At 72.9% G+C, this 54,733-nt stretch carries 50 protein-coding genes; 45 read left to right on the top strand and 5 right to left on the bottom strand.

From position 1 onward, the window contains the following. The first annotated feature begins 552 nt into the window (after positions 1–552). The 16 genes from ASG70_RS02545 to aspS all read left to right on the top strand — a co-directional run bounded on the left by ASG70_RS02545 (position 553) and on the right by aspS (position 17,493). Positions 553–1,299 (top strand): lipopolysaccharide assembly protein LapB, encoded by a 747-nt coding sequence (locus tag ASG70_RS02545; RefSeq protein ID WP_082589995.1) that lies wholly within the window; start codon positions 553–555, stop codon positions 1,297–1,299. Next, on the top strand, positions 1,300–2,313 hold the full coding sequence (locus ASG70_RS02540; protein ID WP_082589993.1) for an HAD-IIA family hydrolase: 1,014 nt from the start codon (positions 1,300–1,302) through the stop codon (positions 2,311–2,313). Between the two features lie 45 nt (positions 2,314–2,358). Then, complete coding sequence (locus ASG70_RS19565; protein ID WP_056882294.1) at positions 2,359–3,093, top strand: hypothetical protein; 735 nt, start codon at positions 2,359–2,361, stop codon at positions 3,091–3,093. Continuing rightward, positions 3,090–3,410, top strand: coding sequence for a hypothetical protein (locus ASG70_RS02530; RefSeq protein ID WP_056882293.1), 321 nt, complete (start codon positions 3,090–3,092; stop codon positions 3,408–3,410). Before ASG70_RS19565 ends, ASG70_RS02530 begins: the two co-directional genes overlap by 4 nt. After that, positions 3,407–4,222 (top strand): TlyA family RNA methyltransferase, encoded by an 816-nt coding sequence (locus tag ASG70_RS02525; RefSeq protein WP_056882292.1) that lies wholly within the window; start codon positions 3,407–3,409, stop codon positions 4,220–4,222. The genes ASG70_RS02530 and ASG70_RS02525 overlap by 4 nt, the downstream gene beginning before the upstream one ends. After that, positions 4,219–5,166: an NAD kinase gene (locus ASG70_RS02520; RefSeq protein WP_056882291.1), complete on the top strand. Its 948-nt coding sequence runs from the start codon at positions 4,219–4,221 to the stop codon at positions 5,164–5,166. The genes ASG70_RS02525 and ASG70_RS02520 overlap by 4 nt, the downstream gene beginning before the upstream one ends. A gap of 85 nt (positions 5,167–5,251) precedes the next feature. Further along, positions 5,252–6,970, top strand: a complete 1,719-nt coding sequence (gene recN, locus ASG70_RS02515) for a DNA repair protein RecN (RefSeq protein WP_056882290.1) — start codon at positions 5,252–5,254, stop codon at positions 6,968–6,970. 63 nt (positions 6,971–7,033) lie between these two features. After that, positions 7,034–8,218, top strand: a complete 1,185-nt coding sequence (steA, locus tag ASG70_RS02510; protein ID WP_056882289.1) for a putative cytokinetic ring protein SteA — start codon at positions 7,034–7,036, stop codon at positions 8,216–8,218. Then, positions 8,215–9,153, top strand: a complete 939-nt coding sequence (locus ASG70_RS02505; protein ID WP_056882288.1) for a copper transporter — start codon at positions 8,215–8,217, stop codon at positions 9,151–9,153. The genes steA and ASG70_RS02505 overlap by 4 nt, the downstream gene beginning before the upstream one ends. Before the next feature lie 17 nt (positions 9,154–9,170). Further along, entirely contained in the window at positions 9,171–9,983 is an 813-nt protein-coding gene (locus tag ASG70_RS02500; protein ID WP_235531305.1) for a hypothetical protein, read from the top strand. After that, the gene (gene murJ / locus ASG70_RS02495) at positions 9,980–11,659 is read left to right on the top strand and encodes a murein biosynthesis integral membrane protein MurJ (protein WP_056882286.1); all 1,680 of its coding nucleotides are present in this window, start codon (positions 9,980–9,982) and stop codon (positions 11,657–11,659) included. The genes ASG70_RS02500 and murJ overlap by 4 nt, the downstream gene beginning before the upstream one ends. Then, positions 11,656–12,765 (top strand): glycosyltransferase family 4 protein, encoded by a 1,110-nt coding sequence (locus ASG70_RS02490; protein WP_056882285.1) that lies wholly within the window; start codon positions 11,656–11,658, stop codon positions 12,763–12,765. Before murJ ends, ASG70_RS02490 begins: the two co-directional genes overlap by 4 nt. Before the next feature lie 11 nt (positions 12,766–12,776). Then, positions 12,777–14,483 carry a CTP synthase gene (locus ASG70_RS02485; protein ID WP_056882284.1) on the top strand — a complete coding sequence of 569 codons (1,707 nt, stop codon included), beginning with the start codon at positions 12,777–12,779 and terminating at the stop codon, positions 14,481–14,483. Positions 14,484–14,485: 2 nt separating this feature from the next. Beyond that, the gene (locus ASG70_RS02480) at positions 14,486–15,136 is read left to right on the top strand and encodes an NUDIX hydrolase (RefSeq protein WP_235531304.1); all 651 of its coding nucleotides are present in this window, start codon (positions 14,486–14,488) and stop codon (positions 15,134–15,136) included. Between the two features lies 1 nt (position 15,137). Further along, the gene (locus ASG70_RS02475; RefSeq protein ID WP_056882283.1) at positions 15,138–15,542 is read left to right on the top strand and encodes a YchJ family protein; all 405 of its coding nucleotides are present in this window, start codon (positions 15,138–15,140) and stop codon (positions 15,540–15,542) included. Positions 15,543–15,663: 121 nt separating this feature from the next. Further along, positions 15,664–17,493, top strand: a complete 1,830-nt coding sequence (aspS, locus tag ASG70_RS02470; protein WP_056882282.1) for an aspartate--tRNA ligase — start codon at positions 15,664–15,666, stop codon at positions 17,491–17,493. Between the two features lie 85 nt (positions 17,494–17,578). Here the strand turns inward: aspS and ASG70_RS02465 are convergent, their stop codons facing one another. Further along, positions 17,579–18,370: a GNAT family N-acetyltransferase gene (locus tag ASG70_RS02465; RefSeq protein WP_056882281.1), complete on the bottom strand. Its 792-nt coding sequence runs from the start codon at positions 18,368–18,370 to the stop codon at positions 17,579–17,581. Beyond that, entirely contained in the window at positions 18,367–20,571 is a 2,205-nt protein-coding gene (locus ASG70_RS02460; RefSeq protein ID WP_056882280.1) for an MMPL family transporter, read from the bottom strand. Before ASG70_RS02460 ends, ASG70_RS02465 begins: the two co-directional genes overlap by 4 nt. Before the next feature lie 82 nt (positions 20,572–20,653). On the opposite strand from ASG70_RS02460, the gene ASG70_RS02455 reads away from it, so the two are divergent. Continuing rightward, positions 20,654–21,988: a replication-associated recombination protein A gene (locus ASG70_RS02455; protein ID WP_056882298.1), complete on the top strand. Its 1,335-nt coding sequence runs from the start codon at positions 20,654–20,656 to the stop codon at positions 21,986–21,988. Between the two features lie 145 nt (positions 21,989–22,133). On the opposite strand, the gene ASG70_RS02450 is transcribed toward ASG70_RS02455, so the two are convergent. Then, complete coding sequence (locus ASG70_RS02450) at positions 22,134–22,988, bottom strand: DUF559 domain-containing protein (protein WP_156399782.1); 855 nt, start codon at positions 22,986–22,988, stop codon at positions 22,134–22,136. Positions 22,989–23,334: 346 nt separating this feature from the next. Here ASG70_RS02450 and ASG70_RS02445 point away from each other — a divergent pair, with 346 nt between their 5' ends. The 10 genes from ASG70_RS02445 to aroB all read left to right on the top strand — a co-directional run bounded on the left by ASG70_RS02445 (position 23,335) and on the right by aroB (position 33,047). After that, the gene (locus ASG70_RS02445; protein ID WP_056882297.1) at positions 23,335–23,718 is read left to right on the top strand and encodes a DUF948 domain-containing protein; all 384 of its coding nucleotides are present in this window, start codon (positions 23,335–23,337) and stop codon (positions 23,716–23,718) included. Positions 23,719–23,723: 5 nt separating this feature from the next. Continuing rightward, the gene (locus ASG70_RS02440) at positions 23,724–24,047 is read left to right on the top strand and encodes a DUF6167 family protein (RefSeq protein ID WP_056882278.1); all 324 of its coding nucleotides are present in this window, start codon (positions 23,724–23,726) and stop codon (positions 24,045–24,047) included. A gap of 111 nt (positions 24,048–24,158) precedes the next feature. Further along, on the top strand, positions 24,159–26,861 hold the full coding sequence (gene alaS, locus ASG70_RS02435) for an alanine--tRNA ligase (protein WP_056882277.1): 2,703 nt from the start codon (positions 24,159–24,161) through the stop codon (positions 26,859–26,861). A 7-nt stretch (positions 26,862–26,868) separates the two neighbouring features. Continuing rightward, on the top strand, positions 26,869–27,393 hold the full coding sequence (gene ruvX, locus ASG70_RS02430) for a Holliday junction resolvase RuvX (protein ID WP_156399781.1): 525 nt from the start codon (positions 26,869–26,871) through the stop codon (positions 27,391–27,393). Further along, the gene (gene mltG / locus ASG70_RS02425) at positions 27,390–28,577 is read left to right on the top strand and encodes an endolytic transglycosylase MltG (RefSeq protein ID WP_056882276.1); all 1,188 of its coding nucleotides are present in this window, start codon (positions 27,390–27,392) and stop codon (positions 28,575–28,577) included. The genes ruvX and mltG overlap by 4 nt, the downstream gene beginning before the upstream one ends. Further along, the gene (locus ASG70_RS02420) at positions 28,550–29,434 is read left to right on the top strand and encodes a shikimate dehydrogenase (protein WP_235531303.1); all 885 of its coding nucleotides are present in this window, start codon (positions 28,550–28,552) and stop codon (positions 29,432–29,434) included. The genes mltG and ASG70_RS02420 overlap by 28 nt, the downstream gene beginning before the upstream one ends. Then, a complete protein-coding gene (locus ASG70_RS02415; RefSeq protein WP_056882275.1) occupies positions 29,431–30,126 on the top strand; it encodes a prepilin peptidase in 696 nt (231 codons plus the stop codon). The genes ASG70_RS02420 and ASG70_RS02415 overlap by 4 nt, the downstream gene beginning before the upstream one ends. Positions 30,127–30,163: 37 nt before the next feature. Beyond that, the gene (aroC, locus tag ASG70_RS02410; RefSeq protein ID WP_056882274.1) at positions 30,164–31,387 is read left to right on the top strand and encodes a chorismate synthase; all 1,224 of its coding nucleotides are present in this window, start codon (positions 30,164–30,166) and stop codon (positions 31,385–31,387) included. Then, positions 31,384–31,947 carry a shikimate kinase gene (locus ASG70_RS02405; protein WP_156399780.1) on the top strand — a complete coding sequence of 188 codons (564 nt, stop codon included), beginning with the start codon at positions 31,384–31,386 and terminating at the stop codon, positions 31,945–31,947. The genes aroC and ASG70_RS02405 overlap by 4 nt, the downstream gene beginning before the upstream one ends. Next, on the top strand, positions 31,944–33,047 hold the full coding sequence (gene aroB, locus ASG70_RS02400) for a 3-dehydroquinate synthase (RefSeq protein WP_056882272.1): 1,104 nt from the start codon (positions 31,944–31,946) through the stop codon (positions 33,045–33,047). Before ASG70_RS02405 ends, aroB begins: the two co-directional genes overlap by 4 nt. 45 nt (positions 33,048–33,092) lie before the next feature. On the opposite strand, the gene ASG70_RS02395 is transcribed toward aroB, so the two are convergent. Further along, complete coding sequence (locus ASG70_RS02395) at positions 33,093–34,034, bottom strand: aldo/keto reductase (protein ID WP_200949174.1); 942 nt, start codon at positions 34,032–34,034, stop codon at positions 33,093–33,095. 196 nt (positions 34,035–34,230) lie between these two features. Here ASG70_RS02395 and efp point away from each other — a divergent pair, with 196 nt between their 5' ends. From efp to ASG70_RS02380, 3 genes are read left to right on the top strand one after another with little or no spacing between them, the layout of a single operon-like run. After that, entirely contained in the window at positions 34,231–34,791 is a 561-nt protein-coding gene (gene efp / locus ASG70_RS02390) for an elongation factor P (protein WP_056882270.1), read from the top strand. Beyond that, entirely contained in the window at positions 34,791–35,204 is a 414-nt protein-coding gene (gene nusB, locus ASG70_RS02385) for a transcription antitermination factor NusB (RefSeq protein WP_056882269.1), read from the top strand. The genes efp and nusB overlap by 1 nt, the downstream gene beginning before the upstream one ends. Before the next feature lie 2 nt (positions 35,205–35,206). Next, positions 35,207–35,704: a GNAT family N-acetyltransferase gene (locus tag ASG70_RS02380; protein ID WP_056882268.1), complete on the top strand. Its 498-nt coding sequence runs from the start codon at positions 35,207–35,209 to the stop codon at positions 35,702–35,704. Between the two features lie 161 nt (positions 35,705–35,865). Here the strand turns inward: ASG70_RS02380 and ASG70_RS02375 are convergent, their stop codons facing one another. Beyond that, the gene (locus tag ASG70_RS02375; protein WP_056882267.1) at positions 35,866–36,822 is read right to left on the bottom strand and encodes a plastocyanin/azurin family copper-binding protein; all 957 of its coding nucleotides are present in this window, start codon (positions 36,820–36,822) and stop codon (positions 35,866–35,868) included. 262 nt (positions 36,823–37,084) lie between these two features. On the opposite strand from ASG70_RS02375, the gene pyrR reads away from it, so the two are divergent. The 15 genes from pyrR (at position 37,085) to ASG70_RS02300 (ending at position 54,074) form a co-directional block, all read left to right on the top strand. Next, positions 37,085–37,681, top strand: a complete 597-nt coding sequence (pyrR, locus tag ASG70_RS02370; RefSeq protein ID WP_082589986.1) for a bifunctional pyr operon transcriptional regulator/uracil phosphoribosyltransferase PyrR — start codon at positions 37,085–37,087, stop codon at positions 37,679–37,681. Continuing rightward, the gene (locus ASG70_RS02365; protein WP_056882265.1) at positions 37,678–38,670 is read left to right on the top strand and encodes an aspartate carbamoyltransferase catalytic subunit; all 993 of its coding nucleotides are present in this window, start codon (positions 37,678–37,680) and stop codon (positions 38,668–38,670) included. Before pyrR ends, ASG70_RS02365 begins: the two co-directional genes overlap by 4 nt. After that, positions 38,670–39,959: a dihydroorotase gene (locus ASG70_RS02360; RefSeq protein WP_056882264.1), complete on the top strand. Its 1,290-nt coding sequence runs from the start codon at positions 38,670–38,672 to the stop codon at positions 39,957–39,959. Before ASG70_RS02365 ends, ASG70_RS02360 begins: the two co-directional genes overlap by 1 nt. Further along, the gene (locus ASG70_RS02355; protein WP_056882263.1) at positions 39,956–40,606 is read left to right on the top strand and encodes a hypothetical protein; all 651 of its coding nucleotides are present in this window, start codon (positions 39,956–39,958) and stop codon (positions 40,604–40,606) included. Before ASG70_RS02360 ends, ASG70_RS02355 begins: the two co-directional genes overlap by 4 nt. Beyond that, complete coding sequence (gene carA, locus ASG70_RS02350; protein ID WP_056882262.1) at positions 40,603–41,790, top strand: glutamine-hydrolyzing carbamoyl-phosphate synthase small subunit; 1,188 nt, start codon at positions 40,603–40,605, stop codon at positions 41,788–41,790. Before ASG70_RS02355 ends, carA begins: the two co-directional genes overlap by 4 nt. Before the next feature lie 2 nt (positions 41,791–41,792). Continuing rightward, positions 41,793–45,116, top strand: coding sequence for a carbamoyl-phosphate synthase large subunit (carB, locus tag ASG70_RS02345; RefSeq protein WP_056882261.1), 3,324 nt, complete (start codon positions 41,793–41,795; stop codon positions 45,114–45,116). Next, the gene (locus ASG70_RS02340) at positions 45,113–46,018 is read left to right on the top strand and encodes a dihydroorotate dehydrogenase electron transfer subunit (RefSeq protein ID WP_056882260.1); all 906 of its coding nucleotides are present in this window, start codon (positions 45,113–45,115) and stop codon (positions 46,016–46,018) included. The genes carB and ASG70_RS02340 overlap by 4 nt, the downstream gene beginning before the upstream one ends. Further along, positions 46,018–47,022, top strand: a complete 1,005-nt coding sequence (locus tag ASG70_RS02335) for a dihydroorotate dehydrogenase (RefSeq protein ID WP_056882259.1) — start codon at positions 46,018–46,020, stop codon at positions 47,020–47,022. The genes ASG70_RS02340 and ASG70_RS02335 overlap by 1 nt, the downstream gene beginning before the upstream one ends. Further along, a complete protein-coding gene (gene pyrF / locus ASG70_RS02330) occupies positions 47,019–47,906 on the top strand; it encodes an orotidine-5'-phosphate decarboxylase (protein ID WP_056882258.1) in 888 nt (295 codons plus the stop codon). Before ASG70_RS02335 ends, pyrF begins: the two co-directional genes overlap by 4 nt. Before the next feature lie 151 nt (positions 47,907–48,057). Beyond that, positions 48,058–48,375, top strand: a complete 318-nt coding sequence (gene mihF / locus ASG70_RS02325; RefSeq protein WP_056882257.1) for an integration host factor, actinobacterial type — start codon at positions 48,058–48,060, stop codon at positions 48,373–48,375. Further along, positions 48,372–48,956, top strand: coding sequence for a guanylate kinase (gene gmk / locus ASG70_RS02320; protein WP_056882256.1), 585 nt, complete (start codon positions 48,372–48,374; stop codon positions 48,954–48,956). The genes mihF and gmk overlap by 4 nt, the downstream gene beginning before the upstream one ends. Positions 48,957–49,009: 53 nt before the next feature. Beyond that, positions 49,010–49,273, top strand: coding sequence for a DNA-directed RNA polymerase subunit omega (gene rpoZ, locus ASG70_RS02315; protein ID WP_056882255.1), 264 nt, complete (start codon positions 49,010–49,012; stop codon positions 49,271–49,273). A gap of 32 nt (positions 49,274–49,305) precedes the next feature. Next, on the top strand, positions 49,306–50,613 hold the full coding sequence (locus tag ASG70_RS02310; protein ID WP_056882254.1) for a phosphopantothenate--cysteine ligase family flavoprotein: 1,308 nt from the start codon (positions 49,306–49,308) through the stop codon (positions 50,611–50,613). Between the two features lie 78 nt (positions 50,614–50,691). After that, a complete protein-coding gene (gene metK / locus ASG70_RS02305; RefSeq protein ID WP_056882253.1) occupies positions 50,692–51,912 on the top strand; it encodes a methionine adenosyltransferase in 1,221 nt (406 codons plus the stop codon). Positions 51,913–52,019: 107 nt separating this feature from the next. Further along, complete coding sequence (locus ASG70_RS02300; protein WP_056882252.1) at positions 52,020–54,074, top strand: primosomal protein N'; 2,055 nt, start codon at positions 52,020–52,022, stop codon at positions 54,072–54,074. The last annotated feature ends 659 nt before the right edge of the window (positions 54,075–54,733 follow it).

Here is a 54,733-nt window from a genome sequence, read left to right as displayed (position 1 = left end):
CCCCCACAGGAAGGCCCTTTCGCATTTGTGGGCGCATTGCAGAAGTGCACCCACGACGACAGTTCCGACGAGTCGCGACGGACGCTCTCACCCGGGCAGTGCCCCGGTCGCAGCGAGTCCGTAGACTGCGGGACGATTACTGCACAGCGAGGAGCACCGGTGTCCGAGAACCAGTCAGGTCGTGACGGCCAGGGCCGTCGTCCATCCTCGGGCGGCGGCCGTCCCGGGGGCTCTGGAGGGCCTGGAGGCTCGCGAGGCCCTGGCGGCGGCTCCCGCGGTCAAGGTGGCCAGGGTGGCGGTTACCGAGGCCAGGGCGGTCAGGGCGGTCAGGGCGGTGGCGGCAGCTACGACCGTGGTGAAGGTCGTCCATCCGGCGGACGTCCGGGAGCCGGGCGACCCGGCGGTCGTCCCCCGGGTGGCTCCGAGCGGCGCGGTGGCGCGGGTCGGCGTGACGAGCGTGGAGCCGGGACCTTTGACAACAGTGAGCGTCGTGGGGGACCGAGGCTCGCGCCCCGCACCCCGAAGCTGCCCGAGCCCCGCATCGCCGAGGGGGTGACAGGCAAGGAGCTGGACCGCTCGGTGCACCACCAGCTGCGCACCCTGAGCAAGGAGAACGCCGAGGGTGTGGCGCAGCACCTGGTCATGGTGGCCGCCCTGCTCGAGGTCGACGACTTCGTCGGGGCCGAGGCGCACGCCGAGACGGCAGTGCGACGGGCCGGACGCGTGCCCGCGACGCGCGAGGCCCTCGGCCTGGTCGCCTACCGCAAGGGGGAGTGGGCCAGGGCGCTCAGCGAGTTCCGCACCGCCCGCCGGCTCAGCGGTTCCTCGCACATGCTGCCGCTGATGGTGGACTGCGAGCGTGGGCTGGGGCGTCCCGAGCGCGCGCTGGAGCTGGCCACGTCGCCGGAGGCGAGGACCCTGACGGTGGAGGAGCGCGTCGAGCTGGCCATCGTCATCTCGGGCATCCGCCGTGACATGGGGCAGCTCGATGCCGCGCGCCTGGCCCTGGAGATCCCCCAGCTGAAGTCGACCGGGCGCAAGCCGTGGACGACGCGGCTCGCCTACGCCTACGCGGAGACGCTGCTCGCGGTGGGGCGTGAGGAGGACGCGCGCACGTGGTTCGCCCGTGCTGCCGACACCGACACCGAGCTGGAGACCGACGCGGCCGAGCGTCTCGCCGAGCTCGACGGGGTCATCCTCACCGACCTGCTGGAGGGCGAGGAGGACGACCTCGACGGTGACGACGAGCGGGAGCAGGGAGCCGGCGGTCGCGAGGAGCGCCAGGACGGCGACCGCTAGGTGTCGACGCTGATCGAGCGGTACTCCGCGGTCGTCTGCGACCTCGACGGCGTGGTCTACCGCGGCCCGGAGGCGGTGGACCATGCGGTCTCCGCGCTGTCGTCGCTGTCGGTGCCGATCGTGTACGCGACCAACAACGCGTCCCGCCCTCCCGGCGAGGTGGCGGCCCACCTGACCGAGCTGGGCCTTCACGCGAGCGGCCGCGACGTCGCCACCAGCTCCCAGGCCGGCGCCGAGGTGCTGGCCCGGCACCTGCCCCGGGGAGCGGGCGTGCTGGCGGTCGGCGGCTCGGGGGTGCACGAGGCGCTGCAGGCCAAGGGCTTTCGCGTCCTCGAGCCACGCGACCTGCGCGAGGACGCGAGTCTGCGACCGGAGGGGGTGCTGCAGGGCTACGGCCAGGACGTGACGGCCTCCGACCTGGCTGAAGCGGCCTACGCCGTGGCCGCCGGTGCGTTGTGGGTGGCGACCAACACCGACGAGACGCTGCCGACGCACCGGGGGACCGCACCCGGCAACGGCATGCTCGTCGCCGCGGTGCGGCGAGCCGTCGATCGCGACCCGGTCGTCGTCGGGAAGCCCGAGGCGCCGCTCTACGAGCTGTGCGCGGACCGCCTCGACATGCCCGCACGCCGGGTGCTCGCCGTGGGGGACCGGCTCGAGACCGACGTGGCCGGCGCAGTCGCCACCGGCATGGACTCCGTGCTGGTGCTCACCGGTGTCGACTCGGTGACCACGCTGGCGACCGCTCCGCCGGCCATGCGCCCGACCTACCTCGTGGAGGACCTGCGGGCGCTCGGCGCCGCCTACGAGGCGGCTGAGACGGACTACTCCTGGTGGGAGTGCGGCGGCGACCGGCGCCGGCTCGTGGACGGGCGCTGGGACGTCGCCCGCACGGGGACCCCCATCGAGTCTGCTCGGGCTGCCGTGGCGTGCCTGCACCAGGCGATCGACGACGACGAGCTCGACGACGACGCGGCCCGGCGCCTCGTGCAGGACCTGGACGTCTGGCAGTAGCGTGAGGAGTCGAGCGACGCCCGGTCGCTCCCCGAGGAGGACCCCATGGCGTTCGAGTCCGTGCGCAGCTACGTCCAGCTCGCCAGCGGTCTGGGTGAGATGACGATGGCCAAGGCGATGGAGGCTGCGCAGGGTCTGCTGGCCCTCCCGGGAGTCGACGAGGTGAGCCGTCGAGCGGTGCAGGCCTCGACCCTGGCCGACCAGCTGCTCGAGGCCGCCCGGAGCAACAGGGCCAACCTCGTGGCCCTCGTGCAGGCCGAGGTCGAGACCGCGCTTCGGCGTGCCGACGTGGCCAGCCTCGGCGACGTCGACGCCGCCCGGGCCGCGTTGGCCGGGGTCACCAAGGAGCTCGCGGACCTCAGGGACCTCGTCGTCGCCACCGGTGTCTCGGCAGTGTCCGGCGCCGCCGGTGCCGCCCGTGGCTCAGCACCTCGGCCCTCCGGCGCGGTGAGCACGAGCGCGAGGCCTGCCGCGGCACCGTACGCAGCCGCCCCGGCCGCCGCCCCAGTCGAGCCTGCCGTCGCGACGAAGTCCACGACCGGCGCCGGCAGGAAGTCCGCGTCGACGCGGACGCCGGCGAAGAAGTCGACTGCGAGGAAGACCGCGGCGAAGAAGTCGACGTCTGCGAAGAAGACCACCGCGAAGAAGACCACCGCGACGAAGTCTGCTGCGAAGAAGACGACCGCGAGGAAGACGACGGCCACGAAGTCCGCGGCGAAGAAGTCCACGCCCACGAAGTCCACTGCCCAGAAGACGACTGCGAAGAAGACCGGCTCGTGACCAACCAGCTCCACAGCGACAACGCCCAGCAGCCCCGCCCGGCTGCGCCCACACCGGGCCCAGGCCCAGGGCCTCTGCCCGGACCCCCGCGCACCGCCCCTGGCGGCGAGGCCCCCGACGGTGGCGCACCACACATCGGCACACCTGGGCGCGAGGCGCCCGACCTCGGGGAGCACACGACCGGCGACATCGTCATCGACTCCGCGTTGCAGGACCTGCGTGACGCCCCCGAGGACGACCTGGACGCCCGCATCGACGCCGGCCGACGGGTGCACCAGACGCTGCAGGGCCGCCTGTCCCACCTCGGCGGCGAGTGAGCGACACCGCGCGGCTCGACGTCGAGCTCGTCCGTCGGGGCCTGGCCAGGTCACGCGGTCATGCCCGCGCCCTCGTCGAGGCCGGTGACGTCGTGGTCGCGGGTGCCACGGCAGCCAAGTCCTCGACCCCCGTGGACGCCGCGACGCCGATCGAGGTCCGCGACGAGGGGCCGCGCTGGGTGAGCCGCGCGGCGTACAAGCTCGTGGGGGCGTTCGAGGTCTTCGGGGAGCTCGGGCTCACCGCCGCGGGGAAGCGCTGCCTCGACGTCGGGGCCTCCACCGGCGGGTTCACCCAGGTGCTGCTCCGCCACGGCGCCGACCACGTCGTCGCGCTCGACGTCGGCCGCGGGCAGCTCGTGCCCGAGCTCGCCGACGACCCACGGGTGACCGACCGTCCCGGCACCACCGTGCGCGGCCTGTCGGCGGAGGAGGTCGGCGGACCGGTCGACCTCCTCGTCGCCGACCTCAGCTTCATCTCGCTCACCCTCGTCCTCGACACCTTTCGGGGGCTGCTGCGCGAGGACGGCGACGCCGTGGTGCTGGTGAAGCCTCAGTTCGAGGTGGGCCGGACGCGGCTGGGCAAGGGCGGCATCGTGCGCAGCCAGGGCGACCGCGCCTGGGCGGTCACCGAGGTCACACGCAGCGCCATCGCCGCGGGCCTGCACCCGAAGGGTCTGGCGGAGAGCCCCATCCGGGGAGGCGAGGGCAACGCCGAGTACCTCCTCTGGCTGACCCCGCGCGCCGCTGAGGGCATGGGATGGGAGGCTCTGGTGAAGACCGCAGACCAGGTGAGCCTGAAGGGAACCCCGTGACCACCCCAGCCCGCCGCAGGATCCTCCTCGTGGCCCACCCGCGTCGTCAGGAGGCCCACGACCTCGCCGCCGGGGTGGTGCAACGGCTGCACGACGCCGGTATCGAGGTCGTCGTCCAGTCCGACGAGGCGGCCGCCGTCAACCTGTCCGCCCAGGACGGCGTGACCCTCGCCAGCGCAGACAACCCTGCCGAGGGCTGCGAGCTGGTGTGCGTGCTCGGCGGCGACGGGACCATCCTCCGCGGGGCCGAGATGTCGCGGGGGACCGGTGCGCCGCTCCTGGGCGTCAACCTCGGACACGTCGGGTTCCTCGCCGAGGCGGAGCGGGAGGACATCTCGGCCACCGTCGAGCACATCGTCGCGCGCAGCTACACCGTCGAGGAGCGCATGACCCTCGACGTGACCGCCAAGGTCGACGGGGAGCCGGTCTACACCAGCTGGGCCCTCAACGAGGTCACCGTCGAGAAGGCCAACCGTGAGCGCATGCTCGAGGTCGTCGCCGAGATCGACGGTCGCCCGCTGACGACCTGGGGCTGCGACGGCGCCGTGGTGGCCACGCCGACCGGGTCGACGGCCTACGCGTTCTCGGCCGGTGGGCCGGTCGTGTGGCCCGATGTCGAGGCACTGCTGCTCGTGCCGATCAGCGCGCACGCCCTGTTCGCCCGGCCGCTCGTGGTCGGGCCGCAGTCGCACCTCGCCCTCGAGGTGGTGCCGGACACCCTCGGCACCGGGGCGCTGTGGTGCGACGGCCGGCGCGCCGTCGACCTGCCCCCGGGTGCCCGCATCGAGGTGGTCCGGTCACAGACCCCCGTGCGGCTGGCGCGGCTGAGCCGTTCGCCGTTCACCGACCGGCTCGTGGCCAAGTTCGACCTCAACGTGCACGGCTGGCGCGGCCAGGCGCGGCTCGAGGCCGCCCGCAACGGCCGCCCGGCACCGTCAGCCTGAACGTCGGTCTGAACGTCGGTCCGGGCGTCGGTGTGGCGGCCCTGCGTGACCGGCGGCGTCGGTGCCCCGTGAGAGGCTGTGCCCCGTGCTGCAGGAACTGAGGATCCAGCGTCTGGGCGTCATCGACGACGCCGTGCTCGACCTGCACCCGGGCCTCAACGTCCTCACCGGTGAGACCGGTGCTGGCAAGACCATGGTCGTCACCGGCCTCGGGCTGCTGCTCGGGGCCCGCGCCGACGCCGGCCTGGTCCGGTCCGGTGCCTCCACCGCCGTGGTGGAGGGCCTCGTCGACGTGCCCGAGTCCCACCCCGCCTCCGTGCGGGCCGCCGAGGCGGGCGCAGAGGTGGCGGACGGACTGGTCCTGGTCCGGTCGGTCTCGGCCGAGGGACGCTCTCGCGCCCACGTCGGTGGTCGGTCAGCACCGGTCGGTGTGCTGGCCGAGGTCGGTGAGCACCTCGTGGCCGTGCACGGCCAGGCCGACCAGTGGCGGCTGCGCCACGGAGACCAGCACCGCGCGATGCTCGACCAGTTCGGGGGCGACGCGGTCGCCAAGGCCCTCGCCCGCTACACCGCCGTCTACGACGAGCACGAGGCCGCGCGCACCGAGCTCGCCTCGCTCCGGGAGGCCGCTCGCGACCGCGCCAGGGAGGTCGAGATCCTCCAGCACGGCCTCGAGCAGCTCGAGCAGCTCGACCCGCAGCCGGGGGAGGACGCCGACCTGCGCGTGGAGGACGAGCGGCTCAGCCACGCCGAGGGACTGCGGACGGCCGCGGCCCTCGCCCACGACCACCTCGCGGGGACCCCGGACTACTCGGGGCAGGAGGCCCCCGGCGCGGCCGAGACGGTCGCGGCGGCACGCCAGGCCCTGGCGGGGGAGGCCGACCACGACCCCGCGCTCAAGGAGCTCGACCGGCGCCTCGCCGACCTCGGCTACCTCGTGGCCGACCTCGCGGCCGACCTCAGCTCCTACCTCACCGATGTCGACGTGGACCCCGCGCGGCTGGCCTGGGTGCAGCAGCGCCGCGCCGACCTCACGGCGCTCACCCGCAAGTACGGCGAGACCGTCGCCGACGCCCTGGACTGGGGGCGGGAGGCGGCTCGGCGGCTCGACCTGCTGCTCGGGTCGGACAGCCGTATCGAGGAGCTCGAGCCCCGGGTCGCCGAGCTCGACGCCCAGCGCACCACCGCGGCCCAGGCCCTGACCGCGGCCCGCCGCAAGGCCGCCTCCCGCCTGGCCAAGGCCGTGACCGCCGAGCTCGCCCACCTGGCCATGGGGCAGGCGCGCGTGGAGGTCGACGTCAGCGCCCGGTCGTCGGGACTCGCGCGCCACGGCGCCGACGACGTCGAGATCCTGCTCGCGGCCAACCCCGGCGCCACGGCCCGGACGGTCGCCAAGGCTGCCTCCGGTGGTGAGCTCTCCCGCGTCATGCTCGCGCTGGAGGTCGTGACCGGTGCCGCGGGCGGCGCCGACGTCCCCACCTTCGTCTTCGACGAGGTCGACGCCGGGGTCGGTGGCAGCGCTGCCCTCGACGTCGGCGCACGGCTCGCGGCGCTGGCCGAGCACGCCCAGGTCGTCGTCGTGACCCACCTGCCCCAGGTCGCTGCCTACGCCGACCGGCACCTGGTCGTCCGCAAGGCCAGCGACGGCCACATCACCTCCAGCGGCGTGCACGCCCTCGACGACGACGAGCGGCTGCGCGAGCTGGCCCGCATGATGTCCGGGGCCGAGACCGACGCGGCCCTCGACCACGCCCGGGAGCTCGTCGCCGCGAGCTCTGCCCGGAGGGCGGCAGCGGTCTCCTGAGCGTCGCGGCACGCCCGCGTGGGGCGCGCTGAGCTGGCCCGCCCGCATGGGAGGATGGGCGCGATGCCCCTCAAGATCCCCCGCCAGCGCGCCCGCGAACCCGAGACCCCGGGGGTCCGCGGGCAGGTCCGCGTCGACGCCCGCACCAAGAACCTCACCAAGAGGCTGCGTCCCGGCGAGATCGCCGTCATCAACCACCAGGACATCGACAAGGTCAGCGCCGAGGCGCTGCTGGCGTGCCGACCCGCCGCGGTCGTCAACGCCGCGCCGTCGATCTCCGGGCGCTACCCCAACCTGGGCCCCGAGATCCTCATCGACGCCGGGGTGCCGCTGCTCGACAACGTCGGCGTCGACGTCATGCACACCGTGCACGAGGGCCAGCAGGTCCGCCTCGACGGCGACCAGCTCTGGGTCGGCGACGAGGTCGTGGCCAAGGGCCAGGCGTTCGACCACGAGATCGTCGCGGCAGCCATGACCGAGGCGAGGGCCGGCCTGGCCGTGCAGCTCGAGGCCTTCGCCGCCAACACCATGGAGTACCTGCGGCGCGAGCGTGAGCTGCTCCTCGACGGGGTCGGCGTCCCGGACATCACGACGCAGATCGACGGCCGCCACGCGCTCATCGTCGTGCGCGGTTACCACTACAAGGAGGACCTGCAGACCCTCCGGAGCTACATCCGCGAGTACCGCCCGGTCCTCATCGGCGTCGACGGCGGGGCGGACGCCCTCGTCGAGGTCGGGCTCAAGCCGGACCTCGTCGTCGGCGACATGGACTCGGTGTCCGACGCGACACTGCGCTGCGGCGCCGAGATCGTCGTCCACGCCTACCGCGACGGCAACGCGCCCGGCCTCGAGCGCGTGCGCCGCCTCGGGGTGGAGCCCGTCGTCTTCCCCGCCACCGGCACGAGCGAGGACGTCGCCATGCTCCTCGCGGACGACAAGGGCGCCGAGCTCATCGTCGCCGTCGGCACGCACGCGACCCTGGTCGAGTTCCTCGACAAGGGCCGCAGCGGCATGGCCAGCACCTTCCTGACCCGCCTTCGCGTCGGCGGCAAGCTCGTCGACGCCAAGGGCGTGAGCCGCCTCTACCGCTCTCGCATCTCCAACCTCACCCTCATCGTCATGCTCCTCGTCGGGCTCAGCGCGCTGTTCGCGGCGCTGTGGTCGACGACGGGTGGGCGTGCCCTCCTGCAGGTCCTCGGCGCTCGCTGGGACGACTTGTGGTCCTTCGTCGTAGGAACCATCACGTGATCGACTTCCGCTACCACCTCGTCTCCATCGTCTCGATCTTCCTCGCCCTCGCGGTGGGGATCGTGCTCGGTGCCGGTCCGCTCAAGGAGGACCTGGGCAACACCCTGACGTCGGAGGTGAAGAACCTGCGCCAGGACAAGGCGACGCTGCGGACCCAGCTCGACCAGGCCGAGCGCGGGGACAAGGCCCGTGACGAGTTCACGACCGCGAGCAACCGCAGCCTGCTGGCGTCGCGCCTCGACGACACGACCGTCAGCGTCATCGTGCTGCCCGGCGCGGACGACGGGCTCGTGAAGTCCACCACCGACACGCTCACCGCCGCCGGGGCCACCATCGGCTCGACCATCTCCGTCCAGGACGCGTGGGTGGACCCCGACAAGGCGACCCTGCGCTCGACCCTGGCCCAGAACCTCGCCGGCCAGGTCGGGGTGCCGGTCGACCAGTCGGCCGACCTCGTCGACACGGTGCTCGCCCGCTCGGTCCTCACCAAGGCGGGGTCCGGCGCCGCCGGCGCGAACGCCGCGCTGGAGGGGCTGCGCACCGGTGAGCTCGTGAAGTACAGCCCCGACACCGTCACCCGCGCCACCCTCGCGGTCGTCGTGGCCGGGCCGGTCACCGGCTCGGACACCGCCGCCCGCAGCGACCGGGCCGCAGCGCTGGCCCGCCTCGCCGGCGCGATGGACTCGGCCGGCGCCGGAGCCGTCCTCGTCACGAGCAGCACCGCTCCCGGGACCACGGGCACCGCCTCGGTGGTCACCGCCGCCCGCGACGACAAGGACCTCTCGGGTGCCCTGACCACGGTCGACGACGGCGAGCTGCCGATGGGCCAGGCGAGTGTCGTGTTCGGCCTCCTCGAGCAGGAGGCCGGCAAGTCGGGGCAGTACGGCCTCGCCGGCGACGCGTCCGCCGGGTTCCCGCAGCTCGCAACCAAGTAGGCAGCGTCGTGCACCCCGTGGCGACCGGTGCCCTGGCCGGGGTCGTGGCCTCGCTCTCGCTCAAGGCGTTGCGGGCGAACCCGCCCGGAGGCACGCAGCGCTGGGAGCGCACCAACCACGCCGGGCGACCGGTCACGCTCCTCGAGGGCCCCGCGTACGCCGTGGGCGCGGCGGCTGCTGCCGGCTTCGCCGGTGCCGGTCCGGGGCCCGTCCTCGCGGCCACCGCCTCGGCCGGTCTCGGCGCCCTCGACGACCTCGTCGGCGACTCCTCGAGCAAGGGGCTCAAGGGGCACCTCGGCGCGCTCGCCCGCGGACAGGTCACCACCGGCGCGGTCAAGGTGCTCGGGCTCGGTGCTGCCGGCCTGGCCACGGCCACCCTGGTCGACCGTGGCCTGCGCCGGAGCGGCGGACCTGCCCGGCCCACCGCGGTCGACACCCTCGTCGGTGGCGCCGTGGTGGCGGGCTCGGCCAACCTGCTCAACCTCCTGGACCTGCGACCCGGGCGGGCGCTCAAGGCGACCCTGCTCGGTGCCGCCGCCCTTGCCGCCACAGGCCGGGAGCCGCGTGCGGCCGCGGCGGCCGCCGGCGGCGCAGCCATGGGCCTGCTGGCGCCCGACCTGCGGGGCGAGGCGATGCTCGGCGACACGGGGGCCAACAGCGCAGGCGCCCTGCTCGGGACCGTGTTGGTGCAGGCCACCGGCCGACGCGGTCGGCTCGTCGCGCTGGCCGTCCTCACCGGGCTGACCCTGGCCTCGGAGAAGGTCTCCTTCACACGGGTCATCGAGTCGACCCCGGTGCTGCGCGAGATCGACGCCCTGGGCCGCCGATGACCCCGCCGACGACTCCGCGGACGACCCCGCCGTCGGCCGGGACGGCCGGGACGTCGGTGGCCCGGGCGGCGGGGATCATCGCCGTGGCCACGCTGCTCGCCCGTGTCGCCGGCTTCGTCCGCACCATGGTCTTCTCCAACAGCGTCGGGGCAGCCGGGGTCGGCGACGTCTACCAGACCATCAACCTCGTGCCCAACGTCGTCTACGAGGTGGCAGCCGGGGGCGTCCTCGCCGCCGTCGCCGTACCCCTCATCGCCGGCCAGCTCGGGATGGGACGGCAGGAGGAGGCCGACCGCACCGCGTCGGCCCTGCTCACCTGGGCCGTGCTCGTGCTGGCGCCGCTGGCCGTCCTGCTCGCGGTGCTCGCACCCTGGCTCAGCGCGGCCCTGCTCGGGGCCGGGGCGTCCCGGGACGCGGTCGACCTCGGGTCGCACATGCTGCGCCTGTTCGCCCCGCAGGTCCTGCTCTACGGCGTGGGCATCGTGCTGTCCGGCGTCCTACAGGCCCGTCGGCACTTCCTTGCGGCGGCCCTGGCGCCGCTGCTGTCGAGCCTGGTCGTCATCGCCGCCTACGTCGCGTACGGCGCGCTCGCCGGCACCACCGACGGCCCCGGCGGTGTCTCCGACGCAGCGGTCTGGACGCTCGCAGGCGGCACCACCCTCGGCGTGGTGGTGCTCAGCCTCCCGCTGCTCGTGCCCGTCGTGCGCTCGGGTGTAAGGCTCCGGCCGACCCTGGGCTTCCCCGCGGGCCTCGCCCGGCGGGCCGCCTCCCTGGCCGGTGCCGGGCTGGTGGCGCTGGTCGCGCAGCAGGCCGCCGTGCTCACGGTGCTGTGGATCACCCACCACCGCACGGACGTCGTGGGCACGGTCAACGCCTACGCCTATGTCCAGGCCGTCTATCTGCTGCCCTACGCCGTCCTCGCGGTGCCCATCGCGACCTCGGTCTTCCCCGCGCTGGCCCACACCGCCGGCCAGGAGTCGCAGGGCATGGTGGGCACCGCAGCCCGCGACTCGCTGGCCCGCGGGCTGCAGGGCATCCTGCTGCTCACCGCGGGCGCTGCCGCCGTCCTCATGGCGGTCTCGCGCCCCGTGGGTGCCTTCTTCTCCCACTTCGACCGTGGTTCGGACCTCGGGGGAGGAGCCGCGCTGGCCGCCATCCCCGGCGCCCTGTCGGCGTACGCCCCCGGCGTCGTCGGCTTCGGCGTCGCGGCCCTGCTCACCCGCGCCCTCTACGTGCGCGGGCGCCCCGCCCACGCGGCACTGGCGGTCGCGGCTGGCTGGGCCGTGACCGCCCTCCTGCCCCTCGCAGTCCTCCCGGAGGGGTCGAGCGCCGGCGCGACCCTCGGTGTCCTGGGCGTCGCCTCCTCGGTCGGCATGATCCTCTCCGCGCTCGTGCTCGTCCTGCTCGTGCGCAAGGCATGGGGGCCGCTGGCGCTCGCCGGCAGCTACCGCACCCTCGGCTCGGTCATCGTGGCCGTCGCGCTGGCGCTGGCCGTCGGCGACGGCATCGCCCGCGCCCTGTCGACCACCTCGGTGTGGGGCGCCCTCGGCGCAGGCGTCGCCGTGGCGCTCGCCACCGCGGCGGTCTACCTGGCCGTCATGGCTGTGGGTGACCGGGCGACGTTCCGCGAGATGCGCGAACGGGGACGCAGCCGCCGTCGGGGGAGCGCCGCGTGAGGGTCGCCATGGTCGTCGGGCGCAGCACCGGCGGCATCGGGTTGCACGTGGTCGACCTCACCGCCCGGCTGCGCGAGCTCGGCGACGACGTCGTGGTCGTGACCGACGACCTGACCGCAGACCGGTTCGCGCTCGACGATGCCCGGCGCTGGTGGCCGGCCCGGGGGAACGGCGTACGCGGCATCGTGGCCGACCTGCGCCGGATGCACGCCCTGGCCCGGGGTTCGGACGTCGTCCACGCCCACGGCCACCAGGCGGGCCTGTTCGCCGTCCTCGCCGGCCTGGGGACCGGCACGCCCGTGGTGGTGAGCCAGCACAACGCCGTACCCGGTGGTGCAGGACCACGGGCGGCGCTCAGCCGCATCGTGCAGTCCGTCGTCGCGCGCCGCGCTGCCCTGGTCACCGGGGCCTCGAGCGACCTCGTCGACGTCGCGAGGCACCACGGCGCCACGGACGCCCGGCTCGCACCGGTGCCGTCGCCCAGGGTCCCGGCCCTGCTGGGCACGCGGCCGGTCGCCGTGGCCGAGCGCCGTACCCGGGCAGCCACGCTGCTCGAGGCTGCGGGCCTGCCTGCCTCGGGGGCCCTCGTGCTCACCATCTCCCGGATCGCACCGCAGAAGAGCCTCGACGTGCTCGTCGAGGCGGCGGCGCAAGTCGACGAGCCGGTGCAGTGGGTGGTCGTGGGTGACGGGGACGAACGCCTGCTGACCGACCTGCGGGAGAGGGCCCGGCACCTGGCAGCGCCCGCCCACTTCGTCGGTGCGGTCTCCGACCCCACCGCGTGGCTCGAGGCTGCCGAGGTCTTCGTGCTGCCCAGCCGGTGGGAGGCCCGGGCCCTGGTCGTGCAGGAGGCGATGGCCGCGGGGCTGCCGGTCGTCGCCAGCGACACCGGAGGCCTGCACGACCTCGTCGAAGGGGCCGGCCTGCTCGTCGACGTCGGCGACACGCCCGGGTTCGCCGGTGCTGTCGACCAGGTCCTGGCCGACCCCGAGCTGCGGGGAAGGCTCTCCCAGCAGGGGCGCGACCGCGCCGCGTCGTGGGACGACGGCCTCGCGACGGCACGCCGCTGGCGGGAGTGGTACTCAGCCCTCCCCGGGATGACGTAGGCTTGAATCCCGTGGTGGAGCAGACGAAACACATCTTCGTGACCGGGGGCGTTGCCTCTTCGCTCGGCAAGGGGCTGACCGCCTCGAGCCTCGGACATCTGCTCAGGGCCCGCGGTCTGCGGGTCACCATGCAGAAGCTGGACCCTTATCTCAACGTCGACCCCGGGACGATGAACCCGTTCCAGCACGGCGAGGTCTTCGTGACCGACGACGGGGCCGAGACCGACCTCGACATCGGTCACTACGAGCGGTTCCTCGACGTCCCGCTGGTCGGCAAGGCCAACGTCACGACCGGCCAGGTCTACAGCGACGTGATCGCCAAGGAGCGCCGCGGCGAGTACCTCGGCGACACGGTCCAGGTGATCCCGCACATCACCAACGAGATCAAGGCGCGCATGCGTGCCCAGGCCGCCGGCAGCGAGGGCGTCACCGCGTCCGACGCGCCGGACGTCATCATCACCGAGATCGGCGGCACCGTCGGCGACATCGAGTCGCTGCCCTTCCTCGAGGCCGCCCGCCAGGTGCGCCACGACGTGGGCCGCGACAACGTCTTCTTCCTGCACGTCTCCCTCGTGCCCTACCTCGCCCCGAGCGGCGAGCTCAAGACCAAGCCGACGCAGCACTCGGTGGCCGCCCTGCGCCAGGTCGGCATCCAGCCCGACGGGCTGGTGCTGCGCGCCGACCGTGAGATCCCCGGCGGCATCAAGCGCAAGATCTCGCTGATGTGCGACGTCGACACCGAGGCCGTGGCCGCGTGCGTCGACGCCCCGAGCATCTACGACATCCCCAAGGTCCTGCACAAGGAGGGCCTCGACGCCTACGTCATCCGCCGCCTCGGCCTGCCGTTCCGCGACGTCGACTGGCACGACTGGGACGAGCTGCTGCGCCGCGTGCACAGCCCCGAGCACACCGTCGAGATCGCCCTCGTGGGCAAGTACATCGACCTTCCCGACGCCTACCTCTCGGTCACCGAGGCCATGCGCGCCGGTGGCTTCCACCACGACGCGAAGGTCAAGATCCGCTGGGTCGCCAGCGACGAGTGCCAGACCCCGGCCGGGGCGCAGCGCGCGCTCGGCGGCGTCGACGCGGTGCTCGTGCCCGGGGGCTTCGGCATCCGCGGGATCGAGGGCAAGCTCGGCGCGCTGCGCTGGGCCCGCGAGAAGCAGGTGCCCACCCTCGGCATCTGCCTGGGCCTGCAGTGCATGGTCATCGAGTACGCCCGCAACGTCGCCGGCATCGAGGGCGCGAGCTCCACGGAGTTCGACCCGCGGACGCCCGCCCCGGTCATCGCGACCATGGAGGAGCAGAAGGCGTTCGTCGAGGGGGCCGGGGACCTCGGCGGCACCATGCGCCTGGGTGCCCAGGAGGCCAAGCTCCTCGACGGGTCGCTCGTCGCCGAGGCCTACGGTGCGACGACCGCCACCGAGCGGCACCGGCACCGCTACGAGGTCAACAACGAGTACCTCGACCAGCTCACCGCGGCCGGGCTGGTCGTGAGCGGCACGCACCCCGAGTGGGGCCTCGTGGAGTTCGTCGAGCTCGACCGCGCGGAGCACCCCTACTACGTCGCGACTCAGGCCCACCCGGAGTTCAAGTCCCGGCCGCACCGCGCGCACCCGCTCTTCGCCGGTCTTGTCGGCGCGGCCCTGGACGCCCAGCGCGCCTCCCGGCTCGTGGAGGTCGAGCGGCCCAAGGTCGCCGCCGACGCGAACGCCTGACCGTGGAGGAGCAGCTCGCGGACCGGTTCGAGGCCCGGCCGGTCCTGGCGCAGGAGACCGTCTTCGAGGGCATGGTCTGGGACGTCGTCAGCGAGACGGTCGACCTCGGCGAGGCCGGTGAGGTCACCCGCCAGTTCGTGCGGCACCCCGGCGCCGTCGCGGTGCTGGCGCTCGACGACCAGGGTCGGGTCGCGCTGGTGCAGCAGTACCGCCACCCGGTCCGGATGTTCGAGTGGGAGATCCCGGCCGGCCTGCTCGACGTCGACGACGAGCCGCCGCACGTCGGCGCAGCCCGCGAGCTGCACGAGGAGGCCGACCTCGTCGCCGACACGTGGCACGTCCTGGTCGACTACGTCAGCTCGCCCGGCGGCATCGACGAGGCCCTGCGGATCTACCTGGCCCGCGACCTGTCGCCGGTGCCGCACCACGACCGGCACACCCGCGACGGCGAGGAGCTCGGCATGCCGCTGCGCTGGGTGCCGCTGGAGCAGGTGCGCGACGCGTTCCTCGCCGGCAAGGTGCACAACGCCGCCCTCGGCCTCGCCGCCCTCAGCGCCCTCGCCTCCCGCGACCAGGGCTGGGCCACACTCCGTCCCGTCGACGCTCCATGGCCCATCCACCGCGACCACCGCACCCCTGCCCAGGACTCCTGACGTGGCCGGCGACCGCGGTGCCTTCGGCGCCACGACCGCCGGACCGTGCCCGTGCGGCAGCGACGCCGAGTACGGCGTGTGCTGCGGCCCGCTGCACACGGGGGAGTCCTCGGCGACGACGGCCGAGCGGCTCATGCGCAGCCGCTACGCCGCCTACGTCCTGGGCGACGCTGCGTACCTCGTGCGCACCTGGCACCCCCGCAACCGCCCCGACCCTCTCGAGGTCGCGCCGGACCCGGGGTGGCGGCGGCTCGACGTGCTGGACGTGACCGGGGGTGGCGAGGACGACGAGACCGGTGAGGTCGAGTTCGTGGCCTCCCACCTCGACGGGCCGCTGCACGAGCGCAGCCGCTTCGTACGCCGTGCGGGCCGCTGGGTCTACCTCGACGGCGTCGTCCACGGCTGACCGAAGCAACCGCTGCAGGCGAAACCGATTCGTGGGGCCCACGGACCGGTCCGTAGGATGGGCGGGCTCGACCGGCACCCCCGGACCGGGCACCGTCGTCCCCGAGACCGAAGGAAGTCCTGTGCTCCGCACCCACGAGGCCGGCACCCTGCGTGCCGACCACTCCGGCCAGACCGTCACGCTCACCGGGTGGGTCGCCCGGCGGCGCGACCACGGAGGGGTCGCGTTCCTCGATCTGCGGGACGCCAGCGGCGTCGCCCAGGTCGTCGTCCGCGACGAGGTGCTCGCGCAGGGCGGCGCCCACGACCTGCGCAACGAGTACGTCGTCAAGGTCATCGGTGAGGTGAAGACGCGTCCCGAGGGCAACGCCAACGCCGACCTGCCCACCGGCGAGATCGAGGTCATCGCGACCGAGCTGGAGGTGCTCAACGCCTCCGCGCCCCTGCCGTTCCAGATCGACGAGCGGGTCACCGTCGGCGAGGAGGCACGCCTCAAGCACCGCTACCTCGACCTGCGCCGCCCCGGCCGGTCGTCTGCGGGCACCGCGATCCGGCTGCGCTCCAAGGTCAACGCCGCAGCCCGTTCGGTGCTCGGCACCCGTGACTTCGTCGAGATCGAGACCCCCACGCTGACCCGCTCCACCCCGGAGGGTGCCCGCGACTTCCTCGTGCCCGCGCGTCTGGCGCCCGGGTCCTGGTACGCCCTGCCGCAGAGCCCGCAGCTGTTCAAGCAGCTGCTCATGGTGGCGGGCATGGAGCGCTACTACCAGATCGCACGCTGCTACCGCGACGAGGACTTCCGCGCCGACCGCCAGCCCGAGTTCACCCAGCTCGACATCGAGATGTCGTTCGTCGAGCAGGAGGACGTGCTCGAGCTGGGCGAGGCGGTCGTCAAGGAGGTCTGGAAGCTCATCGGCGTCGACCTGCAGACGCCGTTCCTGCAGATGACCTACGCCGAGGCGATGCGCCGGTTCGGCTCCGACAAGCCCGACCTGCGGTTCGGCAACGAGCTCGTCGAGTGCACCGACTACTTCAAGGACACCACCTTCCGCGTGTTCCAGGCCGAGTACGTCGGCGCCGTCGTCATGCCCGGCGGGGCCTCCCAGCCGCGCAAGCAGCTCGACGCCTGGCAGGACTGGGCCAAGAGCCGCGGCGCCAAGGGCCTCGCCTACGTGCTGGTTCAGGAGGACGGCACCCTGGGTGGTCCGGTGGCCAAGAACCTCACGGACGCAGAGCGCGACGGGCTCGCCGAGCACGTGGGGGCGAAGCCGGGCGACTGCATCTTCTTCGGCGCCGGTGCGACCAAGTCGTCGCGCGCGCTGCTCGGCGCGGCCCGCCTCGAGATCGGCCGCCGCTGCGAGCTCATCGACGAGGACGCCTGGTCGTTCCTGTGGGTGCTCGACGCCCCGCTGTTCGAGCCCAGCGCCGACGCGACCGCCTCCGGTGACGTGGCCCTCGGCTACAGCGCGTGGACCGCGGTGCACCACGCGTTCACCTCGCCCAAGGCCGAGTTCCTCGACACCTTCGACACCGACCCCGGCTCGGCGCTGGCCTACGCCTACGACATGGTCTGCAACGGCAACGAGATCGGTGGCGGCTCCATCCGTATCCACCGCCGCGACGTCCAGGAGCGGGTCTTCGAGGTCATGGGCCTGTCGCAGGAGGAGGCGCAGGAGAAGTTCGGCTTCCTGCTCGACGCCTTCGCCTTCGGCGCCCCGCCGCACGGCGGCATCGCGTTCGGCTGGGACCGCATCGTGTCGCTGCTCGCCGGCACCGAGTCGATCCGCGACGTCATCGCGTTCCCGAAGTCCGGTGGCGGCTTCGACCCGCTGACCGCGGCCCCGGCGCCCATCACGCCGGAGCAGCGCAAGGAGGCCGGCGTCGACGCCAAGCCCGCCGCCGACGCCCCTGCGGCCCAGGGTGCGGAGAAGGTCAGCCCCGTCACCAGCTGACACCCGGTCCCTGCCCGGACCACCGAGACAGGTACGGCGCCCGCTCACCGAGCGGGCGCCGTACCTGTCTCTCGTGCGGCTGAGCTCAGGCCCGGGCCAGGCGGCGGCTCGACCAGGCGTGCGTGTCGCCGTACCCGAGGCCGGTGTAGAGGCGGCGCGCCACGTCGTTGTGGGAGTACATGCCCAGGGTGCAGACGCCCGTCTCCTGGACGGCGTCACGCGTCAGCCGCGCGGTGACGGCCAGCCCGAGCCCGGTGCCGCGTGCGTCCGGGTGCACGGTGATGCCGGAGAGGACGGGGTGGCCGGCGAGGTTGGGCTCGCGCACGCCACACGCCAGAAGGGCTCCCGCGTCGCCACGGACGCCGACCCAGCGCTGGTCGGGGTACTCGAAGGGTCGTGCGTCCGTGCCGGGGTTGGCGAGGTCGAGCAGCACCTGGATGGCGGGCTGGTCGTCGCGGTGGAGGGTGACCAGCCGGTCCTCGGCCGCCACCACCGGTGGTGCCTCCAGTGCCCGCAGCCACTCCCAGTCGTTGCCGTCGTCCAGCGGCAGGTGACGTGCGACAGCGTCGAGCGAGCCGCGCTGCACCGTGACGGAGCCGAGGTCGTGAGGCAGCACGTCGGCGGCGACCATCGCCGCCACCAGCCGGTCGACGTCCTCGGGCTGGCCCATCACCAACAGGCCGTGGCGACGCGTGTGGGTCTGGCGGGGGAGCGCGAACGCCGAGCCCACCCTGTAGGCAGGGTTGCTCAGGGGCGTGGGGATGTCCCAGCGCAGGAACCCGCTGCCGCCACTGAGTGCGAGCAGCTCTTGGTGGCTCGAGACCTCCCGCAGGGCGGTGCCGACCACGTCGCCGTCCGTCCCGTCCGAGGCGCTCACTCGGTGATCCCGAAGCGGGCGTGCCAGCGGCGGAGCGCGGGGGGCGCCCACCAGTTCCAGGACCCCAGCAGCTTCATCGTCGCGGGGACGAGCAGCATGCGGACGAGCGTGGCGTCGAGCAGGACGGCGACGGCGAGGCCGACACCCGTCTCCTTGATGACCAGCAGCCGGCCGGACACGAACCCGGAGAACACGATGACCACGAGCAGGGCAGCCGAGGTGATGATGCGTCCCGAGCGCTGCAGCCCGGCGATGACCGCGCGGTCGTTGTCGACGCCGCGCTCGTGGAGCTCGACGATGCGCGAGAGCAGGAAGACCTCGTAGTCCATCGAGAGCCCGAAGCCGAAGGCCAGCACGAGCAGCGGGATGGTCGACTCGATCGCCCCCACCGAGTCGAACCCGAGCACCCCCTCGAGGTGGCCCTGCTGGAACACCCAGACGACGACACCCAGGCTGGCCCCGAGCGACACGACGTTCATGAGCAGCGCCTTGACGGGGATGACCACCGACCCGGTCATGAGGAACAGCAGTACCAGCGTCGCGAGGGCGACGAGGGCGAAGGCGTACGGGGCGCGCCCGCGCAGCGAGTCGGTGAAGTCGCGCAGGCCTGACGCCTGGCCGATGACCTTGGTGGGGAAGTCGGGGCGCTCGGCCTTGAGCGCGGTGACCGCGTGCCTCGCCGTGTCGCCGAGCGGCCCGCCGGGGACCTCCACCGAGACCAGGCTGAGCGTGTCGGTGACGCGCTCGGCGCGCCCCTCGAGGTGCTGGCCGTCGACGACCGGGAGGGCGGCGGCGTACTCCTGCGCGCGGGCCAGCGGGGCCTGTGCCACGACCTGCAGGTCCGGCCCGGACAGCTGGGGGTAGCGCTGTTCGAGCTGGGTGAAGAACTGGCGCTGGGGCGCGCTGACCGGAAGCAGCTCCTTGCCGGAGGAGGTCAGCTTGAGCTGGAACGCCGGTGCCGCGAGCGTCCCGAGCACGACCAGGACGGCGAGGATGACCAGCACGGGTCGGCGGAAGACCCCGGTGGCGAGCCGCGAGAAGACGCCCTCCTCGGGTGCCTGCTCGGTGCCGCGGGCGAGCAGGCGCCGGGCACCGAGGACGCACAGGGCCGGCACGAGCGTGAGCGCCACCAGCATGGCGACCAGCACGACGGACAGGCCGGCCGAGCCGATGGCCTTGAGGATCGAGGCCTCGAAGACGAGCAGCCCACCGAGGGAGATGGCGACGGTGAGCCCGGAGAAGACCACGGTGCGGCCGGCGGAGTCGACGGTCCGCGCGATCGCCGCCTGCACCTCCTCCCGGGTGATCTCGGCTGCCGGCCGGCCCTGGACGCGGCTGCGCAGCTCCTCCCGGAACCGGCTCACCGTGAGCAGCCCGTAGTCGATGCACAGGCCCAGCCCGAGGACGGTCACGACGTTGACCACGGTGGCGTCGAGGTCGATGAGGTGCGAGAAGGCGAGCAGCGAGGCGAGCGCGCCGCCGATCGACGCGATGGCTCCCACGATCGGCATGCCCGCCGCGATGAACCCGCCGAAGACCAGCACCATCACCAGGAAGCTGATGGGCAGGGCGATGCCCTCTCCTGCGCGGAGGTCCTTCTCGACCTGCGAGGTGATGGCGTCGATGAGGTCGGCGAGGCCGCCGGTCGTGCCCTTCGCGCCCGGGACTGCGGCGACCAGCTGGCGCAACCTCGTGTCGACCTGCTCCTGCGTCCGGTCCCGCGCGTCCCCCTTGAGCGACGGGTCGAAGGTGACCACTGCGGCGAACCCGTCACCCGACGTGGGCAGCAGCGCCTTGGCCTCGGGGCTCGCGATCCCGGCCGGCACGAGCTGTGGGGCCGCGACCGAGACGACCCCCGGTATGCGGCCCAGGTCGGCCGCGGCGGCCTTGACCGCGGCCACGGTCGTGGGCGCGGCCGCGTCGGCACCGGTCACCTGCAGCAGGTGGGTCGAGGTGGCCGACCTGCCGGCGGCGACGAGCTGGTCGCGGCCCTGGAGGTTCTCGCCGGCGACGGCCGGGTCGCCGGACTGCAGCCGGTCGAACAGCGACTGGTTGCCGAAGGCCCCGGTCGCGCCGCCGAACGCCGCCACGACCGCGAGCAGCCACACGATCACGACGGTCCTGGGGTGCCGGCCGACCAGGCCGCCGAGGTGGGAGAGTGCGGAGGCCGTCCGGTCGGGGTGGTCGGGCGCGTCGGTCACGGGAGATACCCTGCCATCCGTGGTGAACGGTGACGGCGACGACCTCTTCGCAGAGGCCTCGCGGGGGCGGGCCGGAGACCGCATGCCCACCGGCGCCGCGCTCCCGCCGCTCGCCGTGCGCATGCGCCCCCGGTCGCTGGAGGAGGTCCGGGGCCAGGGCTCGGTACTGCGTGCCGGCAGCCCGCTGCGACGGCTCATCGAGGGATCGGCCGGCGCCGCCGGGCCACTGTCCGCGATCATCTGGGGCCCGCCCGGGACCGGGAAGACGACGCTGGCCCACCTCGTGGCGACCGCCGCGGACCGCCGGTTCGTCGAGCTGTCGGCCGTCACCGCAGGCGTCAAGGACGTGCGGCAGGTCATGGACCAGGCCGCTCGCGACCGCGACCTCTACGACCGGCAGACGGTCCTGTTCCTCGACGAGATCCACCGCTTCACCAAGGCCCAGCAGGACGCGCTGCTCCCCGGCGTCGAGAACCGCCAGGTCATCCTCGTCGCGGCGACCACGGAGAACCCCTCGTTCTCGGTGATCGCCCCGCTGCTGTCGCGCTCGATGCTCATCACCCTCGGCTCGCTGACCGACGAGGAGGTGGCCGAGGTCCTCGACTCGGCCGTGTCCGACGACCGCGGCCTTTCAGGGGAACTCAGCCTGGCCGACGACGCGCGCGACCACCTCGTGCGCATCGCCGGTGGCGACGCCCGGCGCGCACTCACCTCGCTGGAGGCGGCCGCAGGCGTGGCCCTCGACGAGGTGGCCCCCGGCGCCGACGTCGACGGACCTGTCGAGATCACCCTCGCCCACACCGAGCAGGCCGTGGCGCACGCCAGCGTGCGCTACGACAAGACGGGCGACCAGCACTACGACGTCGCGTCGGCGCTCATCAAGTCGATGCGCGGCTCCGACGTCGACGCGGCGCTGCACTACCTCGCGCGCATGCTGGAGGCGGGCGAGGACCCCCGCTTCATCGCCCGGCGCATCGTCATCTCCGCCAGCGAGGACGTCGGCATGGGCGACCCCACCGCCCTGCAGACCGCTGTCGCCGCCATGCACGCCGTGGCGCAGATCGGGATGCCTGAGGCGCGGATCATCCTGGCCCAGGCGGTGGTCCACAACGCGCTCGCGCCCAAGAGCAACGCGGCGTACACCGCCATCAACGAGGCGATCGCCGACGTGCGCGCCGGGCGTGGTGGCGCGGTGCCGCCCCACCTGCGCGGCAGCGGGTATGCGGGCGCGGCGCGGCTCGGGCACGGGGACGGTTACGTCTACGCCCACTCCGAGCCCGACGGGGTGGCCCGGCAGGACTACCTGCCGGAGGACCTGCAGGGGCAGACCGACTACTACCGGCCGACCGACCGCGGGTTCGAGGAGCGCCTCGGCCCGCGATGGTCGTGGCTCAAGGGCCGCATCCGGCGCTCCTGACCCGCCGGCCGGTGACCGCGGCGGACCTGACCCGGCCGCTGGTGGCCTCGGGGAAGGTGGGACACGTGCCGGCGTGACGCGCGCCGACGTGCAGTAGGCCGGCGGAGGTCTCGCGGAGCCGCCGTCCGCACTACGACGGCTGGGGTCACGCCGGCACTGCACGTCGCTCCTCCTGCGGCTGCGGGGGAGCAGGCAGACCGCTGAGCCCAGCCACGAGGACCTCGATGGTCCAGCGCACCCACTCGGGACGGTGCACCACGTCGTCCCACGTGTAGCGCAGCACCCGCCAGCCGTGCATCACGAGCTCGGTGTAGCGACGGCAGTCCCGCTCGAGGCCGTCCCGGGTCCCGTGGAACTCGAACCCCTCCGCCTCCAGCACCACCCGCGCACGGGGATCGCCGAGGTCCACGGTCGCAAACACCCCGACATCGGCGATGACGAGCTGGGGTTGAAGCCGCAGCCCCGGCAGGTCGAGGGCGATCGCGCGCAGTGCTGACTCGAACGGGTTCGCCGCGCGCCGGTCGGCTGCCACGGCGACGCGGCGGGCGCGCGAGGAGCCGGTACCCCGCAGGGCCCGAGCCGCGGCAAGCAGCTCGTGCCGCGCCACGTCGCCCGAGCGCAGGGCGGAGTCGGCCACGGCGAGGGCCTGGTCGAACGGCAGCTTGACTGCGCAGTCGAGCACCGTCCGGATCGGGTCGGTGAGGCCGGCCGCGCGCTCGTGCGGCGACAGGTCGCGATACGTAATGACCACCCCGCGGCGCTGCTCGCGCGAGACCTTGCGGTTGCGCGGGACGGTCAGCCACGGCCGCACGGGTGGCCGCAGGACCGGCCAGCCGTGGGCCAACGCCGCGCTCAGGTGCGACACGACCCCGCTGCGGGCGTGCGCTGCCCGCCGGTGCGCCGACACGGCAGGCAGCACGTAGCGGCCCCGTCGCAGCCGGACAACCGACCCCTCTGCCACGGCACTCTCGAGGGCCGACTGCGGGACGAGGGCACGCAAGGTCGACCACGTGGCGCAGCCCCCGAGTCTGCCGAGCGCATCGGCGACGGCGAGCGCGCGTGCTGGACCGGGCGGGTGCATCGCACCAGCGTCGCGCCCGACCGACCGCTCCTCCCGGTCGTCCACAGGTTCGTCGGCAGACAGGGACGTGCAGTACTCCGTGGAACCGGGCCCGCGCCCGCTGCACCGTGCGGCTGCCGTCGGGCACGACCGGGTACTGCACGTCGCTGTGCCGTCGCGGGCGTGGCCCGGGGCCTTCGTGCGGCCCCCGGATCAACCCCTCGGGTGGCCTCGGGGAATGCCGCCGTGACGCCCGCGCCCGTCGGGGTAGGGTTTCGGCATGGATGTGAGTCTGGGCGACATCGCCGGCATGATCGCGGCCCTGGCGTTCGCGTTCCTGGTCTTCCGACTGGGCAGCGTGATCGGCAAGGCCGGCAAGATCCTCGACGAGACGCGGGTGGGTCTGCGGACCACCACCGAGAACGTCCAGCCCACCCTGCTCAAGCTCACCGACACGGTCAGCCTGACCAACGAGCAGCTGGCGCGGGTCGACGGCATCACCACCAACGTCTCCGCCATCACCACCAACGCCAGCGCGCTGACGGCCCTGTTCGCCGCCACGCTGGGCAGCCCGGTCGTCAAGGTGGCAGCGTTCACGTACGGCGTGCGCTCTGCCCTCAGCGGCGCCGGCACCAAGTCGACCAGCGGCCGTCGCCGCCGTCGGGGCTGATCGCCGTGGCACGTCTCTTCTGGGTCGCCCTCGGCGCCGCCGCCGGCGTCTACGCCGTGCGCAAGGTCGGCAAGGCAGCCCAGGCCTACACGCCCGCCGGTGTCGCCGACGGGCTCTCCGACTTCGGTGACGGCCTGCGCGAGCTCGCCGCAGCCGTCCGTGAGGGCATGGCCGAGCGCGAGGGCGAGCTGCGCCTGGCGCTCGGCATCGACGCCGGCACGGCCGACGACCCGGAGGCGGGTGCGGCACGGCTCGACGCCGCCGCTGCGCGGGCGCTGCTGGACGACCCCACCGGTCGCCGCGGGAACGGCGCGCACCGAGCTCGGTAGGGGCGCCGCGCTCCCGCGCGCTCGCCCCGACCCACACCACGTTCACTACCCGTACGATTCGTCATGCCCGCCCACCCCCCCCGAGGGCATGCGCTAAGGACTGATCAACCCATGGAAACCGCCGAGATCAGGCGCCGCTTCCTCTCGTTCTACGAGAGCAAGGGGCACACGGTCGTCCCGTCCGCACCGCTCGTCTACGACGACCCCAACCTGCTGTTCGTCAACGCAGGCATGGTGCCCTTCAAGCCCTACTTCCTCGGGCAGCAGACGCCCCAGTGGAACCGCGCCACCTCCGTCCAGAAGTGTGTGCGCACCGGCGACATCGAGGAGGTCGGCAAGACCTCCCGCCACGGCACGTTCTTCCAGATGAACGGCAACTTCTCCTTCGGGGACTACTTCAAGGAAGGCGCCATCACGTTCGCCTGGGAGCTCATCACCACGCCCCAGGACCAGGGTGGCTACGGCCTCGACGCCGACAAGATCTGGCCCACCGTCTACGAGGACGACGACGAGAGCTTCGACCTGTGGCACCGGATGATCGGTGTCCCCAAGGAGCGGATCACCCGCCGCGGCAAGCTCGACAACTACTGGCACATGGGCGTGGCCGGCCCCGGCGGCCCGTGCAGCGAGCTCTACCTCGACCGCGGCCCGGAGTACGGTCGCGAGGGTGGCCCTGCCGTCGACGAGGACCGCTACCTCGAGTTCTGGAACCTCGTCTTCATGCAGTACGAGCTGTCGGCGGTCCGCGCCAAGGACGACTTCGACATCGCCTCCGAGCTGCCGAAGAAGAACATCGACACCGGCATGGGCCTCGAGCGCATGGCGACCCTGCTCCAGGGCGTCGACAACCTGTACGAGATCGACGAGGTCTACCCCGTCCTCGACCGCGCCGCCGAGCTCACGGGCAAGCGGTACGGCGTCCACTCGGGTCACGCGGCGAGCGAGTCCCACCCCGACGACGTGCGCCTGCGCGTGGTCGCCGACCACATCCGCTCGAGCCTGATGCTCATCGGCGACGGCGTCACCCCCGGCAACGAGGGCCGCGGCTACGTCCTGCGCCGCATGCTCCGCCGGGCGGTGCGCTCGATGCGCCTGCTCGGGTTCGACGAGCCGAGCCTGCCGCTGCTGCTGCCGGTCTCGGTCGAGCGGATGAAGAACTCCTACCCCGAGCTCGAGACCGGGTTCGACCGGATCTCGCAGATCGCGTACGCGGAGGAGGAGGCGTTCCGCCGCACCCTGGCGGCCGGCACGACGATCCTGGACACCGCGGTGACCCGGACGAAGTCCGAGGGCGGCAGGACCCTCGCGGGCGACCAGGCGTTCCAGCTCCACGACACCTACGGCTTCCCGATCGACCTGACGCTGGAGATGGCGGCCGAGCAGGGCCTCGAGGTGGACCGCGACGGCTTCCGCCGGCTCATGACCGAGCAGCGTGAGCGCGCCAAGGCCGACGCGAAGGCCAAGAAGGGCGGTCACGCCAACACCGAGGTCTGGCGCGACCTGCGGGCGCTGGGCGCGACCGACTGGCGCGCCTACTCCGAGCTGACCTCCGAGGCGAAGGTCCTCGGCCTCGTCGTCGACGGCCGGCGCGTCGAGGAGCTCGAGCCCGGCCAGCGCGGCCAGGTCGTCCTCGACCGCACCCCGTTCTACGCCGAGTCCGGTGGCCAGGTCGCCGACGAGGGCGTCATCGTCGCCGACGGCGCCCACCTGCGGGTCGTCGACGTGCAGCGGCCGGTCAAGGGACTCGTCGCCCACACGGTCGAGGTGCTCACCGGGCCGCTGCGCGCCGGTCAGGAGGTGTCGGCCGAGGTCGACGCCGAGTGGCGCGTCTGCGCGTGCCAGGCGCACTCGGGCACCCACGTCGTCCACGCGGCCCTGCGCCAGGTGCTCGGCCCGTCTGCCCTGCAGTCCGGCTCCTACAACAAGCCCGGCTACCTGCGGCTCGACTTCGCGTGGGGCCAGGCCCTGTCGCCGGAGACCCGCAGCGAGATCGAGGAGGTGGCCAACCTCGCGGTGCGCCAGGACCTCCCGGTGTCGGCGCAGTACATGACGCTGCCGCAGGCCCGTGAGTTCGGGGCGCTGGCCCTGTTCGGCGAGACCTACGACGAGCAGGTCCGCGTCATCGAGATCGGCGGCCCCTGGTCGCGCGAGCTGTGCGGTGGCACCCACGTCGGCCACTCCTCGCAGATCGGCGCACTGTCGGTCACCGGCGAGTCGTCCGTGGGCTCCGGCGTGCGCCGCCTCGAGGCCTTCGTCGGGATGGACGCGCTGCGCCACCTCGCCAAGGAGCGTGCCCTCGTGGCCGAGCTCAGCGAGATCGTCAAGGTGCAGCCCGGCGAGCTCAAGGACCGCGTGGCGGCCCTCGTGGCCCGCGTCCGCGACGCGGAGCGCGAGCTGGAGAAGGTCCGTCGCGAGCAGGTGCAGGCGCAGACGGGCAAGCTCGTCGAGTACGCCCGCGACCTCGACGGCATCCGCCTCCTGACCCACGACGCGGGGGAGGGCGCCAGCGCCGACGACCTGCGCACCATGGCCCTGGACCTGCGTGGGCGCCTCGGCGACGCGACGCCGGTCGTCGTCGCCCTGACCGGTGTGGCCAAGGGACGCCCCGGAGTGGTCGTCGCGACGAACGCCCGCGCCCGTGACCGCGGCGTCAAGGCGGGTGCGCTGGTGCGCGTCGCAGCCCAGACGCTCGGCGGTGGTGGCGGCGGCAAGGACGACCTGGCGCAGGGAGGCGGCACCGACGCCACCCGGACGGGCGACGCCCTCGGGCGCATCGACGCCGCGGTGCGTGAGGCCGCCGGCGTCACCGGGTGACCCCGCGGTGACGCAGGCAGCCACCAGGGCCGGGGTGCGGGTCGGCGTCGACGTCGGCAGCGTCCGGGTCGGGGTGGCCGCCAGCGACCCCTCGGGCCTGCTGGCGACCCCCGTGCGCACCGTGCCGCGCGACCCTGCCGAGCAGGACAGCGGTGGCGCCGACGTCGAGGAGATCGCCGCGATCGTCGCCGAGCGCGAGGCCATCGAGGTCGTCGTGGGCCTGCCCCGGACACTCGCGGGTGCCGAAGGTGCCGCCGCCCAGACCGCACGCACGTATGCTGGGCGGTTGGCGGCACGTGTCGCGCCCGTACCGGTCCGGCTCGTCGACGAGCGGCTCACCACGGTCGACGCGCATCGCTCGCTCCGCGACAGCGGGGTCGGCGGCCGGCGGCAGCGCGCGGTGGTCGACCAGGCGGCGGCGGTCCTGATCCTGCAGGTCGCCCTCGACACGGAGCGCAGCTCCGGGCGTCCGCCCGGCGAGCTGGTGAGGACCGACGGGCGCAAGCCCCGGACGAAGGACAGGCACCGATGACCGAGCCCCACCTGGAGCACTCGATCTTCGGGGGGCAGCACGACGAGCACGTGGAGGAGGGCCACGGGTCCGTCCAGACGCGCTCCCAGGCGCGCGACCGCACCAGGCCGCCCCGGCGCCGTCGTGGCCGGGGACGCCGTCGCGGCATCCTCGTCATCGCCCTCGCGATCGTCGCGGTGGCGGGTTTCGCCGCCTACACCGTGCTGCGGCCGGTCGTCGACGGGTTCCTGGAGAGCAACGACTACCCGGGCCCGGGGTCGGGCAGCGTGCAGGTCGTCGTCAACGACGGGGACTCCGGACGTGCCATCGGCGCCACCCTCCAGAAGGCCGACGTGGTGAAGTCGGCCAAGGCCTTCCTCGACGCGGCCGCCGGTGACTCGCGGGCCTCGGCGATCCAGCCGGGCACCTACACGCTGAAGAAGCAGATGTCGGCCAAGGGCGCCCTTGCCACCCTCGTCAACCCCGCCAACCGCACCGTCCCGCGCGTCACGATCCGCGAGGGGCTGTGGAAGAACGAGGTCTTCGCGGCCCTGTCCAAGTCCACGGGGGTGCCGCTCGCCCAGTACACCGCTGCCGCCAAGGACCCGGGGTCCCTCGGGCTCCCCGCGTCGGCCAAGGGCAACCTCGAGGGTTACCTCTTCCCGTCCACCTACGAGTTCCCCGCCAAGGCGACGGCCGGCGAGCAGCTGCGCACCATGGTCGCCAAGACCCTCAGCGAGCTCGACGCTGCCGGCGTGGCCGAGGCCGACCGCGAGCGGACGCTCACCGTGGCCTCGATCGTCGAGGGCGAGGTCAGCGGCGACGCCGACCGCGGCAAGGTCGCCCGGGTCATCGAGAACCGCCTCAAGACCAGCGGCCCGCCGACCAACGGCTACCTGCAGATGGACTCCACCGTCCACTACGCCGTGCAGAAGCGGGGGCGCGCCGGCACCAGCGACGCGGACCGCCGCAGCACCAGCCCCTACAACACCTACAAGCACCCGGGGCTGCCGCCGGGCCCGATCAACAGCCCGGGCGCCGCGTCCATCAAGGCGGCGGCAGCACCGACCCCGGGTGGCTGGTTCTTCTTCGTCACCGTCGACCCCGACACCGGTGAGACCAAGTTCGCGACCACGGCTGCCGAGCACGCCCGCAACGTGCAGGAGTTCCGGGCCTGGTGCCGCGGCCACGCCGACCGGTGCTGAACGCCGCCGTCCTCGGGCGACCCGTCGCCCACTCGCTGTCACCGGTGCTCCACTCCGCCGCCTACCGCGCCCTGGGCATGGACGACTGGGCGTACGGCGCGCACGACCTCGGCGCCGCCGAGCTGGCGGCGTGGGTGGGGGAGCGCGACGAGTCCTGGCGCGGCCTCAGCCTGACCATGCCGCTGAAGGACGTTGCGCTCACGCTGGCGGACACCGCGTCGGCGACCGCCCGGCTGACCGGCGCGGCCAACACCCTCGTCCGCCGCGACGACCTCGGGTGGGACGCCCACAACACCGATGTGGCCGGCATCGTGGGTGCGCTCGCGCACGTGGACCACGACGGTACGGCGACCCTGCTCGGGTCCGGAGCCACCGCACGGTCCGCAGGGGCCGCCCTCGTCCGGCTCGGGATGCGGGAGGTGCGCGTCGCCGCCCGCAACCCGTCATCGGCGGCCGACGTCGTGGCGCTCCTGCAGGGGCTCGGCACCGAGGCCGTGGCCGTGCCGCTGGAGCAGTGGGCCGCCGTTCCTGCGACCGTCGTCGTCTCGACGCTGCCACCCGCGGTGGGTGCAGCCGTCGCAGCGCTGTCGGAACCGGCCGACGCGACCGGCCGCGGCGCCACCCTGCTCGACGTCGTCTACGCCGACTGGCCGACGGAGCTGGCGCGCGCGGCGTCCGGCGCTGGGTACGACGTGGTCTCCGGGCTCGACATGCTCGTGCACCAGGCCGCGGAGCAGTTCCGCCTCTTCACCGGCCGGGACGCCCCCGTCGAGGCCATGTTCGCCGCCGGGCGGGCAGCCCTCGCAGCTGACGACCGCCTCGACGGCGCCGCGCACGGTGACGGGACGGCTCGGTGATCGTCCTCGCGGCCGGGACCGACCTGCCGTGGTGGGTGCTCGGCGCCCTCGCGCTCGCGGGCGCCGCGCTCGGCGCGGTGACCGGGAGGGTGCTGTCGGATGGCGGATACCGCGTCGAGTCCGACGACGCGGGCGCCCTGCCGCGGGTGTGGTGGTGGCCGGCGCCGGTGCTCGCCGTGCTGTGGGCGGTGGTGGGCTGGCGCATCGGCGACTACGCCGGCTGGGCCGCGCTGCCCGCATACCTCTTCTTCGCCTGGCTGACCGTCGCCCTGGTCTGGATCGACGCGGACGTCCATCGCCTGCCCGACGGCCTCGTGCTGCCCGCCTACCCCGCCCTGCTCGCGCTGGTCGTCGTGGCGACGGCAGGACTGGGGGACTGGGCGCAGCTCTGGCGCGCCCTGGCCTGCCTCGCCGGCCTCTACGCCGTCTACCTCGTGATGCACCTGGTGTCGCCGGGGTCGCTCGGGTTCGGCGACGTGAAGCTGTCCGGCCTGATCGGGCTGCTCCTGGGGTGGATCGGCATCCCACAGCTCGTCATGGGCGTGCTCGGCGGCTTCCTGGTCGGTGGGGTCACGGCCGTCGTCATGCTCGCAGGGCGTCGGGTCGGGCTCCGTTCGCACATCGCGTTCGGCCCGGCGATGCTCGTCGGCGCGCTGCTCGCCCTCGTCGTCGAGTACCAGTGGGTGGCCTAGGCGGAGGGGCCCCGAGGGTGCATGGGAGGATCGGGCCATGCTCCGCTGGTTGACCGCAGGTGAGTCCCACGGCCCAGCCCTCCTCGCGACGCTCGAGGGGCTGCCGGCCGGCGTCGAGGTGACGACCAAGGACGTTGCGAGTGCGCTGGCCCGCCGTCGGCTGGGGTTCGGCCGCGGCGCCCGGATGAAGTTCGAGCAGGACGAGGTCGAGTTCCTCGGTGGAGTGCGCCACGGCGTGACGATGGGTTCGCCCGTCGCGGTCCGGATCGGCAACACCGAGTGGCCCAAGTGGGAGACCGTCATGTCCCCTGACCCGGTGTCGGACGAGGCCTACGCCGCCTCCGACGACGTCAACGCGGAGAAGGAGGTGGCCCGCAACCGGCCGCTCACCCGTCCGCGTCCCGGCCACGCCGACCTCGTGGGGATGCAGAAGTACGGCTTCGACGACGCGCGCCCGGTGCTCGAGCGGGCGTCCGCCCGCGAGACCGCCGCCAGGGTTGCCCTCGGCGAGGTCGCCGCGCGCTTCCTGGAGCAGGCCTACGGCATCCGCCTCGTCTCCCACACCGTCGCCATCGGCACCGCCGGTGTCGCGGACGACGCCGTGCTGCCCACCCCCGACCAGGTCGAGCAGATCGACGCCGACCCGGTGCGGACGCTCGACGCCGCGGGGTCCGCCGTCATGGTCGCGGAGGTCGAGGCGGCCAAGAAGGACGGCGACACCCTCGGCGGTGTCGTCGAGGTGCTCGCCTACGGCCTGCCGCCGGGGCTCGGCTCACACGTCCACTGGGACCGGCGACTCGACGCCCAGCTCGCAGCGGCCCTCATGGGCATCCAGGCGATCAAGGGCGTGGAGGTCGGCGACGGCTTCCGCACCGCCGCCCGCCGCGGCTCCGCCGCCCACGACGAGATGGAGCGCGGGCCCGACGGCACGATCCACCGCCGCACCGGCCGCGCCGGCGGAACCGAGGGCGGCATGTCCACCGGCGACGTGCTGCGCGTGCGCGCCGCGATGAAGCCCATCTCGACCGTGCCCCGCGCGCTCGACACCATCGACACCACCGGGGCCGAGGCGGCCAAGGCGATCCACCAGCGGTCCGACGTGTGCGCCGTGCCCGCCGCGGGCGTTGTCGCCGAGGCCATGGTCGCGCTGACGCTGGCCCAGGCGTGCGTCGAGAAGTTCGGCGGCGACTCCGTCGCCGAGACCTCGCGCAACCACGCGGCATACCTCGCCTCGATCCCGGAGGCGATGCGCACGTGGTGACCTCTCCCACGGGGGCGGCGCCCGCGCGCCCGCTCGCCGTCGTCATCGGTCCGCCCGGCGCAGGCAAGAGCACCATCGCCCGCCGCCTTGCGGCCGCCCTCGGAGTGCGTTGGCACGACACGGACTCCGCGATCGAGGCCGCGCAGGGTGCATCGATCTCGGACATCTTCGTCGACCACGGCGAGGAGCACTTCCGTGCCCTCGAGCGCGACGAGGTGGCCCACGCGCTCACCGAGTCGGACGTGGTCGTCTCCGTCGGCGGTGGTGCCCCGATCGACGCGGGCACGCAGGAGCTCCTCCGTGGCCACACCGTGGTCTTCCTCGACGTCGGCATCGCTGACGCCGCGCGGCGGATCGGCTTCGAGGGCAACCGCCCGCTGCTCATGGTCAACCCCCGGGCGAGCTGGACGAAGATGATGAACGAGCGCCGCGCCACCTACGAGAAGCTGGCCACGGTCCGCGTCGACACCGCCGGCCGCAAGCCGGCGGACATCGTGCAGGAGATCGTCGCCGCACTGGGGCACGCGACCGACGAGCGCACGCCGGAGGATCCCGCATGAGCGACGCGACACGGATCAGCGTCGGCGGCGACTACGACGTCGTCATCGGCACCGGCCTGCTCGACGAGCTCCCCGGCCTGGTCGGGGAGGGAGTGCAGCGGGTGCTCGTCGTGCACCCGCGTGCGTTGGCCGCGACCGGCGAAGCAGTGCGAGAAGACCTGCGCGCCAAGGGTTTCGAGGCGTATGCCGCCGAGGTGCCAGACGCCGAGGAGGCCAAGACCTCGCAGGTCGCGGCCTTCCTCTGGGGCGTCCTGGGCCAGGCCGGCTTCACGCGCTCCGACGCCATCGTGACGGTCGGCGGGGGAGCCACGACCGACCTCGGCGGGTTCGTCGCGGCCACCTGGCTGCGCGGCATCCGGGTGGTCCACGTCCCCACGACGCTGCTGGGCATGGTCGACGCCGCCGTCGGGGGCAAGACGGGCATCAACACCAGCGAGGGAAAGAACCTCGTCGGGGCGTTCCACCCGCCGGCCGGCGTGCTCTGCGACCTCGCGACGCTGGAGACGCTGCCCGTGCACGACTTCACCGCCGGGCTGGCGGAGGTCGTCAAGTGCGGCTTCGTCGCCGACCCCGTGATCCTCGACCTCGTCGAGGCCGACCCCGAGGGGGTGCGCAGCCCGGCCGGCACCCACGTCCGCGAGCTCATCGAGCGCGCCGTACGGGTCAAGGCCGACATCGTCGCCCATGACCTCAAGGAGTCGTCGCTGCGCGAGGTGCTCAACTACGGCCACACCTTCGGGCACGCCGTCGAGCACGTGGAGCGCTATGCGTTCCGGCACGGGGCGGCCGTCTCCATCGGCATGGTCTACGTCGCCGAGTTGGCGCGGCTGGCCGGCAAGATCGACGACGGCCTCGTGGACCGGCACCGGTCGGTGCTGACCAGCCTCGGCCTGCCAGTCACGTACCGGGCCGACCGGTGGCCGCAGCTGCTCGACGCCATGAAGCGCGACAAGAAGTCGCGGGGCTCGTTGCTGCGGTTCGTGGTGCTCTCCGGGCTCGCCCGTCCCACGCGGCTGGAGGGTCCCGACCCCGCGCTGCTGCAGGCGGCGTACGCCGAGATCGGCGCCGATGTCCGACCCGGCGGAGCCATCAGCCTGTGACGGGTACCGCGCCGGGTCGCCCCGGCTGGGTCGCGTCCAGCTCGGCTAGATCGCGTCCAGCTCGGCGAGGTCGGCAGCGGTAGGTGTCCACGCCACGGCGCGGGCGTTGCGCTCGACCTGGGCGGCGGACGTCGCGCCCGCGATGACCGAGGCCACCTGTGGCTGGGCGGCGAGGCCGCCGATGGCGACGTCGAGCAGCTCGACACCGCGCGCGTCGGCGAACGACTGCAGGGCCTCGACCCGGTCCCAGTCGGCGTCGTCGAGCCAGCCGGCCCGGTCGGCCTCGAGGGCCGCGCGAGAGCCGGGAGGGGCAGCTGCACCGCGCTGGTACTTGCCGGTGAGCAGGCCCCGGGCGAGGGGGAAGAACGGGAGCAACCCGAGCTCGAAGCGCTCGCAGGCCGGCGTCACCTCGTTCTCGACGGTGCGGTCGAGCAGTGAGTACTCGTTCTGCACCGACACGAACGAGGCCAGGCCCGCGGTCGCCGACGTCCACGAGGCGTCCGCGACCTGCCAGCCGTCGAAGTTGGAGCAACCGACATAGAGAACCTTGCCCTCGCGGACGAGGTCGGTGAGGGCCTCGAGCGTCTCGGCGATCGGGGTGAGTGGGTCGGGGCGGTGCAGCTGGTAGAGGTCGATGTGGTCGGTCTGCAGGCGCCGCAGGCTGGCCTCCACCGCACGACGGACGTAGCGGCGCGACCCCCGCGCGCCGAAGTCCTCGCCGTTGGCGCCCTGCATGTCCATCCCGAACTTGGTGGCGACGACGAACTCGTCACGTTGGCCCTGCAGCGCCTGGCCGAGCATCTCCTCGCTCTGCCCGGGGTGGCCGCCGTAGATGTCGGCGGTGTCGAGCAGGGTCACGCCCGTCTCGCGCGCGGCACGCAACAGGTCGTCGAGGCCGTCCTGGTCGACGCGCCGGCCGAAGGCGTTGCAGCCGATGCCGACCGCGCTGACCATGAGGCCGCTGCCGCCGAGGGGTCGGTAGTCCATGTCGCTCATCCCTCCACCCTAGGTCGGCGCCGGTCTGCAGGCCCGGGCGGTGCACGGCCCGTGTGCAGGTCCAGCGATTCGGGGGACACCCATCCCCGCGGCTAGACTGTCCGGCGACTCCCACTCCTGAACACTCCGGAGCACTCGCGCGCGCCTGCGCAGCGCGCAGTACCGGCTCATCGAAAGCGACTGACACGTGGCATCGACCAACGACCTCAAGAACGGCCTGGTCCTCAACCTCGAGGGCCAGCTCTGGTCCGTCGTGGAGTTCCAGCACGTCAAGCCCGGCAAGGGCCCGGCATTCGTGCGGACCAAGCTCAAGAACGTCCTGTCCGGCAAGGTCGTCGACAAGACCTTCAACGCAGGCGTCAAGGTCGAGACCGCGAACGTCGACCGTCGCGACATGCAGTACCTGTACAAGGACGGGTCCGACTACGTCTTCATGGACGGCGACACCTACGACCAGATCCACATCCCCGAGGCCACCGTCGGCGACGCCGCCAACTACCTCCTCGAGAACCAGACCGCGCAGGTCGCCACGCACGACGGCTCCGTCCTCTACGTCGAGCTGCCGACGTCCGTGGTCCTCGAGATCACCTACACCGAGCCGGGCCTGCAGGGCGACCGCTCCACCGGCGGCACCAAGCCGGCGACCCTCGAGACCGGCGCCACGATCAACGTGCCGCTGTTCCTCGAGCAGGGCACCAAGGTCAAGGTCGACACCCGTGACGGGTCGTACCTCGGCCGCGTGAGCTAGTGGCTGCTCGCTCCAAGGCGCGCAAGCGCGCCGTCGACATCCTGTTCGAGGCCGAGCAGCGGGGGCTCAACGCCCGCGACCTGCTCGCCGAGCGGCTCGCCAAGCCGGTCACCGAGGCGCCGCTGAACCAGTACACCGCCGACCTCGTCGAGGGCGTCGTGGCCCACTGGACCGCCATCAACGAACTGCTCGCGACCTACTCGCAGGGCTGGACCGTCGAGCGCATGCCCAGCGTCGACCGCGCGATCCTGCGCCTCGGCGCGTTCGAGGTGCTGTACTCCGACGAGGTCCCCGAGGGCGTTGCCATCGCCGAGGCGGTCGACCTGGCCACGAGCCTGTCCACGGACGACTCGCCGAAGTTCGTCAACGGCCTCCTCGCCCGGCTCGCCGAGGTCAAGCCCACGCTGGCCTGACCATGGCCGTCGCCGTCCGTCTCGCCCTCGCCGCCGACCTCTCGTCGGTGCAGGGGGTCGAGGACGCGGCGGACCAGCTCTTCGCCGAGCTGATGGACGTCTCGACGTGGGGGAGCGGCCCGACAGGTGAGGAGCGAGCGGCCGAGCCGGGGTTCCTGCTCGTCGCGGCCGACGCCGACGGGGTCGTGGGGTTCGCCCACGTCCTCGACCTCGACGGCCACACCCACCTCGAGCAGATCGCGGTGCTCCCCGAGCGCACGCGGCAGGGCATCGGCTCGGTGCTGCTCGAGGAGGCGTGCCGGTACGCCGCCGAGCAGGGAGCGCGGGAGGTGACCCTGCGCACCTTCGCGGACGTCCCGTGGAACGCGCCGTTCTACGCGCGGCACGGGTTCGTGGTGCTGGCGCCGGAGCCCGCCTGGATGGCGCCGCTGCAGGAGGCCGAGGAACGCGTGGGCCTGCCCCGTCAGGGCACCCGGGTCGCGATGGTGCGCCACCTCTGACGACCGTCCCGTCCCGGTTCCGTGCGGGCTTTGGGCCCATGGGCCGAAAGTTGGGCGCTGGGTACGGGGCTGGGGCTGGGCTTTGAGCCCATGGGCCGAAAGTTGGGGGCTGGGTGACGTCCACCCCCTCGGAAGGCTCCCGAGGGGGTGGACGGAATGGGTCAGGGCAGGACGGTCACGTCCCCGACCATCCCCATGTCGTCGTGGATGGCGCAGATGTAGGGGAACGTGCCGGCCTTGGTGAAGGTCACGACGAACGGTGCCCCGGGTGCGAGCACGCCGCTGTTGAGGTCACCGCCGGCGTAGTGCTTCGGGTCGCCCGACGGCCCCAGGACAGCCGGGATCGGCGGCTCGTGGCCGAAGGTCACCGTGTGGGGCGCGCCCGGTCCGGCGACGCTGAACGTCACGGTGTCACCAACGTGCACGGTGGCGTGGGTGCGGATGAAGCGCATCACCGAGAAGCCGTTGCCGTCGATGCCGGCCTGGACCTGGCCGCTCTTGGCCGGGTGGGCCTCCTTGGCCTGCTCCCACGCCCTCATGCCCCGGTCGAGGAGCACCTGGCCCTGGCGGTGTCCCACCTGGTTGTAGTCCGCCTGGGTGTACGGGTAGGCCGTGCCGGCCGCCCGGACGTGGACGACGCCCTTCATCATCACGCCGTGCAGCAGGCAGTAGTAGGTGAAGTCGCCGGTCTTGGTGAACTTCAGGTCGTAGGACATGGCGGGCTTGGTGAAGGTGAAGATCGGCTGCGTCGCGATGATCCCCGAGTTGGTGTAGCCCGTGCCGTCGTAGCGGTGCGTGCCCTGCGCCATCGTCTGCATCGGGTCGGACGGGTTGAAGTCCGGCAACGTCGTCCCCGGTACGAGGAACGTGACGGTGTGGGGCTCGGCGCTCCCAGCCGTCCAGTGGACGGTGTCTCCCCGGTCGATCCAGACCTGCCTGGGGAGGAAGGACATGGCGCTGACCGCCATGTCGGGGGTCTCGGCGCCGACCTTGACGTGCCAGGTGACGGGAGCGGGTGCCGCCGTGGCGGACTGGCCGACGGCGAGCGGGAGTGCGACTGCGATGAGGCCGGCGACGAACAGGGCGAGGCGCCGTCGCGGCAGGACTTTCCTGTGCATGGTGGGTGTTCCTGACCTTGTGGAGGGGGTCGGTGCGGCGACCTTGGCTGGATCGCTCGTTCACCCCTGCACCGCGGGCAGTCCATGAGCCACACTGCTCGCTCCGCGGGACCGCGTCATCAGGCACAAGGACTACGCGCTAAGGTGGAGGCGTTCGACATCCTTTAACGACCTGTCCTGTGAGGCAGGGAAGGAGGTCCTGGCGCCTGTGCGTCCTGACTCAGCCGTACCCCGTCCGGTCGAAGCCCCGTCCCCGGCTCCCGTGACCACTCCCGTGGCGACCCCCACCGCCCCTGGCGCCGCGGGCTCAGCCGCCCCCTCGCGCACGGTGCTCTCGGCGAGCGATGTCTCCCGGGCGCTGCGCCGGGTGGCCCATGAGATCCTCGAGCACAACAAGGGCGGCGCCGACCTGGTCGTCCTCGGCATCCCGAGCCGCGGCGTCGCGCTGGCCAGGCGCCTGGCCGCGGTCATGGAGTCCGTCGAGGGCCGACCCGTCCCCGTCGGCGCGCTCGACGTCACGATGCACCGCGACGACCTGCGCCGGCAGCCGACCCGCAGCCCCATGCACACCGACATCCCCGAGCCGGGCATCGACGACAAGGTCGTGGTGCTCGTGGACGACGTCCTCTACTCGGGCCGTACGGTGCGTGCCGCCCTCGACGCCCTCTCCGACCTCGGGCGCCCGCGTGCGGTCCGCCTCGCCGTGCTGGTCGACCGCGGGCACCGTGAGCTCCCGATCCGCGCCGACCACGTCGGCAAGAACCTTCCGACGGCCAGCACCGAGCGGGTCTCGGTGCGGCTGCTCGAGCACGACGGCGTCGAGGACCAGGTCACCATCGCGGCGGGAGAGAGCCGATGAGCACCAGCGCCCGCCCGCTCGCCCCGCCGCACCGACGCGTACGGCGCCACCTGCTGTCCTCGGCCGACCTCGACCGCTCGCAGGTGCGGGCCATCCTCGACACGGCCGCGGAGATGCACGGCGTCCAGCAGCGCGAGGTCAAGAAGCTCCCGACCCTGCGTGGCCGGACGGTGGTGAACCTGTTCTTCGAGGACTCCACCCGCACGCGCAGCTCGTTCGAGATCGCCGGGAAGTGGCTGTCCGCAGACGTCATCAACATCAGCGGCAAGGGGTCGTCGACGTCGAAGGGAGAGTCCCTGCGCGACACGGTCATGACCGTCGCCGCGATGGGGGTCGACGCGCTGGTCGTCCGCCACCACGCCAGCGGAGCCGCCCACCAGGTCAGCCAGTGGGTCGACGCCCACGTGGTCAACGCCGGGGACGGCACCCACGAGCACCCCACGCAGGCGCTGCTCGACGCATACACGATGGAGCGCCGCCTGGGTGACCTCGAGGGCCGCCACGTCGTCATCGTCGGCGACCTGACCCACTCGCGCGTGGTCCGCTCCAACCTCATCACCCTACGCACGCTCGGCGCCCGGGTCACGCTGGTGGCCCCGCCGACCCTCATGCCCAGCGGCATCGGGGCCTGGTCCCAGGCTGACGGCTTCGACCTGTCGCACGACCTCGACGCCGTGCTGCCCACCGCCGACGCCGTGATGATGCTGCGGGTGCAGCGCGAGCGGATGAGCGGTGGCTTCTTCCCGACCCCGCGCGAGTACACCGTCGGCTACGGCCTGACGCGCCCCCGCCTCGACGCGCTCATGGCGGCGAACGCCGACGCCGTGATCTGCCACCCCGGCCCGATGAACCGCGGCCTGGAGATCTCCCCGGACGCCGCCGACGCCGCCTCGTCCCTGGTCCTCGACCAGGTGAGCGCCGGGGTCGCGGTCCGGATGAGCGTGCTCTACCACCTGCTTGCCGGCAACGACGAGGGAGAGGACAGCTGATGCCCAGCCTGCTCATCACCGGCGCCGACCTCCTCGGCCGTGGCGCCGCGGACGTCCTCGTCGAGGACGGTGTCATCACCGAGGTCGGCTCCATCCGCTCGGCGAGGGGCGCTGACGTCCTCGACGCCGACGGGCTCGTGGCGCTGCCCGGCCTGGTCGACCTGCACACCCACCTGCGCGAGCCCGGCCGCGAGGACGCCGAGACGATCGCCTCGGGCGCGGCCGCCGCAGCCGTGGGTGGCTTCACCGCGGTCCTCGCCATGGCCAACACCGACCCCGTGACCGACACGGCCGAGGCCGCCGAGCGCATCCTCGACCTGGGGCGGACCACCGGGCTGGTCGACGTCATCCCGGTCGGTGCCGTCACCAAGAGCTTGGCCGGGGAGGAGCTCGCCGAGCTCGGGCTCATGCACCGCTCCCGTGCACGCACCACCGTCTTCTCCGACGACGGCAGGTGCGTCCACGACGCCCGGGTGATGCGGCGCGCGCTGGAGTACGTCCGCGCCTTCGGCGGGGTCGTCAGCCAGCACGCCCAGGACCCGCACCTCGCCGGACCGCAGGCCTGTGCCCACGAGGGCGAGCTCTCCGGACGCCTCGGACTGCCCGGCTGGCCCGGTGTCGCCGAGGAGTCCGTCGTCGCCCGCGACGTCATGCTCGCCCGGCACACCGGCTCCCGGGTGCACGTCGCCCACGTCTCCACCGCGGGCACCGTCGAGGTCGTCCGGTGGGCCAAGGCGCAGGGCATCGCAGTGACCGCCGAGGTCACGCCGCACCACCTCGTGCTGACCACCGACCTGCTCGCCGGCTACGACCCGACCTTCAAGGTCAACCCGCCGCTGCGGCCGCAGGAGGACGTCGACGCCCTGCGCGCAGCGCTGGCCGACGGCACGATCGACGCGGTCGCCACCGACCACGCCCCGCACGCCCGCCAGGACAAGGAGCACGCGTTCGTCGACGCGGCGTTCGGCATGCTCGGTCTCGAGACCGCGCTGGCCGTGGTCAGCGACGTGATGGTCGGCTCGGGCCTGCTCGACTGGGCCGGGGTCGCCCGCGTCATGTCGCAGGCACCCGCACGGATCGCCGGGCTCGGCACGCACGGCGGCGCGCTCGAGGTCGGCGACGCGGCCCACATCACGCTGGTCGACCCCACCGCCGAGCTGACCGTGGACCGGGGCGCCAGCCTGTCCCTGTCCCGCAACAACCCCTGGCACGGACGCATGCTCCGGGGTGCGGTGCACGCCACGGTGTTCGGTGGTCGCGTGACCGCCCAGAAGGGAGCGCTCGCATGACCCGCCTGCAAGCCGTCGGCGTCCTCCTCGTCGCCCTCGGTCTGATATACGGCCTGCTGTACGTCGCGTGGCTGCGCAAGCAGCGCCGCCACACGTCCGCCGCGGTCGCCACCGAGACCACGCGCGGCGACGGGGGGACGCAGCCGGACGAGGTTGGTCCCGTGGGAGCCCGGCTCGTCGTCGAAGGCACCTACATCAGCACCACCACCGCGGTGAGCCGCCTCGAGCGGGTCACCGTCGAGGGCCTCGGCAACCGCGCACGGGCCACCCTCACGGTCACCCGCGGCAACCCCGACGAGCTGGTGCGCATCGAGCGCCAGGGCGAGTCGAGCGTGGTCGTCACCGCGGGCCGGCTCGTCTCGGTGCGCCGTGACCGCGGCATGGTCGGCAAGTTCGTCGGGAGCAACCGGGTGCTCGTGCTGCAGTGGCGCGCCGACGACGACGCCCTCTACGAGACCGGCTTCCTCCCGCGCTACAAGGCCGACGTCGAGCGCGTCGAGTCGGCCCTGTGGTGGCACACCGGCGAGACCGCCGCGCGGGCGCAGAGCTCGAGCGAGCGCCCGTCCGGCGAGACGTCGCCCCTGGCCGCCACCCCCACCCCTCCCGTCACCGATTCCCCTGCGACCGAAGGAAAGTCCGCCTCATGACCTCTCCCGCACACCTCGCCCCGCGCGGAGCCGCCGTCCTGGTCCTCGAGGACGGCAGGGCGTTCCGCGGTGAGGCCTACGGTGCCACCGGCCGGACCGTCGGTGAGGCGGTGTTCTCCACCGGCATGACCGGCTACCAGGAGACCCTCACCGACCCCAGCTACCGCCGGCAGGTCGTCGTCATGACCGCGCCCCACGTCGGCAACACCGGGGTCAACGACGAGGACCACGAGTCACGCAGGATCTGGGTGGCCGGCTACGTCGTGCGCGACCCCGCCCTGCGCCCCTCCAACTGGCGGTCACAGAGGTCCCTGGAGGACGACCTGCGCGAGCAGGGCGTCGTCGGGATCAGCGGCATCGACACCCGCGCCCTGACCCGGCACCTGCGCGAGCGGGGCGCCATGCGGGTCGGCATCTTCTCCGGCGACGACGCCGAGCAGCCGGTGTCCCAGCTGACCTCGGTCGTGCAGGAGGCGCCGCTGATGGCCGGCTCCGCCCTCGCGGCGGAGGTCACCACCCCGCAGGCGTACGTCGTGCCGGCGGTGGGGGAGAAGCGCTTCACCGTCGCGGCCCTCGACCTCGGCATCAAGGCCATGACCCCCACCATGCTGGCCCAGCACGGCATCGAGGTGCACGTGCTGCCTGCGACCTCGACCTTCGAGCAGGTCCGCGCCGTCGGCGACGACGGGCCGGACGGCGTCTTCTTCTCCAACGGCCCCGGTGACCCGGCGACGGCGGACGCCGAGGTGGCGGTCCTGCGCGAGGTCCTCGACGCGCGGATCCCCTTCTTCGGCATCTGCTTCGGCAACCAGCTCCTGGGCCGCGCGCTCGGGTTCGGCACCTACAAGCTCAAGTACGGCCACCGCGGGATCAACCAGCCCGTCATGGACCGCACCACCGGCAAGGTCGAGGTCACCGCCCACAACCACGGCTTCGCGGTGGACGCACCGCTCGACGGCGAGGTGACCGCGCCCGCGGACGCCGACGGCACGGCGTACGGCCGCGTGCGGGTCTCGCACGTGTGCCTCAACGACGACGTGGTCGAGGGCCTCGAGTGCCTCGACCTGCCCGCCTACTCCGTCCAGTACCACCCGGAGGCGGCCGCCGGACCCCACGACGCGGCCTACCTCTTCGACCGGTTCGTAGAGCTGATGAGCAACAACGAGAAGGGACTCGGTCTCTAGACATGGGTAAGCGCGACGACATCAAGAGCGTCCTCGTCATCGGCTCCGGGCCGATCGTCATCGGCCAGGCCTGCGAGTTCGACTACTCCGGGACGCAGGCCTGCCGAGTGCTCCGTGAGGAGGGCATCCGAGTCATCCTCGTCAACTCCAACCCTGCGACGATCATGACCGACCCGGAGTTCGCCGACGCGACCTACGTCGAGCCCATCACCCCCGAGGTGGTCGAGGCCATCATCGCCCGCGAGCGCCCCGACGCCGTGCTGGCGACCCTCGGCGGCCAGACCGCCCTCAACTGCGCGATCTCGCTGCACGAGGCGGGGGTCCTGGAGAAGTACGGCTGCCCGCTGATCGGCGCCAACGTCGAGGCGATCCAGCTCGGCGAGGACCGCGAGAAGTTCAAGGGCGTCGTCGAGCGCTGCGGCGGCGAGTCCGCCCGTTCGCTCATCTGCCACACCATGGACGAGCTGCTCGCCGGTGCCGAGGACCTCGGGTACCCGGTCGTGGTGCGCCCGTCGTTCACCATGGGTGGGCTCGGGTCCGGGTTCGCCTACGACGAGGCCGACCTGCGCCGGATCGGCGGCGCGGGCCTGCAGTACAGCCCGGTCACCGAGGTGCTCCTCGAGGAGTCCATCCTCGGCTGGAAGGAGTACGAGCTCGAGGTCATGCGCGACCACGCCGACAACGTCGTGGTCGTCTGCTCGATCGAGAACCTCGACCCGATGGGCGTCCACACGGGCGACTCGATCACCGTCGCCCCCGCCCTGACCCTGACCGACCGCGAGTACCAGCGGCTGCGCGACCTCGGCATCGCGATCATCCGGGAGGTCGGCGTCGATACCGGCGGCTGCAACATCCAGTTCGCGGTCAACCCCGCGGACGGACGGATCATCGTCATCGAGATGAACCCCCGCGTCTCCCGGTCGAGCGCCCTGGCGTCCAAGGCGACCGGCTTCCCGATCGCCAAGATCGCCGCGAAGATGGCCATCGGCTACACCCTCGACGAGGTGCCGAACGACATCACCCGCGAGACGCCCGCGTCCTTCGAGCCGAGCCTCGACTACGTCGTCGTCAAGGTGCCGCGCTTCGCGTTCGAGAAGTTCCCGGCGGCTGACCCGACGCTGACCACGACGATGAAGTCCGTCGGTGAGGCGATGGCCATCGGGCGCAACTTCACCGAGGCGTTGCAGAAGGCACTGCGGTCGATGGAGCGCAGGGACAGCACGTTCCACTGGGACGGCCCCAAGCCCAGCGTCGAGCAGGCACGCACCTACCTGCACACGGCCAAGACCCCCACGGACGGCCGCATCGTCACCGTCCAGCAGGCACTGCGGGGTGGCCTGTCGGTCGAGGAGGTCCACGAGGCGACGGGCATCGACCCGTGGTTCCTCGACCAGATGGAGCTCATCAACGCGATCGCCGACCAGGTGGCCGCGGCGACCGAGCTGACCCCCCAGCTGCTGCGCCTCGCCAAGCGGCACGGGTTCTCCGACACCCAGGTCGCGTCGCTGCGCGGGATGCCCGAGGCCGTCGTCCGCGGGGTCCGCCACGCCCTGGGCGTGCGCCCGGTCTACAAGACGGTCGACACCTGCGCCGCGGAGTTCGCGGCCCGGACGCCGTACCACTACAGCTCCTACGACGAGGAGACCGAGGTGCAGCCGCGCGACAAGCCGGCCGTCCTCATCCTCGGCAGCGGCCCCAACCGCATCGGCCAGGGCGTCGAGTTCGACTACTCCTGCGTCCACGCCAGCTTCGCCCTGCGCGACGCCGGCTACGACACGGTGATGGTCAACTGCAACCCCGAGACCGTCTCGACCGACTACGACACCAGCTCGCGCCTCTACTTCGAGCCCCTCACCCTCGAGGACGTCCTCGAGGTCGTGCACGCCGAGCAGCAGGCCGGCCCGGTGGCCGGCGTCATCGTGCAGCTCGGTGGCCAGACGCCGCTCGGCCTCGCCAAGGCCCTCAAGGAGGCCGGGGTCCCGATCGTCGGCACGAGTCCCGAGGCCATCGACCTCGCCGAGGACCGCGGCGCCTTCGGCCGTGTGCTCCACGAGGCGAAGCTGCCCGCGCCCAGGCACGGCACGGCGTACAGCGCCGAGGAGGCTGTCGAGGTCGCGCAGGAGATCGGGTACCCCGTCCTCGTGCGTCCCTCCTACGTCCTCGGTGGGCGTGGCATGGAGATCGTGTACGACGACGAGACCCTCTCGGGCTACGTCACCCGCGCGACCATCGCCAGCCCCGAGCACCCCGTCCTCGTCGACCGGTTCCTCGACGACGCGATCGAGATCGACGTCGACGCCCTCTACGACGGCACCGAGATGTACCTCGGCGGGATCATGGAGCACATCGAGGAGGCCGGCATCCACTCCGGTGACTCGGCCTGCACCCTGCCGCCGGTCACGCTCGGTGTCGCCGAGCTCGAGCGGGTCCGCGAGGCGACGCTCAAGCTCGCCGAGGGCATCGGCGTGCGCGGCTTGATGAACGTGCAGTTCGCCCTCGCCCAGGACGTCCTCTACGTCCTCGAGGCCAACCCCCGCGCCTCGCGCACCGTGCCGTTCGTCGCCAAGGCGACCGGCGTGCCGGTGGCCAAGGCCGCCGCCCGGGTCATGCTCGGCGCGACCATCAAGGAGCTGCGCGAGGAGGGGCTGCTGCCGCCCTACGGCGACGGCGGCACCATGCCGAGCGACGCGCCCGTGGCGGTCAAGGAAGCAGTCCTGCCGTTCAAGCGGTTCCGCACCCGCGAGGGCCAGGTCGTCGACAGCCTCCTCGGGCCGGAGATGCGCTCCACGGGTGAGGTCATGGGCATCGACGACGACTTCGGGACGGCGTTCGCCAAGGGGATGCTGGCCGCCGGGTCCGGGCTGCCGCGCGAGGGCAAGGTCTTCGTGTCGGTCGCCAACCGCGACAAGCGCGCCATGATCTTCCCGGTCAAGCGACTCGCCGACCTCGGCTTCACGATCGTCGCCACCACCGGCACCTCGGAGGTGTTGCGCCGCAACGGGATCGCCTCCGAGGTCGTGCACAAGGTCAGCGAGCGGGGTCTCGACGAGGAGAGCATCGTCGACCTCATCCTCGACGGCGGCATCGCCATGGTCGTCAACACCCCGAGCGGTCCCAACGCCCGGGCCGACGGCTACGCGATCCGCGCCGCGACGACGTCGATGGACCGGCCGATCGTGACGACCGTGCAGGAGCTCGCGGCCGCGGTGCAGGGCATCGAGGCCCAGATGCGGGGTGACTTCACCGTCAAGCCGCTGCAGGAGCACGCCCGCGACCTCGACCTCTACGGGCGCACGCCGGCCGACCTCGCAGGGGGTGTCGCGTGAGCGGGGCGACCACGCACGGTACGCGTCCGGGCAGCGGTGTCGTGCGGGTGACCGGTGAGCTCATCGCGACCCGCCGCGTCGGCGCCTACCACCACCTCACGTTCGTGGCGCCCGGCCTCGCCGAGCTCGCCCGCCCGGGCCAGTTCGTGGCCCTCGCCGTCGGGGGGCCGACGAGCGCCAACCTGCTGCGGCGGTGCTTCTCGATCCACAAGGTGAGCCCCTCCGGGACGTACGGCGGCACCGTGGACGTGGTCGTCGCCGCGCACGGCCCCGGCACCACGTGGATCACCGAGCTGCGCGCGCACGACGAGGTCGACATCGTGGGGCCCCTGGGCAGGGCGTTCCCGCTGCCCAAGGAGCCGGTCCCGTGCGTCCTCGTCGGCGGCGGCTACGGCAGCGCGCCGCTGTTCTGGCTCGCCGAGGCGCTGCGCGACCGGGGCTGCCACGTCGAGATGGTCCTCGGCGCCGCCACCGAGTCCAAGCTGTTCGGGGTCGTCGAGGCGCGCCGGCACGCCGACGGCGTGACCGTGACCACCGACGACGGCTCGATGGGCACCCGGGGCTGGGTCTCCGACGTGCTGCCCGAGGTGATCCGCCGCACCGGCGCCGCCGTGGTCTACGGCTGCGGGCCGATGGGGATGCTCGAGTCGATCACCGACGTGGCCACCGCCGAGGGCGCGGTCGCCCAGGTCGCGGTGGAGGAGTCCATGGCGTGCGGCGTGGGGGTCTGCATGACCTGCGTGATGCCCGTCGTCGGCAAGGACGGCGCCACCCGCATGGTGCGCTCCTGCGTCGAGGGCCCGGTGTTCCGCGGCGACCGGGTGCGCTGGGACGCGTTCTCCGACGGGTGGTGCCGCGTGCCCGACGACGCGGTCGGTGCGCCGAGGGCAGGGGGCCACTGATGACGCTCACCTCCGCCGACACCGTCGCTGCGACGACGGCCACCTCCGTGGACATGTCGGTCGACCTCGCCGGACGCCACCTCCCGAGCCCGATGATGACCGCCTCCGGCTGCGCCGCCAACGGTCGTGAGCTCGGCCGGTTCTTCGACGTCGCCGAGCTCGGGGCGTTCGTCACCAAGTCGGTGATGGCCGACCCGCGCTCCGGGCGCGGCACCCCGCGCATGGCCGAGACCCCGTCGGGGATGCTCAACTCCATCGGCCTGCAGGGACCCGGCATCTCGGCGTTCGTCGAGCACGACCTGGCCTGGCTCAAGCAGGCCGGCGCCCGCACGCTCGTCTCCGTCGCCGGCGGCACCAGCGGCGAGTTCGCCGACGTGGCGGCCACCCTGCGCGCGAGTGACGCGTTCGACTCCGTCGTCGGGGTCGAGGTCAACATCTCCTGCCCCAACGTCGCCAACCGCGGGCTCGTCTTCGCCTGCGACCCCCTGGCGTCGGCGAAGGTCATCGCCCTCGTGCGCGAGCAGCTGCCGCGCGACGTACCCGTCTTCGCCAAGCTGACCCCGGACGTCACCGACATCGTCAGCGTCGCCCAGGCCTGTGTGAAGGCCGGGGCCAACGGCCTCACCATGATCAACACGCTGCTCGGCATGGTCATCGACACCGACCTGCTGCGGCCGCAGGTCGCCGGCGTCACCGGTGGCCTGTCCGGCCCGGCGGTCCGTCCCGTCGCGGTGCGCGCCGTCTGGCAGACCCGCGCTGCGATGCTCGAGGGCCGGCTCCCGTACGTGCCGATCATCGGCGTCGGGGGAGTGCGCACGGGCCGCGACGCGCTCGAGCTCGTGGCCGCCGGAGCCAGTGCCGTCCAGGTCGGCACGGCGACGTTCAACGACCCCTCCGCCCCGGTCCGCGTGGGCCGTGAGCTCGCAGGGTTGGTGCAGGACAAGGGTTTCACCCGGCTCGCCGACGTGGTGGGCATCGCACACGAGAGGCTGGCCCGCGCATGACGACCGGTGTGTCCCCGGCGACCACGACGACGAACGCGACGACCTTCGGTGAGCGGCTCCGTGCCGCCAGCGACGCCTTCGGGCCGCTGTGCGCGGGCATCGACCCCCACCGTGCGCTCGTGGAGTCGTGGGGGCTGACGTACGACGTCGACGGCCTCACCCGCTTCACCGAGACCTGCGTCGAGGCCTTCGCCGGCCACGTCGGGGTGGTCAAGCCGCAGTCGGCGTTCTTCGAGGTGTTCGGCTCGCGCGGCGTGGCGGTCCTCGAGCGTGCCGTCCTCGCCCTGCGCGAGGCAGGGACGCTCGTCATCCTCGACGGGAAGCGAGGCGACATCGGCTCCACCATGGCTGCGTACGCCGAGGCCTACCTGGCCGACGAGGCGCCCGCCCCGGCCGACGCGCTCACGGTGAGCCCCTACCTCGGCTTCGAGGCGCTGCGCCCGGCTCTGGACCTGGCCGCCCGCACCGGCCGGGGCGTCTTCGTCCTCGGACTGACGTCCAACCCCGAGGGGCGAGGTGTCCAGCACGCGCGGCTGCGCGACGTCAGCGTCGCCGAGACCATGGTCAAGGGGGCCGAGGTGGAGAACGCCGAGGCACGCTCACAGGGCCGCCTGGGCTCGGTCGGCCTGGTCGTCGGTGCGACGGTCGGCTCGGCCGTGCAGGAGCTCGGGCTCGACCTGGCCGCCTGCAACGGGCCGCTGCTGGCCCCCGGCGTCGGCGCCCAGGGAGGGACCCCCGAGGACCTCCGCCGCGTCTTCGGCGACGCCCTGCCCAACGTGCTGCCCTCCTCCAGCCGTGAGGTCCTGTCGGCCGGACCCGACGTCGCCCGCCTGCGCGAGCAGGCGGTGCGCACCAGCGCCAACCTCGCCGAGATCCTGCGCTAGGTCCATCGCCCGGGGTGGGCGCAGGACGGATCGCGTGGAGCTGTCCGGGTATGTCGCACCTCACCGAGAAACCCCGCGCCACGGTTGCTAGAGTCCAAGTGAACAGTGAAAACACCGTGCAGAAACCGCGCGCCCCACAAGGAGTAACACCGTGGCACTTCCCCCGTTGACGCCCGAGCAGCGAGCAGCGGCCTTGGAGAAGGCCGCAGTGGCCCGTCGCGAACGAGCCGCCGTCAAGAACCGGCTGAAGTACGCCCAGGGCTCGCTCAAGGAGGTCATCGCCGACGGCAAGGGCAACGACGTCGTGGGCAAGATGAAGGTCTCCGCCCTGCTGGAGTCCATGCCCGGTGTCGGTCGCGTGCGCGCCCGCCAGATCATGGAGGAGGTCGGCATCTCCGAGAGCCGCCGCGTCCGTGGGCTCGGGGCCAACCAGATCTCCGCGCTGCTCACCCGCTTCGACGAGGCGTGAGCGGCCCGACCCCCGTCGGCGAGCAGCGCCCCCAGCGCCTCGTCGTCCTCGCCGGTCCCACCGCGGTCGGCAAGGGCACCCTCTCGGCGTACGTCCGTGACCACTTCCCCGAGGTGTGGCTGTCGGTGAGCGCCACCACCCGCGCGCCGCGCCCCGGCGAGGCGGAGGGCGTGCACTACCACTTCGTCGACGAGGACGAGTTCTCGCGGATGGAGCGCGAGGGCGAGCTCATCGAGTCGGCGGTCGTCCACGGCCGCAACCACTACGGCACGCCCCGCGGTCCGGTGGAGCAGGCCCTGAGCGAGCACCGCATGGCCCTGCTCGAGATCGACCTGCAGGGCGCGCGCCAGGTCAGGGAGTCGATGCCCGAGGCGCTCTTCGTGTTCCTCGCCCCGCCGAGCTGGGACGAGCTGGTGCGCCGGCTGGTCGGGCGCGGCACCGAGGACGAGGAGGAGCGCACCCGCCGCCTGGAGACCGCGAAGGTCGAGCTGGCGGCGGAGGACGAGTTCGACGTGACCATCGTCAACGACGATGTTCGTCGGGCCGCCGAAGAACTCGTATCATTGATGCGATCCCACTGACGCCTGAGTCCGAACCAGCCTGCGTCGAACCAACAACAGGAGTGATTCCCCCCGTGTCTGGAACCGTCGCGAACCCGATCGGCATCACCAACCCGCCGATCGACGACCTGCTCACCAAGGCCGACTCCAAGTACGCCCTGGTCATCTACTCCGCCAAGCGCGCGCGTCAGATCAACGCCTACTACAGCCAGCTGCAGGAGGGCCTGCTCGAGTACGTCGGGCCGCTCGTCGACAGCCAGGTGCACGAGAAGCCGATGTCGATCGCGCTGCGCGAGATCAACGAGGGCCTGGTCACCTCCGAGCCGATCGAGAGCTGAGCCCGGCAGGGGAGCGGGGGAGCGACAGCGCAGTGGCGCGCATCGTTCTCGGTGTCGCGGGTGGTATCGCGGCCTACAAGGCCTGCTCGCTGCTGCGCCTGTTCACCGAGGCCGGCCACGAGGTGACCGTGGTGCCGACCGAGTCGGCCCTGCGCTTCGTGGGCGCGCCGACCTGGGAGGCCCTCTCGGGGCGCCCCGTGTCGACGGGTGTCTGGGACTCGGTGCACGAGGTGCCCCACGTCCGGATCGGCCAGTCCGCCGACCTGGTGGTGGTGGCCCCGGCCACGGCCGACCTGGTCGCCAAGGCCGCCCACGGGCTGGCCGGCGACCTGCTCACCAACGTGCTGCTCACCGCCCGCTGCCCGGTGGTCGTCGCCCCGGCGATGCACACCGAGATGTGGGACCACCCCGCCACGCAGGCCAACGTCTCCACCCTCATGGAGCGCGGGGTGCACGTGATCCCGCCCGTGTCGGGCCGCCTCACCGGCGCCGACACCGGTCCCGGCAGGCTCCCCGAGCCGGCCGACCTGTACGCCGTGTGCGAGCGCATCCTCGCCCATGGCATCCCCGTGCCCGCGCACGACAAGTACCCGGCTCGCGCCACACCGGTCGACGACGCCGACGTGGACGGCGGAGGGGCAGTCAGTGCCGCCGAGGGCGGCCTCGAGGGGCGCACCGTCGTCGTCTCCGCCGGGGGCACCCGTGAGCCGCTCGACCCGGTGCGGTTCCTGGGCAACCGCAGCTCGGGCAAGCAGGGGTATGCGCTCGCGGCCGTTGCTGCACGGCGTGGTGCCCACGTCGTGCTCGTCTCCGCCAACGCCGAGCTGGCCACGCCGCCCGGCGTGAGCGTCGTACCGGTGTCCACCGCGCTGGAGCTGCAGGCTGCGGTCGAGGAGGCAGCCGAGGGAGCCGACGTCGTCGTCATGGCAGCGGCCGTCGCCGACTTCCGGCCCGCCCACTACGCGGGCACCAAGATCAAGAAGTCGCACGACCCGACCGACCCCGACGCAGCCCCGGTCGTCGAGCTGGTGCGCAACCCCGACGTGCTCGCCGGGCTCGTCGAGCGGCGCGGCGACGAGGCGAGCCCCGTCATCGTCGGGTTCGCCGCGGAGACCGGCGACGATGAGGGCAGCGTCCTCGACCACGCCCGCGCCAAGCTCGCCCGCAAGGGCTGCGACCTGCTGGTGGTCAACGAGGTCGGGACCGACAAGACCTTCGGCCGCGACGACAACACGATCCACATCCTGCGGCAGGGGTCGAGCCACGTCGTCGACGCAGGTCCCGCGCCCAAGGACGAGGTCGCGGCTGCGGTGTGGGACGCCGTGCAGCAGATCTTGTGACCTAGGTACACTCGCGAGGTCCGTGCGGCCGAGGCTGGCGGGCCCGCAGCCAGCGCCGTTTCCTCGAAGGAGATTTGAGTGTCCGCACGCCTGTTCACGTCCGAGTCCGTCACCGAGGGCCACCCGGACAAGATCTGCGACCAGATCTCCGACTCCATCCTCGACGCGATGCTCGAGCAGGACGCCAGCAGCCGCGTGGCCGTGGAGACGCTGGTCACCACCGGCCTGGTCCACGTGGCCGGCGAGGTCGACACCCGCTCCTACGTGCCGATCCCGAAGATCGTGCGCGACACCATCAAGGGCATCGGCTACGACTCCTCGGAGAAGGGCTTCGACGGCGCGTCCTGCGGCGTGTCCATCTCCATCGGCGAGCAGTCGCCCGACATCGCCCAGGGCGTCGACACGGCCCACGAGAACCGCACCGGTGGCATCGACCCGCTGGACAAGCAGGGCGCCGGCGACCAGGGCCTGATGTTCGGCTACGCCTGCGAGGACACCCCCGAGCTGATGCCGCTGCCGATCTACCTCGCGCACCGGCTCGCCGAGCGCCTGACGGCCGTCCGCAAGTCCGGCCAGGTGGCCTACCTGCGCCCCGACGGCAAGACCCAGGTCACCATCGCCTACGAGGGCGACAAGGCCGTCAAGCTCGACACCGTCGTCCTGTCGACCCAGCACGCGCCCGACGTCTCGCTCGACGACCTGCTCGCGCCCGACATCGAGCAGCACGTCATCCGGCCCGTCCTGGCCGAGCTCGCCGAGACCGGCACCGACCTCGACACCTCCGCCTACCGCAGCCTGATCAACCCCACCGGGCGCTTCGAGATCGGCGGCCCCATGGGCGACGCCGGCCTCACCGGCCGCAAGATCATCGTCGACACCTACGGCGGCATGGCCCGCCACGGTGGCGGCGCGTTCTCCGGCAAGGACCCGTCGAAGGTCGACCGCTCGGCTGCCTACGCCATGCGCTGGGTCGCCAAGAACGTCGTGGCCGCGGGCCTGGCCCGCCGCTGCGAGGTCCAGGTCGCCTATGCCATCGGCAAGGCCCAGCCCGTCGGCCTCTACGTCGAGACGTTCGGCACCGAGACCGAGCCTGTCGACAAGATCCAGGACGCGATCACCTCCGTCTTCGACCTGCGCCCCGGTGCGATCGTCGACCAGCTCGACCTGCTGCGCCCGATCTACAAGGCCACGGCTGCCTACGGCCACTTCGGCCGGACCTCGGCTGCAGGCGTCGACAACGCGTTCACCTGGGAGCGCATCGACCGCGTCGAGCAGCTGCAGCGCGCCGTCAAGGGCTGACCACAGCGCCACCTGCACCTCCCGCGGCTCTCCACGAGACCGCACGAGCCGACCCGGCCGACGACCTGCCCAGTAGGGCTGTCGGCCGGGTCGACTAGTTTTCCGGTGTGAGCGAGCACCCGGGGTCCGAGCAGCTGGAGCTGATCCGCTCCGCGCTGCCCAAGGCCCCCCGCGCGGCCAAGGCTGCCGGCGAGGCGTTCGCGGCGACCGACCCGGTGGCCGCGGTCGTCGTGGACACCGGCCTTGCGCACCTCGACCGCCCGTTCGAGTACCTCGTGCCGGAGTCGCTGGCCGACACGGCCGTGCCGGGGGCCCGGGTCAAGGTGAGGTTCGCCGGCCAGGACCTCGACGGGTTCGTGGTCGAGCGCAAGGCGGCTGCCGACCACGACGGCCGGCTCGCCCCGTTGCGTCGGGTCGTGTCCTCGGAGGCGGTCCTCACCCCGGCGCTGATGCAGGTGGCGACCGACGTGGCGGCCCACTACGCGGGCACCCTGGGCGACGTCCTGCGCATGGCCGTCCCCCCGCGTCACGCAGCAGCCGAGAAGGCGCTAGCGCTCGAGCCGCCCGTCCCCGACCCGCTGCCCGCCACGGATGGCCCCGGGCCCGCGTGGAGCCGCTACCCGGCCGGACCCGCGTACGTCGCGCGCCTGGCCGCCGGTGAGTCGCCGGCGGCGTCGTGGCTGGCGCTGCCGGCGACGGACCCGGGTGCCGACTGGCCGGCAGCCCTCGCGGCAGCAGCGGCGGCCACCGTCGCAGGAGGGCGAGGGGCTGTGCTGGTCGTCCCGGACCACCGCGACGTCGCGCGGGTCGACGCCGCCCTGACCGCTGCCCTGGGCAAGGGGCGCCACGTCCGCCTCACGGCCGACCAGGGCCCGCAGGCCCGCTACACCGCGTGGCTCAAGGTGCTGAGGGGGCACGTCTCGGTCGTGGTCGGCACCCGCGCCGCGGCCTTTGCGCCCGTCCGCGACCTCGGCCTGGTGGCCTGGTGGGACGACGGCGACGACCTGCACTGTGAGCCCCGCGCCCCCTACCCCCACGTCCGCGAGGTGCTGCTCACCAGGGCCCGCGTGGAAGGTGCGGCGGTGCTGTCCGGGGGGTTCTCCCGCACCGTGACGGTGCAGCGGCTCGTCGACGACGCCACGCTGCGTCCCATCGTGGCGGCCGGTGTGCGTGGGGCCGTCCCGCGGGTCCGCGTCGCGGGGGAGGGGCACGAGCTCGACCGTGACCCCGCGGCCGCCAGCGCCCACCTGCCGTCCATCGCCTGGCGGACGGCCAAGGCAGCCCTCGAGTCAGGCCCGGTACTCGTCCAGGTGCCCCGGCGCGGCTACGTACCCTCGCTCGCCTGTCAGACCTGTCGCACCCCCGCCCGCTGCACCCACTGCTCCGGGCCGCTGGCGGTCGGTGGTCGAGCGGCCGAGCCGGCGTGCCGGTGGTGTGGCCGGGGTGTCGGGCGCTTCGAGTGCCGCCAGTGCGGCGGCCGCGAGCTGAGGTCGTCGGTCGTCGGTGCGCGGCGCACCGCGGAGGAGCTCGGGCGCGCTTTCCCCGGCGTGCCGGTGCACACCTCCGGAGCCGGCGCGGTGCTCGACACGGTCGCGGCCACCCCTGCGCTGGTCATCGCGACGCCGGGAGCGGAGCCCGTGGCCCTGGGCGGGTACGCCGCCACCCTGCTGCTCGACGCCTGGGCCTCGCTCGACCGCCCGACCCTGGACGCGGGGGAGGAGGCGCTGCGCCGGTGGCTCGCGGCGGCTGCCCTGACCCGTGGGTCCTCGGACGGTGGGCAGGTCGTGCTGTGTGGTGCACCCGGGCACACGACCATCCCTGCCGTGGAGGCCCTGGTGCGCTGGGACCCGGCGTGGTTCGCCCAGCGCGAGCTCGCCGACCGGGCGGCGTTGTCGCTGCCCCCGACCGTGGTCATGGCCGCGGTCAGTGGCGAGCGGCGGGCCGTCGAGGCGGCGGTGGCGCAGACCCGGTTCGAGGAGGACGTGGAGCGACTCGGGCCGTTGCCGCTCGGCGACGACACCGTGCGGATGCTGGTGCGGGTGCCCCTCGAGCGCCGCGGCGAGGCGACCTCGGCGCTGACGGCCATGAGGGCAGTACGCAGCGCCCGCAAGGAACCCGTCAGCGTGCAGGTGCGCGTCGACCCACCCGACCCCGCGTCGTGAACGGGAGCATGCCTCGCGATGCTCAACGGCCGGCCGCAGTCGCCTGCTCGGCTGAGCCGCTCACCGGCCGTCCGCATGCGTGGGGTGTCGTGCAACGCAAGGAGCGAGGGGGACCGATGAACTGGCGTCAAGTGATTGACCGAGGTTCGCGCGTCGGCGGATTGGCGCTCTGGCTCGTCCTGACAGGGTTCATCGGCCTCGGCGTCGTACTGGTGGGAGTCATCGTGCTCACGTGGGTCGCACGCGTGTTGGGCTGACTGCCCCTGTCGTCATCTGCTCGGTGGCGCCGGCGACGAGCTGTCGCGGGCGGTGGGGTGCTTCGTGGCCGCCGAAAGCCGACAATGTTGCCGTGCCGGAGGACCGCATGCGGGATGACGGAGGGTCGGCGGCCCCGTCAGGGGAGGTCGACAGCCTGGTGGCGGGTGTACCGGTGCGCCCGCTCCTCGCGGAGCTGGCCAGGAGACGACGTGGAGGTGGTCGGGCCGTCTGAGCCAGCCGGACCTGGATACCCGTCGTGTCTTCGGCTTGGTTCAGATCACTCGACCCGGCTCAAAGGACGCGGATGAGAGGACTCGGCTCAGAGGACGCGGATGAGGCCGCGGTCGGGGTTGGCGGGGTCGTCGAGCCAGGAGACGAACTCGGGTTCGGGTTCCGTAGGT

Source organism: Phycicoccus sp. Soil748 (genome assembly GCF_001428025.1).
Classification (GTDB): Bacteria; Actinomycetota; Actinomycetes; order Actinomycetales; family Dermatophilaceae; genus Pedococcus.
The sequence above is the reverse complement of the archived record's forward strand: the minus strand, read 5'-3'. Positions and strand labels throughout refer to the sequence as shown.

Excerpts from the sequence above, each read along its gene's own strand:
- ASG70_RS19565 (WP_056882294.1), top strand. The coding sequence starts at position 2,359 with ATGGCGTTCGAGTCCGTGCGCAGCTACGTCCAGCTCGCCAGCGGTCTG.
- steA (WP_056882289.1), top strand. The coding sequence starts at position 7,034 with ATGCCCCTCAAGATCCCCCGCCAGCGCGCCCGCGAACCCGAGACCCCG.
- murJ (WP_056882286.1), top strand. The coding sequence starts at position 9,980 with ATGACCCCGCCGACGACTCCGCGGACGACCCCGCCGTCGGCCGGGACG.
- ASG70_RS02455 (WP_056882298.1), top strand. The coding sequence starts at position 20,654 with ATGCCCACCGGCGCCGCGCTCCCGCCGCTCGCCGTGCGCATGCGCCCC.
- alaS (WP_056882277.1), top strand. The coding sequence starts at position 24,159 with ATGGAAACCGCCGAGATCAGGCGCCGCTTCCTCTCGTTCTACGAGAGC.
- mltG (WP_056882276.1), top strand. The coding sequence starts at position 27,390 with ATGACCGAGCCCCACCTGGAGCACTCGATCTTCGGGGGGCAGCACGAC.
- aroC (WP_056882274.1), top strand. The coding sequence starts at position 30,164 with ATGCTCCGCTGGTTGACCGCAGGTGAGTCCCACGGCCCAGCCCTCCTC.
- aroB (WP_056882272.1), top strand. The coding sequence starts at position 31,944 with ATGAGCGACGCGACACGGATCAGCGTCGGCGGCGACTACGACGTCGTC.
- ASG70_RS02395 (WP_200949174.1), bottom strand. The coding sequence starts at position 34,034 with ATGGACTACCGACCCCTCGGCGGCAGCGGCCTCATGGTCAGCGCGGTC.
- ASG70_RS02380 (WP_056882268.1), top strand. The coding sequence starts at position 35,207 with ATGGCCGTCGCCGTCCGTCTCGCCCTCGCCGCCGACCTCTCGTCGGTG.
- ASG70_RS02375 (WP_056882267.1), bottom strand. The coding sequence starts at position 36,822 with ATGCACAGGAAAGTCCTGCCGCGACGGCGCCTCGCCCTGTTCGTCGCC.
- ASG70_RS02365 (WP_056882265.1), top strand. The coding sequence starts at position 37,678 with ATGAGCACCAGCGCCCGCCCGCTCGCCCCGCCGCACCGACGCGTACGG.
- ASG70_RS02360 (WP_056882264.1), top strand. The coding sequence starts at position 38,670 with ATGCCCAGCCTGCTCATCACCGGCGCCGACCTCCTCGGCCGTGGCGCC.
- ASG70_RS02355 (WP_056882263.1), top strand. The coding sequence starts at position 39,956 with ATGACCCGCCTGCAAGCCGTCGGCGTCCTCCTCGTCGCCCTCGGTCTG.
- carA (WP_056882262.1), top strand. The coding sequence starts at position 40,603 with ATGACCTCTCCCGCACACCTCGCCCCGCGCGGAGCCGCCGTCCTGGTC.
- carB (WP_056882261.1), top strand. The coding sequence starts at position 41,793 with ATGGGTAAGCGCGACGACATCAAGAGCGTCCTCGTCATCGGCTCCGGG.
- ASG70_RS02335 (WP_056882259.1), top strand. The coding sequence starts at position 46,018 with ATGACGCTCACCTCCGCCGACACCGTCGCTGCGACGACGGCCACCTCC.
- pyrF (WP_056882258.1), top strand. The coding sequence starts at position 47,019 with ATGACGACCGGTGTGTCCCCGGCGACCACGACGACGAACGCGACGACC.